This is a genomic window from Bradyrhizobium sp. 191, from assembly GCF_023100985.1.
In the GTDB taxonomy this organism is placed as follows: Bacteria; Pseudomonadota; Alphaproteobacteria; order Rhizobiales; family Xanthobacteraceae; genus Bradyrhizobium; species Bradyrhizobium diversitatis.
Genome location: NZ_CP064692.1, coordinates 785,857 through 840,443, shown reverse-complemented (window position 1 = coordinate 840,443; position 54,587 = coordinate 785,857). Strand labels below are relative to the sequence as shown.

At 63.6% G+C, this 54,587-nt stretch carries 63 protein-coding genes and 1 pseudogene (2 of these 64 only partly in view); 45 read left to right on the top strand and 19 right to left on the bottom strand.

Going from position 1 to position 54,587, the window contains the following annotated elements:
* Both IVB23_RS04075 and IVB23_RS39415 read right to left on the bottom strand, forming a co-directional pair.
* A protein-coding gene (locus tag IVB23_RS04075) for a metallophosphoesterase (RefSeq protein WP_247802523.1) crosses the window boundary here: on the bottom strand, positions 1-304 show its 5' portion. The gene continues 539 nt to the left of window position 1, outside the view; the window shows 304 of its 843 coding nt (coding positions 1-304); the start codon lies at positions 302-304; the stop codon falls past the left edge of the window.
* Between the two features lie 69 nt (positions 305-373).
* Positions 374-469 (bottom strand): annotated as a pseudogene (locus tag IVB23_RS39415) (acriflavin resistance protein); the annotation flags it as partial.
* A gap of 122 nt (positions 470-591) precedes the next feature.
* Here IVB23_RS39415 and IVB23_RS04065 point away from each other — a divergent pair.
* Positions 592-1,014 carry an MAPEG family protein gene (locus tag IVB23_RS04065; protein WP_247802521.1) on the top strand — a complete coding sequence of 141 codons (423 nt, stop codon included), beginning with the start codon at positions 592-594 and terminating at the stop codon, positions 1,012-1,014.
* 29 nt (positions 1,015-1,043) lie between these two features.
* Positions 1,044-2,345 (top strand): RsmB/NOP family class I SAM-dependent RNA methyltransferase, encoded by a 1,302-nt coding sequence (locus IVB23_RS04060; protein WP_247802520.1) that lies wholly within the window; start codon positions 1,044-1,046, stop codon positions 2,343-2,345.
* A 215-nt stretch (positions 2,346-2,560) separates the two neighbouring features.
* Here the strand turns inward: IVB23_RS04060 and IVB23_RS04055 are convergent, their stop codons facing one another.
* The 3 genes from IVB23_RS04055 to IVB23_RS04045 all read right to left on the bottom strand — a co-directional run bounded on the left by IVB23_RS04055 (position 2,561) and on the right by IVB23_RS04045 (position 4,573).
* Positions 2,561-2,770: a cold-shock protein gene (locus IVB23_RS04055; RefSeq protein ID WP_015686739.1), complete on the bottom strand. Its 210-nt coding sequence runs from the start codon at positions 2,768-2,770 to the stop codon at positions 2,561-2,563.
* Positions 2,771-3,031: 261 nt separating this feature from the next.
* Positions 3,032-3,364 carry a DHCW motif cupin fold protein gene (locus IVB23_RS04050; protein WP_197965938.1) on the bottom strand — a complete coding sequence of 111 codons (333 nt, stop codon included), beginning with the start codon at positions 3,362-3,364 and terminating at the stop codon, positions 3,032-3,034.
* Between the two features lie 99 nt (positions 3,365-3,463).
* The gene (locus IVB23_RS04045) at positions 3,464-4,573 is read right to left on the bottom strand and encodes an endonuclease/exonuclease/phosphatase family protein (RefSeq protein WP_247802519.1); all 1,110 of its coding nucleotides are present in this window, start codon (positions 4,571-4,573) and stop codon (positions 3,464-3,466) included.
* A gap of 361 nt (positions 4,574-4,934) precedes the next feature.
* On the opposite strand from IVB23_RS04045, the gene guaA reads away from it, so the two are divergent.
* Positions 4,935-6,533: a glutamine-hydrolyzing GMP synthase gene (gene guaA / locus IVB23_RS04040; RefSeq protein ID WP_247802518.1), complete on the top strand. Its 1,599-nt coding sequence runs from the start codon at positions 4,935-4,937 to the stop codon at positions 6,531-6,533.
* A 257-nt stretch (positions 6,534-6,790) separates the two neighbouring features.
* On the opposite strand, the gene IVB23_RS04035 is transcribed toward guaA, so the two are convergent.
* Both IVB23_RS04035 and IVB23_RS04030 read right to left on the bottom strand, forming a co-directional pair.
* On the bottom strand, positions 6,791-7,192 hold the full coding sequence (locus IVB23_RS04035) for an AraC family transcriptional regulator (RefSeq protein ID WP_247802517.1): 402 nt from the start codon (positions 7,190-7,192) through the stop codon (positions 6,791-6,793).
* Positions 7,193-7,217: 25 nt separating this feature from the next.
* Positions 7,218-8,246 carry an aldehyde reductase gene (locus IVB23_RS04030; protein WP_247802516.1) on the bottom strand — a complete coding sequence of 343 codons (1,029 nt, stop codon included), beginning with the start codon at positions 8,244-8,246 and terminating at the stop codon, positions 7,218-7,220.
* 62 nt (positions 8,247-8,308) lie between these two features.
* On the opposite strand from IVB23_RS04030, the gene IVB23_RS04025 reads away from it, so the two are divergent.
* Both IVB23_RS04025 and IVB23_RS04020 read left to right on the top strand, forming a co-directional pair.
* A complete protein-coding gene (locus tag IVB23_RS04025) occupies positions 8,309-9,274 on the top strand; it encodes an AraC family transcriptional regulator (protein WP_346659134.1) in 966 nt (321 codons plus the stop codon).
* A gap of 363 nt (positions 9,275-9,637) precedes the next feature.
* Complete coding sequence (locus tag IVB23_RS04020; RefSeq protein ID WP_247802515.1) at positions 9,638-10,075, top strand: nuclear transport factor 2 family protein; 438 nt, start codon at positions 9,638-9,640, stop codon at positions 10,073-10,075.
* 214 nt (positions 10,076-10,289) lie between these two features.
* Here the strand turns inward: IVB23_RS04020 and IVB23_RS04015 are convergent, their stop codons facing one another.
* A complete protein-coding gene (locus IVB23_RS04015) occupies positions 10,290-10,715 on the bottom strand; it encodes a type II toxin-antitoxin system VapC family toxin (protein ID WP_247802514.1) in 426 nt (141 codons plus the stop codon).
* Positions 10,712-11,011, bottom strand: coding sequence for a hypothetical protein (locus IVB23_RS04010; protein WP_247802513.1), 300 nt, complete (start codon positions 11,009-11,011; stop codon positions 10,712-10,714). Before IVB23_RS04010 ends, IVB23_RS04015 begins: the two co-directional genes overlap by 4 nt.
* A 364-nt stretch (positions 11,012-11,375) precedes the next feature.
* On the opposite strand from IVB23_RS04010, the gene IVB23_RS04005 reads away from it, so the two are divergent.
* The 4 genes from IVB23_RS04005 (at position 11,376) to IVB23_RS03990 (ending at position 16,384) form a co-directional block, all read left to right on the top strand.
* The gene (locus IVB23_RS04005; RefSeq protein ID WP_247802512.1) at positions 11,376-12,821 is read left to right on the top strand and encodes a cytochrome ubiquinol oxidase subunit I; all 1,446 of its coding nucleotides are present in this window, start codon (positions 11,376-11,378) and stop codon (positions 12,819-12,821) included.
* Positions 12,818-13,828, top strand: coding sequence for a cytochrome d ubiquinol oxidase subunit II (gene cydB, locus IVB23_RS04000; protein ID WP_247802511.1), 1,011 nt, complete (start codon positions 12,818-12,820; stop codon positions 13,826-13,828). The genes IVB23_RS04005 and cydB overlap by 4 nt, the downstream gene beginning before the upstream one ends.
* 279 nt (positions 13,829-14,107) lie before the next feature.
* Complete coding sequence (locus tag IVB23_RS03995) at positions 14,108-15,367, top strand: serine hydrolase (RefSeq protein ID WP_247802510.1); 1,260 nt, start codon at positions 14,108-14,110, stop codon at positions 15,365-15,367.
* 135 nt (positions 15,368-15,502) lie between these two features.
* On the top strand, positions 15,503-16,384 hold the full coding sequence (locus IVB23_RS03990) for an AraC family transcriptional regulator (protein ID WP_247802509.1): 882 nt from the start codon (positions 15,503-15,505) through the stop codon (positions 16,382-16,384).
* A gap of 55 nt (positions 16,385-16,439) precedes the next feature.
* On the opposite strand, the gene IVB23_RS03985 is transcribed toward IVB23_RS03990, so the two are convergent.
* Entirely contained in the window at positions 16,440-16,811 is a 372-nt protein-coding gene (locus IVB23_RS03985; RefSeq protein WP_061876744.1) for a cupin domain-containing protein, read from the bottom strand.
* A gap of 178 nt (positions 16,812-16,989) precedes the next feature.
* Here IVB23_RS03985 and IVB23_RS03980 point away from each other — a divergent pair, with 178 nt between their 5' ends.
* Together IVB23_RS03980 and IVB23_RS03975 are read left to right on the top strand one after the other, a co-directional pair.
* Positions 16,990-17,652: an SRPBCC family protein gene (locus IVB23_RS03980; RefSeq protein WP_247802508.1), complete on the top strand. Its 663-nt coding sequence runs from the start codon at positions 16,990-16,992 to the stop codon at positions 17,650-17,652.
* Positions 17,652-18,014 carry a metalloregulator ArsR/SmtB family transcription factor gene (locus IVB23_RS03975; RefSeq protein ID WP_061876742.1) on the top strand — a complete coding sequence of 121 codons (363 nt, stop codon included), beginning with the start codon at positions 17,652-17,654 and terminating at the stop codon, positions 18,012-18,014. The genes IVB23_RS03980 and IVB23_RS03975 overlap by 1 nt, the downstream gene beginning before the upstream one ends.
* Before the next feature lie 31 nt (positions 18,015-18,045).
* Here the strand turns inward: IVB23_RS03975 and IVB23_RS03970 are convergent, their stop codons facing one another.
* The gene (locus IVB23_RS03970) at positions 18,046-18,927 is read right to left on the bottom strand and encodes a LysR family transcriptional regulator (protein ID WP_247804753.1); all 882 of its coding nucleotides are present in this window, start codon (positions 18,925-18,927) and stop codon (positions 18,046-18,048) included.
* Between the two features lie 151 nt (positions 18,928-19,078).
* On the opposite strand from IVB23_RS03970, the gene IVB23_RS03965 reads away from it, so the two are divergent.
* On the top strand, positions 19,079-19,732 hold the full coding sequence (locus IVB23_RS03965) for a hydrolase (protein ID WP_061876740.1): 654 nt from the start codon (positions 19,079-19,081) through the stop codon (positions 19,730-19,732).
* Positions 19,733-19,850: 118 nt separating this feature from the next.
* On the opposite strand, the gene IVB23_RS03960 is transcribed toward IVB23_RS03965, so the two are convergent.
* Positions 19,851-20,351 (bottom strand): peptide deformylase, encoded by a 501-nt coding sequence (locus IVB23_RS03960; RefSeq protein ID WP_247802507.1) that lies wholly within the window; start codon positions 20,349-20,351, stop codon positions 19,851-19,853.
* A gap of 83 nt (positions 20,352-20,434) precedes the next feature.
* Here IVB23_RS03960 and IVB23_RS03955 point away from each other — a divergent pair, with 83 nt between their 5' ends.
* Both IVB23_RS03955 and IVB23_RS03950 read left to right on the top strand, forming a co-directional pair.
* Positions 20,435-21,019 carry a TetR/AcrR family transcriptional regulator gene (locus IVB23_RS03955; protein WP_247802506.1) on the top strand — a complete coding sequence of 195 codons (585 nt, stop codon included), beginning with the start codon at positions 20,435-20,437 and terminating at the stop codon, positions 21,017-21,019.
* A gap of 88 nt (positions 21,020-21,107) precedes the next feature.
* A complete protein-coding gene (locus tag IVB23_RS03950; RefSeq protein WP_247802505.1) occupies positions 21,108-21,686 on the top strand; it encodes a DUF308 domain-containing protein in 579 nt (192 codons plus the stop codon).
* 18 nt (positions 21,687-21,704) lie between these two features.
* Here the strand turns inward: IVB23_RS03950 and IVB23_RS03945 are convergent, their stop codons facing one another.
* A complete protein-coding gene (locus IVB23_RS03945; RefSeq protein ID WP_247802504.1) occupies positions 21,705-22,166 on the bottom strand; it encodes a cupin domain-containing protein in 462 nt (153 codons plus the stop codon).
* 69 nt (positions 22,167-22,235) lie between these two features.
* Entirely contained in the window at positions 22,236-23,153 is a 918-nt protein-coding gene (locus tag IVB23_RS03940; protein ID WP_247802503.1) for a LysR family transcriptional regulator, read from the bottom strand.
* 123 nt (positions 23,154-23,276) lie between these two features.
* On the opposite strand from IVB23_RS03940, the gene IVB23_RS03935 reads away from it, so the two are divergent.
* From IVB23_RS03935 to IVB23_RS03910, 6 genes are all read left to right on the top strand, one after another.
* Positions 23,277-23,828 (top strand): hypothetical protein, encoded by a 552-nt coding sequence (locus IVB23_RS03935; protein ID WP_061876734.1) that lies wholly within the window; start codon positions 23,277-23,279, stop codon positions 23,826-23,828.
* Complete coding sequence (locus tag IVB23_RS03930; protein WP_247802502.1) at positions 23,825-24,808, top strand: NAD(P)H-quinone oxidoreductase; 984 nt, start codon at positions 23,825-23,827, stop codon at positions 24,806-24,808. Before IVB23_RS03935 ends, IVB23_RS03930 begins: the two co-directional genes overlap by 4 nt.
* Positions 24,809-24,937: 129 nt before the next feature.
* A complete protein-coding gene (locus tag IVB23_RS03925; RefSeq protein ID WP_247802501.1) occupies positions 24,938-25,786 on the top strand; it encodes a hypothetical protein in 849 nt (282 codons plus the stop codon).
* A 36-nt stretch (positions 25,787-25,822) separates the two neighbouring features.
* The gene (locus tag IVB23_RS39295) at positions 25,823-27,403 is read left to right on the top strand and encodes an SNF2-related protein (RefSeq protein ID WP_253075441.1); all 1,581 of its coding nucleotides are present in this window, start codon (positions 25,823-25,825) and stop codon (positions 27,401-27,403) included.
* 20 nt (positions 27,404-27,423) lie between these two features.
* Entirely contained in the window at positions 27,424-28,227 is an 804-nt protein-coding gene (locus tag IVB23_RS39290; RefSeq protein WP_253075440.1) for a DEAD/DEAH box helicase, read from the top strand.
* Positions 28,228-28,523: 296 nt separating this feature from the next.
* Positions 28,524-29,744 carry an MFS transporter gene (locus IVB23_RS03910; protein ID WP_247802500.1) on the top strand — a complete coding sequence of 407 codons (1,221 nt, stop codon included), beginning with the start codon at positions 28,524-28,526 and terminating at the stop codon, positions 29,742-29,744.
* Between the two features lie 21 nt (positions 29,745-29,765).
* On the opposite strand, the gene IVB23_RS03905 is transcribed toward IVB23_RS03910, so the two are convergent.
* Both IVB23_RS03905 and IVB23_RS03900 read right to left on the bottom strand, forming a co-directional pair.
* Positions 29,766-30,152: an ester cyclase gene (locus tag IVB23_RS03905; RefSeq protein ID WP_247802499.1), complete on the bottom strand. Its 387-nt coding sequence runs from the start codon at positions 30,150-30,152 to the stop codon at positions 29,766-29,768.
* A 55-nt stretch (positions 30,153-30,207) separates the two neighbouring features.
* The gene (locus IVB23_RS03900; protein WP_247802498.1) at positions 30,208-31,080 is read right to left on the bottom strand and encodes a bifunctional helix-turn-helix transcriptional regulator/GNAT family N-acetyltransferase; all 873 of its coding nucleotides are present in this window, start codon (positions 31,078-31,080) and stop codon (positions 30,208-30,210) included.
* 207 nt (positions 31,081-31,287) lie between these two features.
* Here IVB23_RS03900 and IVB23_RS03895 point away from each other — a divergent pair, with 207 nt between their 5' ends.
* The 11 genes from IVB23_RS03895 (at position 31,288) to IVB23_RS03845 (ending at position 39,594) form a co-directional block, all read left to right on the top strand.
* Positions 31,288-31,719, top strand: a complete 432-nt coding sequence (locus IVB23_RS03895) for an SWIM zinc finger family protein (RefSeq protein ID WP_247802497.1) — start codon at positions 31,288-31,290, stop codon at positions 31,717-31,719.
* Positions 31,720-31,726: 7 nt separating this feature from the next.
* A complete protein-coding gene (locus tag IVB23_RS03890) occupies positions 31,727-32,014 on the top strand; it encodes an SNF2-related protein (protein WP_247802496.1) in 288 nt (95 codons plus the stop codon).
* Entirely contained in the window at positions 32,011-33,159 is a 1,149-nt protein-coding gene (locus IVB23_RS03885) for a helicase-related protein (protein WP_247802495.1), read from the top strand. Before IVB23_RS03890 ends, IVB23_RS03885 begins: the two co-directional genes overlap by 4 nt.
* Before the next feature lie 157 nt (positions 33,160-33,316).
* On the top strand, positions 33,317-34,972 hold the full coding sequence (locus IVB23_RS03880) for an acetolactate synthase large subunit (protein ID WP_247802494.1): 1,656 nt from the start codon (positions 33,317-33,319) through the stop codon (positions 34,970-34,972).
* 223 nt (positions 34,973-35,195) lie between these two features.
* Positions 35,196-35,543: a Lin0512 family protein gene (locus IVB23_RS03875; RefSeq protein ID WP_061876728.1), complete on the top strand. Its 348-nt coding sequence runs from the start codon at positions 35,196-35,198 to the stop codon at positions 35,541-35,543.
* 4 nt (positions 35,544-35,547) lie between these two features.
* Entirely contained in the window at positions 35,548-36,240 is a 693-nt protein-coding gene (locus IVB23_RS03870) for a GNAT family N-acetyltransferase (protein ID WP_197966728.1), read from the top strand.
* A 69-nt stretch (positions 36,241-36,309) separates the two neighbouring features.
* A complete protein-coding gene (locus IVB23_RS03865) occupies positions 36,310-37,494 on the top strand; it encodes a serine hydrolase domain-containing protein (RefSeq protein ID WP_197966727.1) in 1,185 nt (394 codons plus the stop codon).
* Positions 37,495-37,606: 112 nt separating this feature from the next.
* Positions 37,607-38,272, top strand: coding sequence for a DUF429 domain-containing protein (locus IVB23_RS03860; RefSeq protein WP_247802493.1), 666 nt, complete (start codon positions 37,607-37,609; stop codon positions 38,270-38,272).
* Positions 38,269-38,640: a hypothetical protein gene (locus tag IVB23_RS03855; protein WP_197966725.1), complete on the top strand. Its 372-nt coding sequence runs from the start codon at positions 38,269-38,271 to the stop codon at positions 38,638-38,640. Before IVB23_RS03860 ends, IVB23_RS03855 begins: the two co-directional genes overlap by 4 nt.
* A 13-nt stretch (positions 38,641-38,653) precedes the next feature.
* The gene (locus IVB23_RS03850) at positions 38,654-38,800 is read left to right on the top strand and encodes a hypothetical protein (RefSeq protein ID WP_197488606.1); all 147 of its coding nucleotides are present in this window, start codon (positions 38,654-38,656) and stop codon (positions 38,798-38,800) included.
* An 89-nt stretch (positions 38,801-38,889) separates the two neighbouring features.
* Positions 38,890-39,594: a glutathione S-transferase N-terminal domain-containing protein gene (locus tag IVB23_RS03845; RefSeq protein WP_247802492.1), complete on the top strand. Its 705-nt coding sequence runs from the start codon at positions 38,890-38,892 to the stop codon at positions 39,592-39,594.
* 6 nt (positions 39,595-39,600) lie between these two features.
* On the opposite strand, the gene IVB23_RS03840 is transcribed toward IVB23_RS03845, so the two are convergent.
* The gene (locus IVB23_RS03840; RefSeq protein ID WP_158670023.1) at positions 39,601-39,972 is read right to left on the bottom strand and encodes a tRNA-binding protein; all 372 of its coding nucleotides are present in this window, start codon (positions 39,970-39,972) and stop codon (positions 39,601-39,603) included.
* Positions 39,973-40,075: 103 nt separating this feature from the next.
* Between IVB23_RS03840 and IVB23_RS03835 the strand changes: the two genes are divergently transcribed.
* Positions 40,076-40,435, top strand: a complete 360-nt coding sequence (locus IVB23_RS03835) for an ArsC family reductase (RefSeq protein WP_061876721.1) — start codon at positions 40,076-40,078, stop codon at positions 40,433-40,435.
* A 3-nt stretch (positions 40,436-40,438) separates the two neighbouring features.
* On the opposite strand, the gene IVB23_RS03830 is transcribed toward IVB23_RS03835, so the two are convergent.
* Positions 40,439-41,119 carry a PAS domain-containing protein gene (locus IVB23_RS03830; RefSeq protein ID WP_247802491.1) on the bottom strand — a complete coding sequence of 227 codons (681 nt, stop codon included), beginning with the start codon at positions 41,117-41,119 and terminating at the stop codon, positions 40,439-40,441.
* 309 nt (positions 41,120-41,428) lie between these two features.
* Between IVB23_RS03830 and IVB23_RS03825 the strand changes: the two genes are divergently transcribed.
* The 7 genes from IVB23_RS03825 (at position 41,429) to IVB23_RS03795 (ending at position 48,012) form a co-directional block, all read left to right on the top strand.
* A complete protein-coding gene (locus tag IVB23_RS03825; RefSeq protein ID WP_028178025.1) occupies positions 41,429-42,184 on the top strand; it encodes an ABC transporter ATP-binding protein in 756 nt (251 codons plus the stop codon).
* Positions 42,177-42,923, top strand: a complete 747-nt coding sequence (locus tag IVB23_RS03820) for an ABC transporter ATP-binding protein (RefSeq protein ID WP_061876718.1) — start codon at positions 42,177-42,179, stop codon at positions 42,921-42,923. Before IVB23_RS03825 ends, IVB23_RS03820 begins: the two co-directional genes overlap by 8 nt.
* A gap of 55 nt (positions 42,924-42,978) precedes the next feature.
* Complete coding sequence (locus tag IVB23_RS03815) at positions 42,979-44,199, top strand: ABC transporter substrate-binding protein (RefSeq protein WP_197966720.1); 1,221 nt, start codon at positions 42,979-42,981, stop codon at positions 44,197-44,199.
* Positions 44,200-44,274: 75 nt separating this feature from the next.
* Entirely contained in the window at positions 44,275-45,138 is an 864-nt protein-coding gene (locus IVB23_RS03810; RefSeq protein ID WP_027574219.1) for a branched-chain amino acid ABC transporter permease, read from the top strand.
* Position 45,139: 1 nt separating this feature from the next.
* Positions 45,140-46,108, top strand: a complete 969-nt coding sequence (locus IVB23_RS03805; protein ID WP_247802490.1) for a branched-chain amino acid ABC transporter permease — start codon at positions 45,140-45,142, stop codon at positions 46,106-46,108.
* A 155-nt stretch (positions 46,109-46,263) separates the two neighbouring features.
* Positions 46,264-46,908 carry a DUF47 domain-containing protein gene (locus tag IVB23_RS03800; protein ID WP_061876714.1) on the top strand — a complete coding sequence of 215 codons (645 nt, stop codon included), beginning with the start codon at positions 46,264-46,266 and terminating at the stop codon, positions 46,906-46,908.
* 96 nt (positions 46,909-47,004) lie between these two features.
* Positions 47,005-48,012, top strand: coding sequence for an inorganic phosphate transporter (locus tag IVB23_RS03795; protein WP_061876713.1), 1,008 nt, complete (start codon positions 47,005-47,007; stop codon positions 48,010-48,012).
* Here the strand turns inward: IVB23_RS03795 and sugE are convergent.
* Positions 48,005-48,319: a quaternary ammonium compound efflux SMR transporter SugE gene (gene sugE, locus IVB23_RS03790; protein WP_061876712.1), complete on the bottom strand. Its 315-nt coding sequence runs from the start codon at positions 48,317-48,319 to the stop codon at positions 48,005-48,007. The genes IVB23_RS03795 and sugE overlap by 8 nt on opposite strands.
* 158 nt (positions 48,320-48,477) lie before the next feature.
* Between sugE and IVB23_RS03785 the strand changes: the two genes are divergently transcribed.
* The 6 genes from IVB23_RS03785 to IVB23_RS03760 form a co-directional block, all read left to right on the top strand.
* Positions 48,478-50,100 (top strand): peptide chain release factor 3, encoded by a 1,623-nt coding sequence (locus IVB23_RS03785; RefSeq protein WP_197966718.1) that lies wholly within the window; start codon positions 48,478-48,480, stop codon positions 50,098-50,100.
* 56 nt (positions 50,101-50,156) lie between these two features.
* Positions 50,157-51,134, top strand: coding sequence for an ABC transporter substrate-binding protein (locus tag IVB23_RS03780; RefSeq protein WP_061876710.1), 978 nt, complete (start codon positions 50,157-50,159; stop codon positions 51,132-51,134).
* Positions 51,135-51,210: 76 nt separating this feature from the next.
* A complete protein-coding gene (locus IVB23_RS03775) occupies positions 51,211-51,753 on the top strand; it encodes a hypothetical protein (RefSeq protein WP_061876709.1) in 543 nt (180 codons plus the stop codon).
* A gap of 199 nt (positions 51,754-51,952) precedes the next feature.
* A complete protein-coding gene (locus tag IVB23_RS03770) occupies positions 51,953-52,537 on the top strand; it encodes an NnrU family protein (protein ID WP_082821888.1) in 585 nt (194 codons plus the stop codon).
* A 72-nt stretch (positions 52,538-52,609) separates the two neighbouring features.
* Complete coding sequence (locus IVB23_RS03765; RefSeq protein ID WP_247802489.1) at positions 52,610-54,202, top strand: class I adenylate-forming enzyme family protein; 1,593 nt, start codon at positions 52,610-52,612, stop codon at positions 54,200-54,202.
* A 167-nt stretch (positions 54,203-54,369) separates the two neighbouring features.
* Positions 54,370-54,587, top strand: the beginning of a protein-coding gene (locus IVB23_RS03760; RefSeq protein ID WP_061876706.1) for a tetratricopeptide repeat protein. Its footprint extends 436 nt past the window's final position; the window shows 218 of its 654 coding nt (coding positions 1-218); its start codon is at positions 54,370-54,372; its stop codon lies beyond the right edge, outside the window.

Here is a 54,587-nt window from a genome sequence, read left to right as displayed (position 1 = left end):
GCTGGCGGTGCGTCTCGCTGACCGGCGGCTTCGGCGCCGGCCCGATCGCGGTCGGATTGTCGCCGATGTCGTGATTGCCGGGCAGGTAGCGGCAGGCGACGGGTAGGGCCTCGTGCAGGCCTTTCGCGAATTCGACGTCGTCGCGGCCGGCCGGCCCGTCGAACGAGACGTCGCCGGTGTTGACGACGAGATCGGGCCTGTCGGCATCGATGTGCTCGCTGACGCGGTGGAAGTTGGCGATCAGGCCGGGAAAGCGCCGGCCGAGATGGGTGTCGGAAATCTGGGTCAGGCGAAATTCGGGCATGCGATCATCCTACCCGTCGTCGCGCGTCGGAACGATGACGGCGCGGGCATGGATCGCAACGAACAAAGTTTAAAGCACGCGGTAGCGGATGGTGTAGCCGTCCTGCAGGGCGACGGGGCCGGCGAGCGGCGAGGCGATGCGATCGGCGAGGTGCCAGGGGCCGAAATCGCTTTAGCGGTCGATGATTGGTCGCAAGGCCGGGAACGCCGGTTCAAGTCGTTCATTGTCAGCGGCAGAAGTCGCGGCTAATGACGGTCGGCGGCATTTCGCCTCTCGGGAAAGTTCCGATGTCCGTTCAAATGGTTTTGCTGCCGGTCTTCGTGCAGGTCGCTCTCACCTTCGCGCTTCTGATCGGGATGGTCGTCGCGCGCCGCAAGACGCTGGTCTCCGGCGAAACCAGGATTCGCGACATTGCGCTGGGCGAGCCGAACTGGCCGAAGGGCGCCACACAAATCGCCAATTGCTACCGCAACCAGTTCGAGCTGCCGGTGCTGTTCTACGTCCTGATCGCGCTGGCATTGCCTTTGCGCCGCGCCGATCTCTTCATCGTGCTGATGTCCTGGGTGTTCGTCGTGGCGCGCTTTGCCCATGCCGGGATCTTCGTGTCCTCGAACGATCTGGGCCGGCGCTCCACCGTCTGGCTTGCCGGCGTGCTGGTGCTGCTGGCGATGTGGATCTACTTCGCGCTGAAGCTCTTGCTGCTGATCTAGGCGCTTGCGCGCCGCTTGAAAGAATTCAAATGACCCCCGCTGCCCGGCTGTCCGCAGCCATCGAACTGATCGACACCATCGAGAGGGACCGCGTGCCCGCGGCCAAGGCGCTGAAGGAGTGGGGCACCGCGCACCGCTTCGCCGGCTCGGGCGACCGCGCCGCGATCGCCGGTCTCGTCTGGGACGTGCTGCGCCGCTACGCCTCGAGCGCGTTCCTGATGGATTCCGATACCGCGCGGGCGCGCCTGATCGGCATGCTCCGCCTCGAGCGCAATATGGACACGGCCACCATGGCCGCGCTGTTCGACGGCAGCCGGTTCGCGCCGGCGCCGCTGACCGAGGCCGAGCAGGCCGCGCTCGCCTCGCGCTCCCTGAAGGACGCGCCTGCCGCCGTGGCCGGCGACTATCCCGAATGGCTGGATTCGCACCTTGCCGAAGTGTTCGGCGACGACCGTGCGGCGGAGGCGGCCGCGATGGCCAGCCGGGCGCCGCTGGACTTGCGCGTCAACACGCTAAAGTCCGATCGCGACAAGGTGCTGAAGGCGCTTTCTCATCTTCATGCGAAACCGACGCCGTGGTCGGCAACGGGCCTGCGCATCGAGCTTTCGGCCGACGCGCGCAACCCGGGCGTCCAGGCGGAAGAGGATTTCATCAAGGGCGCAATTGAAGTGCAGGATGAAGGATCGCAGCTGGCGGCCCAGCTTACCGCGGCAAAGCCCGGTGAGCAGGTGATCGATCTCTGCGCCGGCGCCGGCGGCAAGACGCTGGCGCTCGCCGCCCTGATGCAGGGCAAGGGCCGCCTGATCGCGACCGACCGCGACAAGCGCCAGCTCGCCCCGATCCACGAGCGGCTGTCGCGCGCCGGCGTCCACAATGCCGACGTTCGCACGCCCAAGGGCGAGGCCGATCCGCTGGCGGACATTCGCGCCTCGGCCGACCTCGTCGTGATCGACGCCCCCTGCACGGGAACCGGCACCTGGCGCCGCAACCCCGATGCCAAATGGCGCATGCGCCCCGGCGCGCTGGAGATCCGCCTGCGCGACCAGGCCGAGGTGCTCGCGCGTGCCGTGCCGCTGGTGAAGCCAGGCGGCCGCATCGCCTACATCACCTGCTCGGTGCTGGCGGAGGAGAACGGCGAGCAGGTGAGGGCATTCGTCGCGCGCCATCCCGAGTTCGGCGTGGTGCCGCCCGAGCAGACCGCGAGCGTGCTCTGGGACAAGGCGGAAGCTTTTGGCGAGGCCGCGCTGCAGACGGGCGAGGGCTGGCTGATGACGCCGCGACGGACCGGAACGGACGGGTTCTTCGTGTCGGTGCTGCGGAAGGCGGGCTGACCGCACCCCGCCGTCATTCCGGGGCTCGCGAAGCGAGAACCCGGAATCCATGGAGCCGCAGAGAAACGCCGTGCGATGGATTCCGGGTTCGCCCTCCGGGCGCCCCGGAATGACAGGGGGCCAAAACGAAAGCCCCGCGGACCGGATCCCGGTCGCGGGGCGTTCTTGTTCTAGCGTTCTGCCGGTACGTCCGTGGTCAGAACGTTGCGCGGGCGTTAGCCGACGCGGAGATTGTCAGCCGAGGACTTGCCGCTGCGGCGGTCGGCGACGATGTCGAACGAGACCTTCTGGCCCTCGTTGAGGGTGGAGAGGCCGGCGCGCTCGACCGCGCTGATGTGCACGAACACGTCCTTCTGGCCGTCGTCCGGCTGGATGAAACCATAACCCTTTTGGGTGTTGAACCACTTCACGGTGCCCATAGCCATGGGAATTTCCTTTGTTAGAGAGGGTACGCACGCGGACCGGTACGCGTCGCTGCGCCCTTGATCCTGTTCAGTCGATGTTTGGAGAAGTCATCTGAAGCGTGCGCGCCCGTCTGCAACGAAGCGAAGCGGCCCAGTCGTTCGGCCAAGTATCGATGATCACAATATAGCGAGAATTTGGGGCTACTTCAAGGCACCACCCGCGGCTCGGGATGTCGCCCGTCTTTGCTATTTTGCGGTGCAAATTAACCGTCACGGCGAGCCTCAATCGACGATGAAAAGCGTGGCGCCGGTGGCCGTCGAGGACCGGTGTGCGGCGTCGCCGAAATCCGAGACCTGGTAGCTCATGCCTGCGGTCAGCTTGAATTTGCGGCCGTCACGCAGCTCGGAATCGAGCTCGCCCTGCAGCACGTAGAGCACGTGACCGCGATCGCACCAATGATCGGCGAGATAGCCCGGCGAATATTCCACCATCCGCACCCGGAGATCGCCGATATTGAGCGTGCGCCACTTGGCCTCACCGCTCTCGCCGGGATGCGTGGTCGCCTCGATCCGGCTCCAGTCGGTGACGGTAAAGGGGGAGGTGGGGAGTTTCATGGGAGAGAATCCGGTCGATGCGGTTTGTTACGGTCTCCTCATAGCCGCAAACGCGACGGTCGCAAGCCGTTGGCGCCGGCCGGCGCCCACGGCGGTCGACTAGACGTCGAGTTCGGCCCAGATCGCCGCATGATCGGACGCGGCCTCGACCTCTCTGGTGATCTCCGGAAAATGCGGGAACAGGTCGCCGTTCTTGCCGCCCCAGACCCCCATGCGGAAGATGCCGCCGGCGGTCGCCTTGTCGAACAGGGCCGGTGATAGCAGGATGTAGTCGATCTTGTTCGAGGCGGTACCGTTCTTGAACGTGCCGGGGCGCCCGCCGTCGTCGAACCCTTCGAGCTCGCTGATGTCCTTCAGTCCGGTCTGATGAAACAGGGGGCTGAGCGGATCGCTGTCCGGTGTGTCGTTCAAGTCGCCGATCACCGCGATGAAGTCGTGCTTCTGGCGAAGCTGCCGATAGATGGTTGCGGTGCGCGCGGCCTGGCGTTTCCGCTTCGCGTTCGAGGTCGCCGGGGAGCCGAATCCCTTGCTCTTGAAGTGATTGGCGAGCACGACGAGCGAACTTCCCGCTGCGGTCTGAATCTCGAATTGCGCGCAATCCCGGCTGAACACGAGGCCGTCCTCGTCCTCGTCATCGACGTGGCTCGCGATCGAGACGATCTCGAACTTCTTCCTGGTCATAAGTCCGACGTCGATGCCGCGATCGTCATTGCCATCGATCAGCATGATGTGGTCGTAGGGCGTCGCGTCGACGGCGGGCATCACGTCCTTGCAGAACCGGACGAGGGCGGGCCGGCTTTCCGCCTCGACGACGCCGAGCACGTCCGCATCGATCGCCTTCATGACCCGGGCGGTATTGCGTGTTGCCTCTTCGTTGACCTGCTCCAGCTGGAGGTCGACCCAGCCGATCCAGTCGTCTCGGCCGTTGGCCACGACGTCAATCGGCTTGCCTTGAGGCCGCTTGACGAGATGGCCGCGATTCTGCCGCAGGATCGCGTATTTGCTCTCGTCCGATTTCTTGAGGCCGAGAGTATCGAGCAGTTCGACGATCTTCTTCTTGTCGTTCGCGGTGTACTTGTGCTTGCCGAGGATGGCGTTGATGTCTGCCTCCGCCTTCAGGATGGTCCTTCCTTCCTCCGAAAAGCCGGGGCCACTGAGCGCACGCGCGCGCATGAAAAGGTTTTCCACGTTGAAGGATGCGAGTTTCATGAAATCTCCCAGGGATGAAAATGAATTTCAATCAGTAGTAGAGATTACCAGACGGCTCGCATCCGGTCGAGGCGCGCGGATGGTCGCAGCCGGCACCGGGGAGCGCCGGCCTTCGTCTTATTGTCACAATGGAGTCCGTAGGACTGTTATCCCATGAAACAGTTCGCCGATCCCCACACGATCAGCACCGCTTCGTTCACCCGCGCAGGAGATGGCATTCTCCCTGATCGACCCTTTCTCAGAGCGGGTCGATAATAGGTCAATATTACTGACATATATCCACTTGTCCATGCCCAAAGAAGCATGTGGGCGCGCCGCGTGCGCGGTTGCGGCGCGCCCGCTGCCAGCGTATCTGCTGGCCATGACAGCAGCACAGAACGACCGCTCCGCGTCGACGCCCTCGGTGGCCTCGGCGCACGACAAGATTCTCATCGTCGACTTCGGCAGCCAGGTGACGCAGCTGATCGCGCGCCGCGTGCGCGAGGACGGCGTCTATTGCGAGATCGTCCCGTTCAACAAGGCCGAACAGGCCTTCAAGGAGATGAAGCCGAAGGCGGTGATCCTCTCCGGCGGCCCCGAGTCGGTGCACGAGGCCGGCTCGCCCCGCGCGCCGCAACTGATCTTCGCCTCCGGCGTGCCCGTGATGGGCATCTGCTACGGTCAGATGACCATGGCGGCGCAGCTGGGCGGCGAAGTCGAGGGCGGCCATCACCGCGAATTCGGCCGTGCCGACGTCGAGGTCAAGGCCGAGAGCAAGCTGTTCGAGGACGTCTGGTCGTCAGGCAGCAAGAACCAGGTCTGGATGAGCCATGGCGACCGCATCACCAGGATGCCGCCGGGCTTCTCCGTCGCCGGCACCTCGCCGAACGCGCCGTTTGCGATCATCCAGGACGAGAAGCGCAAATATTACGGCCTGATGTTCCACCCCGAAGTGGTGCACACGCCCGACGGCGCAAAGCTGATCCGCAACTTCGTCCGCAAGATCGCGGGCCTTTCTGGCGACTGGACCATGCGCGCCTTCCGCGAGGAGGAGATCGCCAAGATCCGCGCGCAGGTCGGCAAGGGCAGGGTGATCTGCGGCCTCTCCGGCGGCGTCGATTCGGCCGTCGCGGCCGTCCTGATTCACGAAGCCATCGGCGATCAGCTCACCTGCGTCTTCGTCGATCACGGCCTGATGCGCCTCAACGAGGCCGAGCAGGTCGTCGACCTGTTCCGCCACCACTACAACATCCCGCTCGTGCATGTGGACGCGTCCAAGCAATTCCTCGGCGAACTCGAAGGCGTCACCGACCCCGAAGCCAAGCGCAAGACCATCGGCCGCCTCTTCATCGAGGTGTTCGAGGCCGAGGCCAAGAAGATCGGCGGCGCCGATTTCCTGGCGCAAGGCACGCTCTACCCGGACGTGATCGAGAGCGTCTCCTTCACTGGCGGCCCCTCGGTGACGATCAAGTCGCACCACAATGTCGGCGGTCTCCCTGAGCGGATGAACATGAAGCTCGTCGAGCCCTTGCGCGAGCTGTTCAAGGACGAGGTGCGCAAGTTAGGGCGCGAACTCGGCCTCCCCGAAATCTTCGTCGGCCGCCACCCGTTCCCCGGCCCCGGCCTCGCCATCCGCTGCCCCGGCGACATCACCAAGGACAAGCTCGACATTCTGCGCAAGGCGGACGCCGTCTACATCGACCAGATCCGCAAGCACGGCCTCTACGACGAGATCTGGCAGGCCTTCGCCGTGCTGCTCCCGGTCAAGACCGTCGGCGTCATGGGCGACGGCCGCACTTACGACTACGTGGTTGGGCTCCGCGCCGTCACCTCGACCGACGGCATGACCGCGGATTTCTACCAGTTCGACATGAAGTTTCTGGGCGAGACCGCGACGCGGATCATCAACGAGGTGAAGGGCGTGAACCGGGTGGTCTATGATGTGACCAGCAAGCCGCCCGGGACGATTGAGTGGGAGTGACGGGTCGTATTTTGGGATACTGTGGGATACAGCAGCGAATATTGATGACGCGGAACATTCGATAGGGACCGATTGATGTCAATTGATCTAGGTCGCCGCTGTTAGCTGGCTGTGCGTTCGATAAGTCATGATCGCAGCTGGGTTTTGCGCTCGCAGATCGAGCCGCAAGCCGCTCTCACCTCAACTAAGGCGGGCGTGTCTCACCGCGCCTCTGGATTTCTCGCGAGAACACAACAAGCGCATAAATCCGGGGGCGATCAGAATGCCGTCCGCTCTCCGCCTTCCGAACGTATCGACTTGATGTTCTTCAACGGGGGCTGCTCAAAAAGTCGCCGATACTCCCGCACGAACTGGGTCGGGCTTTCATATCCTACTTTCAAAGCTGTTGTGGTGACGTCCGTTTCCTCGATCAGCATCAGCCGGCGCGCTTCATGGAGGCGCAGGTGCTTTTGGTATTGCAGCGGGCTCATTCCCGTCAGCTCCTGGAAATGCCGGTGGAGGGTTGAAACGCCCATGCCGATCATCGTCGCCAACTGCTCGATGTGGAAGTGCTCGCGGAAATGATCGCGAATCCAATTGGCCGCCTTTGCTATTCGGTGCCCCTGAGATCCCAGCCTGACGATCTGGCGCAGATTCCTGCCCCGGTGCCCCGGAAGCAAGGGCCGCCCGCCCTTGGACGGGCGTTCAGACCTTGACTATGCCGACCTCTATCATGCTGCGTGCCGCGGCCTCGATAGCATCGGCTGGCGGGCGGGGATCCCAACCGAGCACGCGTTTCGCTTTTTCGCCGCTGGCCGACAGATCGATGCCAAGAAGGGGAAGAAGCGCCTTCACCTTGGGATCCACCATGGCCTTGGCTTTCATGGCGATGTCCGGAAATTGCATGGTGGATACCTTACGGGCCTGTTCCCCGAGGCGTTCCTTAAGAATTTCGGCCACTTGGACGAGCCACAGCGCGTCACCGGAGGTTGCGAGAAATCGTTCGCCTGCTGCGGCCGGATCGGTCATTGCCCGCAACTGAAGGTCGGCCACATCGCGTACGTCCACGAAACATGACTGGATACGTGGCTGCCCGGGTTGGCCCTCGAGCATGCCCTTCAGCATCATCAGCGAATGCGAGGTGTCCGGACCAAGCGCCGGGCCCATCACGGCGGTCGGGTTGATCGTTGCCAGTTCCAGCCCGTTGCCGTTTTCAGCGATAAATTCCCAAGCCGCGCACTCCGCCAGCGTTTTGGACTTTTGATAAGGCGCGATGTGACCATCGAGATCGCTCCAGTCCTCCTCGGTGAAGGGTCGACCGGGACTGGCCTTGCCGGCGCCGATGGCCCCGAAGGCCGAGGTCAGCACCACCCGTTTCACCCCAGCGTCGCGGGCGGCACGGAGCAGCCGAAGGTTGCCGTCGACAGCGGGCCGGATCCAGTCTTCTTCGCTCGCATAGTTTCCCGAGGGCGTCGAGGACGCACTATGAATGGCATAGACGCAGCCTTGTGCGGCTTCGGCCCATCCCTCGTCCTTGAGCAGGTCGGTCTCAACGAAGCTCAGTCGCTCTCCCGGCTCGGCGCCGCCATGGGCCAGATAGGCGCGAACCTCGTCCGCCCGGTCGAGCGAACGGATGGCGGTGCGGACGCGGAAGCCGGCGGCGAGCGCGGCGATGATCGTGTGCTGTCCGATAAATCCTGTTCCACCAGTAATGAGGATGGTGTCGTCCGCCATGGCTGCTCCGAAAGCGAATTGATGATGCCTTTTGAAAGATAGGGCAGGAAGCTGGATCGCGAATGCTTGAACGTCCGGCATTTATACGCGACAATCCGAAAATGCCGTCCGACGTGCTTTCCGAAATTCTCAGACTGACAACGGTGGAGTCGATGGTGACCGGCGGCTTCAACGCGGGAGGTGCCTGGGCGCTTCGGTTTCCGGCACCGAAGTCGATCAAGTTCTTCGCGCTGACCCAGGGCCGGTGCTGGGCTCGGATCGACGGCGAAGCACCGATGCGCTTCGGACAAGGCGATGTGGGCCTTCTGACGGCGCAGCGTCCCTACACCTTGTCGAGCGATCCGTCGGTGACGCCGGTCGACGCAATGGCGCTGTTTTCCGGGCGTGGCCGCTCGTTCGTCACCTTGGGCGATGGAACCGACTTCAGCTATGTGGGCGGGCATGTCCTGCTCGATCCGACGAGCGGGACCCTGCTGTCGGAAGCGCTGCCACCGTGGCTCCGCGTCGACGGCGCGACCGAGCAAGCAGCGCGGTTTCGCTGGTTGCTCAGCGAACTCGTGAATGAGCGCCAGCAGCCGCTGCCGGGAGGCGCCCTTGTCGCAACGCAGCTCGCGCAGTTGCTGTTCGTGCAGATCCTGCGAGCGCAGATGGACGGCAACGACCGCATCCCGCCGGGGTGGTTGCGCGCGCTGGGTGATCCGCGCCTCGCGCCGGCCGTGCAGCTCATGCATGACGATCCGGCGCGCGCGTGGCATCTCGACGAATTGGCACGCGCCTGCGCGATGTCGCGATCGACCTTCGCCGCGCGCTTCACCGCGACGGCCGGTATCGCGCCGCTCGGCTATCTTGCGCGTTGGCGCATCCATCTCGCCTGCAAGGCGCTGCGGGACGAAGAACTTTCCGTGGCGTCGGTTGCGGCTTTGGCCGGCTATTCCTCGCAGGGCGCCTTCAGCAATGCCTTCAAGCGGATGACGGGCTTGTCGCCCTCCTTGTGGCGCGAACGACAGCTGAGCGCCGGTCCGGCCTGAAGGCGTCGCTGCGAGTTTGGGACACCTCGTCGTAAGCGGCTAGTTGGGCTGACTGAGATCCAGTATCGTAGCGGGAAAGCCTGCGAAGCCTGGAACGCCCGCAGAGATGCGGGCTTCTTCGTTTTCAGTCCGGTGCTTGCGAGCACCGGCAAGACCCGCGTCGGTGGCATAGCCTCGCTGTTTACTCGACCAGCATCAATGGGAAAGCGGAGTTCGATGAACCGCGAACGATCGCTAGCCAACAACTGGCCCTCGAACGGCCCGCCGATAACAACAGCCGAATGCCAAGATCGATAAGGTAGCGGACCGTCAGCTTGTGGCGGATCTGGCAACGCTTTCTCGAAGTCGAAGGAGAAGCTGCGGATGACCATCTCGAAAGGCGAAGTGGAACAGTTCTTTGAACGATATGCCCAAGCCTTCAGGGATGGCTTGGAAGGTACTCTTGATGAGGAATTTTTCCGTTCGCTTTTTTCCACCCAGTATATCGCTGCAGGACCAAAAGGTGTCATGGCAGGGGACAACGATCACACTTTTGTCGAGCGGATTTCAAAGGGATACGAGCACTATCGTCAGATCGGCAACAAGGCGGTCACCGTCTCCGGGATCGAGATGCATTCGATCGATGAAACACATTGCCTGGTCCACGTGGGCTGGAGCAGCGAGTTCGAGAAAGATGGCAGGCGTATCGATGTGCCTTTCACCAACGTCTATCTGCTCGAGCAGAATGATGGGATGTTGAAGGTTTTCGGCTGGATTACGGGTGATGAGGTTCAACTGCTCAAGGACAATGGTCTCTTGTGAGGCTTGCCCCGACGGCAGCGCGTCAGCGAACTTGCACTGATCGAAGAAGGTCGGCGCCGGCCCTTCTGCGGGGGGTAGGACATTCGGGCCTCTTGAGACCGTATTGTGCCAACGATATTGTCCAAGGACAGTGCCCGTAGAATGCCCCATCGCGCTTGTAGAGCGGACTTGATGGGTATCGCTGCACTTCACCCATCCGACGACTACATCACGCTCATCCGCGTACCGGATTGAAGACCTTGATCCCGGCGAAATCCGTTTCGTTATCCGTCACCACGACACAGTCGTTTGTATTGGCGACGGCGGCGATGATCATGTCGAGCGCGTTTCGCGGTTTGCCGGCCGTTTTGCCTTCGGCCATCAGTCGGGCCCAGACGAGTCCGGCCTTGTCGTCGAAGGACAGGATGCGGCCCGCAAAAAGCGCTTGCGGTCCTTCGGGCCCCGAGAACCAGACGTCGAGGAGATCGCGCTTCTTGCCACGCGGTTTTTCCAAAATACCACGGCGGATTTCTGCAACGGTTAAGGAGGCGATGAACAGGTCCTCGTCGCGCTGCATCGACATCCATGACATCAGAGAGTCCGACGGTCGCGGCTTGACGACGTTGCTGATGATGTTGGTGTCGAGGAGATAGCGCGTCACAGGTCGACCTTGCGGCCCTTTTCACGGGGGCGAGAAAGATCGAGATCAGCCCCTACGAGCGGAGAACGGCGCAATGCGGCGAGAATCCCGCCCGGCCGGGTTGGCTCGCCTGCGATCGACTTGCGCACGGCGGCGCGAAGCGCCGAGGCCTCTGGCGTATCCTCCGACAGGCGTTTGGCGAACGAACGGATGAGATCGCGGTCGGCATTCCGGCCGAGCACTTCGAAACGCGCCAAGCCGCGCTTACCGAGGCGTGACCGATAGTTCTGGATGGCGCGCTTCTGTGAGTCTCCCATGCCGTCCTCGGCTATTTCCAGTGATATAGCTGGAAATCCGGAGTTCTACAACTGCAGCGAGCCGGTATGCCGTCGTGATCGGCGCGCAGCACCCGCCTGCTGCACCCGCCGCCAAAAGCTCGACGCGCAAGCGGTCCGCTCTAGCGCTCCTAGCGCGCGCTCCGATCGCAGCTCGTCCGCTGCAGACCGGGTGCGCGGTAGGACATTCAGGCATATTGAGACGGTACCGTTCCAACGATATCCTCCAAGGGACGCTGCCCGCAGAATGCTTAAAACTCTCGACATCTGATGATCGAGGCAGTTGGAACCGGCGCAGGCTGGGAACGTTGGCTGCGGGCCGCAATTGATGTCGAGGGGCGGAGCTATGTCCGATCTACTGCCCAGCGCGTTGGATCTTGCGCGCTTCCAGTTTGCCTTCACGGTGGTCTGGCACTTCCTGTTTCCGGCCTTCACCATCGGACTGGCTAGCTATCTTGCCGTGCTCGAAGGTCTGTGGCTGTGGACGGGCCGCGGCGCCTATCTCGACACCTATCGCTATTGGCTGAAGATTTTCGCCGTCGCTTTCGCCATGGGCGTGGTGTCGGGCTTGGTCATGTCATACCAGTTCGGCACGAACTGGTCGGTGTTTGCCGACAAGACGGCGCCGGTGCTCGGTCCGCTGCTCGGCTACGAAGTGCTGACGGCCTTCTTTCTCGAGGCCGGCTTCCTTGGGGTGATGCTCTTTGGCCTTGGCCGCGTTGGTCCGCGCCTGCATTTCGTTGCGACCTGTTTCGTCGCGGGCGGCACCTTGCTCTCGGCCTTTTGGATTCTAGCCGCGAATTCCTGGATGCAGACGCCGGCGGGACATGCCACGGGGGCGGACGGCCAGTTCATTCCCGAGAGCTGGCTCGGGATCATCTTCAATCCTTCGTTCCCCTATCGATTCGCCCACACGGTGACAGCGGCTTACCTGACGACCGCGATGATCGTGGGTGCCGTGGGTGCCTGGCACCTGCTGCGGGACAGGATGAACGAACGCGCTCGCATCATGTTTTCAATGGCGATGTGGATGGCCGCGATCGTGGCGCCGATGCAGCTCCTGATCGGCGATCTGCACGGCGTGAATTCCTACCACCATCAGCCGGTCAAAGTCGCGGCCATGGAAGGCCACTTCGAGACCGAGCGCCGGGCCTCCTCCATCCTGTTCGGCATGCCGGATGCCGAAGTCGGGGTGACGCACGGCCAAATCGCCATTCCAGGTTTTGCGAGCCTTTATCTGACGCACAGCCTTGATGGAGAGGTCAAGGGGCTCAAGGCTTTCCCGAAGGATACCTGGCCGACCAACATTCCGCTCGTCTTCTGGGCGTTCCGCATCATGGTCGGTTTGGGCATTCTGATGATCGTGCTCGGCATGACCTCGCTCGTTCTGCGTTGGCGCGACGCTCTGTACGACACGCCATGGCTGCACCGCTTTGCCGTGGCCATGGGGCCGTCGGGGCTGATCGCGGTGACGGCCGGATGGACGGTGACGGAGGCGGGACGCCAGCCATTCACGGTTTATGGACTGCTGAGGACGGCCGATAGCGTGGCGCCGGTCGCAGCGCCGGCCGTCGCCGCGTCTCTGGCGGCATTCATTGTCGTGTACTTCGTCGTCTTCGGCGCGGGGATCGCTTATCTGTTTCACCTCTTCCGCCAGACGCCTGAAGCCGGCGAGCAAGGACCGCCACAAGGCCAGCCGGTCCGCACGGCCGGCATCACGCCTGCGCCAGCCTTGATAGTAGGGTCAGACACGCACAGAGCAGAGCCGCGGCAAGCGGGGATCCGGCCATGAGCATCGACCTCACATTGATTTGGGCCCTGCTGATCGCCACGGCCGTGCTGCTCTACGTCGTGATGGACGGCTTCGACCTCGGCGTCGGCATCCTGTTTCCGGCCGAGGTGGCGAGAGCCGACCGCGATGTCATGGTCAATTCCGTCGCGCCGGTCTGGGACGGCAACGAAACCTGGCTCGTGCTCGGCGGCGGCGGCCTGTTCGCGGTGTTTCCGCTGGCCTACGCGACGATTTTTCCCGCGCTTTACATGCCGCTCATCCTGATGCTGCTGGCGCTGGTGTTTCGCGGGGTGGCCTTCGAGATGCGGTTTCGAGCGCGGACGTCCGCCGGTGAAGTATGGTGGGACCGCGCCTTCTCGTGGGGCAGCTTTGCCGCCGCATTTCTTCAGGGCGTCTGCCTTGGCGCCATCGTGCAAGGCATTCGTGTGGAGGGGCGTGCCTACGCCGGCGGATGGTGGGACTGGCTGACGCCTTTCTCGGTTTTGACCGGTGTTGCCCTGGTTGTCGGCTACGGCCTGCTCGGCGCGTGCTGGCTGATTTGGAAGACCGACGGGGCGCTTCAGGCGCGCTGCCGGAGCTATGCACGCGTTCTCGGCTTTGCGACACTCGGCTTCATCGCCGTCATATCCTTGATGATGATCATCCAAAGCCCTGCGTTCCGGGAGCGATGGCTGACGCTGCCGAACATGCTTTACGCAGCGCCTGTGCCGGTTCTCGTGGCCCTGCTGGCCTGGCGCTTTCACCGCGCGCTCGGCAAGGGCGAGGATGGGATGCCGTTCCTGTGCGCGCTGGGCTTCTTCCTGCTGTCCTATGCCGGGCTGGGCATCAGCATGTGGCCGATGATCGTGCCGCCCTCGATTACGATCTGGCAGGCAGCCACCCATCCCAGCAGCCAGTTGTTCCTGCTCGTCGGTGCGGCGGTGCTGGTACCGGTGATCCTTGTTTATACCGGCTACGTCTATTGGATATTTCGTGGCAAGGTGCGGCACGGCGAGGGGTATCATTGAGGCTGCGCGTGTCTCAAACCTGGCGGCAGCTGCTGTGGTTCGTTGCGCTTTGGGCCGCAGGTGTAATCGCGCTGCTGGCGATTGCAGTGCCGATCCGATGGCTGCTGAAGACAGGGTAGAGAGGCTGCCGCACCCTCGATCTCCTGGATGCTTCGGCAAGCTCGATCTGGCCGCGGCTTGCCGTCCCGTCCGCGCGTAGGCGCCCGGCGTAAACGTCGGATCTCCGTCACGGCCTCTCGTGATACGACATCCGCATCGTCCCCTCCGGAGCCCGCCTTGATGCCCGTCGCGACTGCCGCTAGCCAGCTTCCCGCCTCTGCCGTTGAAACCGACCCCGAAACCCTCGGCTGGATGCGCGGCTTTCCGCCGTCGCCCGACCGCACCATCACCTTCCAGGATGGCTCGTTCCGCAGCTTCCCCGAACTGCGCTGGGCCTGGAGCAACATCCGCCAGCTGGTGCCCACCGTGAATGTCTGGCGCGGGGCAGGGCCCGCATCCATGCTGCCGCGCGAAGACCACGACATCGGCGCGGTGGCTTCGACCACGATGGACGGCCGGCCCATGACCTTCGCGCAGATGCTGGAGGAGACGTATACGGACGGCATCGCCGTGCTGCATCGGGGCAAGCTGATCTATGAGCGCTATTTCGGCGCCTTGAAGCCGCACAAGCCGCATATCGGCATGTCCGTGACGAAGTCGTTCACCGGCGTGCTCGCCGGCATTCTGGTCGCCGAGGGCAGGATCAATCCGCAGGCGCCCGTCACGGATTACGTGCCCGAGCTGAAGGCCAGCGCCTTCGGCGATGCGCGCGTGCACGAGGTCATGGATATGACCACGGGGCTCGCCTACACCGAGGTCTACACCGACAAGAACTCGGACGTGTGGGGTCTGCGGCGTGCCAACGGCATGGCGCCGATCCCGCCGGGCTACGACGGACCCACCAACATTTTCGATTTCCTCATCGCGCAGAAGAAGCAGGGCGAGCACGGCAAGGCCTTTGCCTACAAGACCGTCAACACCGACGTGCTGGCCTGGATCATCCGGCGCGCCAGCGGCATGACGCTGTCCGACCTGCTCTCCGAGCGGATCTGGCAGCCGATGGGCACGGAGGAGGACGCGTATTATCACGTCGACCGCATCGGCACCGAGAGCGGCGGCGGCGGGCTCTCCACCACGCTGCGCGATCTCGCCCGCTTCGGTGAGACCATGCGCAATCACGGCCGCTTCAACGGCCGCCAGATCGTGCCTTCAACGGTCGTCGAGGACATCGCGCGCGGCGGCGACCCGGAGAAATTCAAGCCGGCCGGCTACACCACATTGCCGGGCGCGTCCTATCGCAATCAATGGTGGGTCACGCACAACGCGCACGGCGCCTACATGGCGCGCGGCGTCTACGGCCAGGGCATCTACATCGATCCCAAGGCCGAGATGGTGATCGCCCGCTACGCCTCGCACCCCATGGCGGGCAACGCCGCCAACGACCCCGTGACGCTGCCGGCGTATATGGCGCTGGCGAAGGCGCTGATGGCGGGCGGGTAGGGCGCGTCGTCCGTCACGCACTCGCTGTCATCGCCCGGCCGAGTCGGCCAACGACAGTGTGCCTAAAACCGCAAGATCGGTCGAGCATGCCACGGCCGTTCACGCCTAGATGAGCCCCGCCACGGAGGAGGGACGATGAAGGCGGCGCTGCAAAATTATCAGGCCCGGATGCGGCGGGTGCTGGACCATATCGACCGGCATCTCGACGATGATCTGGATCTGGAAAGTTTGAGCGCTGTTGCGGCCTTCTCGAAATTCCATTTCCACCGGCAGTTCTCGGCGACCTTCGGTCTGTCAGTGCACAGCTATGTCCAGCTGGCCCGTCTGAAGCGCGCGTCGCATCAGCTCGCCTTCGCCGACGCCCAAAGCGTCACGGACATTGCGATGGATGCCGGCTACGAAGCACCGGATGCCTTTGCCCGCGCCTTCCGGCAACGGTTCGGGCAATCGCCATCGTCGTTCCGGAACTCTCCCGAGTGGGAGCCGTGGCTTGCGGCCTTCGGGCCTCTCGATATCGCGAGGAGCAAGCTCATGCAGAGAACTTTCACGACTGACGATGTGACGATCCGCGAGGTGCCCACCACGAAGGTGGCGATCATGGAGCATCGGGGCGACCCGGCGACGCTTCCCGCCACCATCCAGCGCTTCATCGCGTGGCGGAAGGCGGCGGGCCTGCACCCCGGCACAAACCCGACCTTCAATGTCTGGCGTTCCGAGCGGCGTCCTGCGCGCCCGGCCGATTACAGCGTGGATCTTTGTGTCGGCACCGACCAGCAGATCGCGGCTGATGGCGACGGGATCAAGGCCGGCGAGATCCCCGGCGGACGCTGCGCCGTGCTGCGCGTCGTCGGCTACACCGACAATCTGGAGCCGGCCGCGCTCTACCTCTATCGCAACTGGCTGCCGGGCAGCGGCGAGGAAGTGCGCGACTTCCCGATCTATTGCCAGCGGCTGAGCTTCTTCCCGGAGGTGCCTGAGCACGAGACGGTCGCGGAACTGTTTCTCCCGCTGAAATAGCGGTCTCCGGGTCGGGCCCAATCCCGTCGGGTCACAGCAGGCGGGCAGGTCGACATCAACGGCTGCCACGAGCTCGCGCCTCATGCGCCTCCTGCCAGTGCGGATAGGTGACGTAGGCGGTGAGAGCGCCTTGCTCGTGCGAGCGGATGGTGATGGTCTCACCTTTCGGCATGTAGACGATCTCGCCGGGACCTGCGGTAATGGTGTCGCCGTCGCTCGTGACCGAGAGCTTCCCCTCGAGGACGATCATGACATCGTCGACGCTCATCGTCTCCTCGAGATTCTGGTTCGGTGCGTAACGCCCGAAGCCGATCGTGATCGGTCCGCCGTGACGTTGGTCGACCAGGTTGCCGACGAAGATATTGCCGTCCTGTCCCGGCGAGCGCTCGAGCGAAGCGTCGGAGATGGCAAATTTGCGAACTTTCATGAATTCATTCCGTCTTGTGCGAGCTGGCGGGTTGGGCACCGATAGACGCCTGGGCAGGCATTTTGTTCGCATCGCCTCACGAGGCGGTTTGACGCAGCGGCGCGGCTTAATATCAGTGTTGACTTATATTAGTGATGGTTGATATTCATCAAAGAAGAGCGGAGCAAGGAGAGGCGCAATGCAGATCGACGTCGCCAAGGTCCTGGGACTTGTGACGCGCTCGGTGAGGAGCTTTGAGAAGGACGGGAAGCCGGCGAGCGCGGTGACTCTGACGCGTCTCTACGACACCGGCGTCGACGATCTCTGGGACGCCGTGACCAGCAAAGAGCGGATACCGCGCTGGTTTGCGCCGGTCGAGGGAGACCTCCAGCTCGGCGGCAGGTATCAGGTCAAGGGCAATGCGGGCGGCACCATCACGGCCTGTACGCCGCCGACCCATTTCGCCGCGACATGGGAATTCGGTGGCGCGACGAGTTGGATCGACGTCCAGCTCTCGGCAGAACGAAGCCAGGCGCGCCTGACGCTTGAGCACACCGCGATCATCGAGGATCATTGGAATCAGTTCGGCCCCGGTGCGGTGGGCATCGGCTGGGACCTCGCGCTCGCGGGACTCGAGCGATATCTTGCGACCGGGGCGTCGGTTGACCACGAGACGGCAGAGGCGTGGATGGTCTCGCCCGAGGGCAAGGACTTCATGACGACAAGCGGCGAATATTGGCGTGCGGCGCATGTCGCGAGCGGGGTCGATCCGGCCGCGGCGAAAGAGCGCTCGGACCGCACCATTGCGTTCTATCGCGGCGAGATGCCGCCCGACATCGCACATCCCGGCACAGGAAGCTGATGCACGCCTTCGAGGTCCTCGCCGATCCCGTGCGCCGTCGCATCCTCGAGCTGCTCGGCCTCAAGGAGATGGCGTCCGGCGAGGTCGTCGAAGCGATCGGGGCCGAATTCGGCATCACCCAGGCGGCGGTCTCGCAGCACCTCAGGGTGCTGCGCGAGAGCGGCTTCGCAACCGTTCGGGCGGAGGCGCAAAGACGGCTCTATTCGGTCGACGTGGCGGGGCTTCAAGCGGTCGATGCCTGGATCGGTCAGTTCAGGAATTTCTGGGAGCCCAAGCTGGACGCACTGGCCACCGAGATCGCGCGCGGCAAACGTGAGCGTCGCAACGCGCCGCTCACCAAAAGGAGCGGGAAAAGAGCTTGAAGTGATCGCGAACTGGGAGTGAGGAGCGAAGTTACGCGAGCTGCGGAGCCGGCTCGCAATACTCGATCAGCACTTCGGTGAGAACCCGTATCTTCCTTGCGGGATGCTGGCCCGGGGGGCGGATTACATATGCACCCGCCGGAGGTGGGGGATAGCGTGTCATCACCGGCACAAGCGCGCCGGAAGTGACATATTCATGGGTGAGCCTGTCGGGAAGATAGGCGATCCCGAGGCCTGCCGTTGCCGCGGCGAGGAGCGCTGTGCCGTTGTCGGCCTTGAAGCGCCCCTGCGGACGAACCGTGATGATCTTGTCGCCATCCATGAGTTGCCACGCTTCGGTGCCCTGCATGAGGGCTTCATGGGCGACGAGTTCCTCCGGCGACTCGGGCGACCCATGGGCCTTGATGTAGTCAGGGCTCGCGAGCAGCTTCCCATGGATTGGTCCGAGGCGTCTCGCAATCAAATTGGAGTCCTGAAGATAGCCAATCCGTATCGCACAATCATATCCTTCTGCGACGAGATCGACGAAGCGATCGCTATAGCAGGTGTGGATCTGGAGATGCGGATGGCGGCGAGCCATTTCCGCAAGGATAGGAGCGAAGTGGGTCGGACCGAAAGACAGCGGCACTGCAACTCGCAAGCGGCCGCGCAGGTCTCCCGCGGGTAAGATCGCCTCCCTCGCCGCGTCGATCTCGGCGCCGACTCTGGCGGCATGGTCTCGGAAAGTGACGCCGGCTTCCGTGAGTGCAGCCCCGCGGGTCGTTCTTGCAAGCAGTTGGACGCCAAGCTCCGCTTCAAGCCGCAGCAGCCGACGACTGACGATCGATTTGGCGACGCCCAGCCGGGCCGCGGCGGACGAAATTCCCCCAGCGTCGGCGATTTCGACGAACGTCCGTATGTCTTCAATGTCCAATTCAGCGTTCCTGGTTCCGCGACACGGTGTACCCCGCCGCGACACTACCGTATCGCCTCCGGGAACACCAATCTCGGCGTCGGCTACGTCGCTGCTGGCGTATGTCTTCGAAAAACCAGTGCCGCTCACAACGGCAGTAAAGGATGCAACGATGACTTTTCGTAACGGCCTTGCTTCGCTTCTTCGTCCCGAAGACTCCGTGCTCGTTCTGATCGACCACCAGCCTTACCAACTCGCGAACGTGAACAGCCATGAACCGCAGATGGTGATCAACAACACCGCCGGTCTGGCCAAGGCCGCCAAAGCCTTCGGCGTCCCCACCATCCTCACCACGGTGATCGCTGAACGGGGTGGTCTCCTTTTCCCTCAGATCACGGACGTTTTCCCTGGCCAGGAAATCATCGACCGGACGTTCATCAACACCTGGGAGGATCGAAAGGTGGTGGACGCAGTCAAGGCAACGGGCCGCAAGCAGCTCATCATTGCCGGCCTGTGGACCGAAATTTGCGTTGCGATGCCGGCGATTCAGGCTCGTGGCGAAGGCTGGGATGTCACGGTGATCACCGACGCCTCTGGCGCCGTTTCGGTGGAGGCCCACCAGGTCGCAATCCAGCGCATGATCGCGGCGGGCGTAAATATGATGACCTGGCTGGCGCTCGCGGCCGAATGGCAGCGCGACTGGGCTCGGACCGATCAAGCTGCCGCGCTGACGAAGGTGATCACGCAGCATGCCGGCGGCAGCGGCATCGCGTTCCTGTGGGAGCAGCAGCTGCTCAACACACCCGTACCCGCCAACGCGGGATGATCTGAGCGTGTAGGGTGGATTAGCCGAAGGCTGCGCGAAGCGCAGTCCGCCGGCGTAATCCACCGTTCCCTCGTTAGGCCGCGCTCTGATTGGTGGATTACGCTATCGCTAATCCACCCTACGAGCCCCGCGATATCTTCTCGAATTTCTTCACCAGCCGCTCGCGCTTCAGCCGCGACAGCCGCTGGAGCCAGAACATGCCGTCGAGCTGATCGATCTCGTGCTGGTGGCACACCGCGCGCAAGCCGTCCGATTCCTCGTGTTGCACATTGCCCTCGAGATCCTGATAGCTGATCCGCACCCGCGCATGGCGCTGCACCTCGTCGTTGACCCCAGGCATCGACACACTGCCCTCGCGGTGCAGGATCATCTTGGGCGAGGCCCATGTGATCTCCGGATTGACGTAAGTGCGCGCGCCGTCCTTGGCGTCGAGCTCCAGCACCACGACACGCAAGGGCACGCCGATATGCGGCGCGGTGATGCCGATGCCGGGCGCGGCACGCATGGTCTCGAGCAGGTCGTTCGCGAGGTCGCGCAAGGACTCGTCGAAGGCGGTGACGGGGTGGGCCGCCAGCGCGAGCCGGCGGTCGGGATAGCGCACGATCGGGCGGATGGTCATGCAGGCTCCTACCACTCACTCACTCACGGATCATTGAACCATTCCAGCTTGACGACGTACCTACTGGAAGGTAGCTAAATCGCATGAGCACCGTTTCCTCAACCGCCGACGACATTCTTGCCTGCGCCCGCACGCTGATCATCGCGGGTGGCTATAACGGCTTCAGTTACGCCGACATCGCCGACGTCGTGGGCATCCGCAAGCCGAGCATCCATCACCATTTCGCCAGCAAGGTCGACCTGGTCCGTACCCTCGTGTCGCGCTATCGCGAGGAGGCCCAGGCGGGGTTGTCGGCGCTCGAACGCAATGTCGCTGATCCCGCCGACCAGCTCAGGAACTACGTGGGGTATTGGGAGGCGTGCATCAAGGATGCGACGGCTCCGTTCTGCGTGTGTGCGCTCCTGGCCAGCGAACTTCCGATCCTGCCCGAGGAGGTGGCGCTCGAAGTCCGCGCGCACTTCCGCTTCCTGGCATCCTGGCTGGCATCGGTCATGGAGCGCGGCAAGCGGCAAGGACGGCTCCATCTCGCCAGCACGGCACGGGTCGAGGCGGAGGGATTCATGGCGACCGTTCACGGCGCGATGCTGTCGGCGCGCGCTTATGGCGATCCCAAGATGTTCGGCACCATCATCCGGCCGCTGCTGGACCGGCTTTCCACCAGGCACTGACGAGGTCGACACAGGCCATGCTGGTCAGGGCGGCCCGGCGTTTCCGCATTCTATGAAAACTACCAACTAGTAGGTAAGGAGAAGAGAAATGAAAGATCGTGAGATCGCTTTGGAGGCGGCCGACCAGGCGCAATGGCTGAAGCAATACTACTTCCTGCGTGCCGCGTTTTCCGTCGCCTGGGTCATTGCGGCCTTCGTGATCGCGCCAACGTCGGCGGTGATCGCAGCGGTGTTGCTCGTCGCCTATCCGGCCTGGGACGCAGCCGCCAACTATCTCGACGCGCTCTCCAGCGGCGGCTTGAACCAGAACCGCACGCAGGGCCTGAACGTGCTGGTCAGTCTGGCGACCACCATCGCGGTCATCCTGGCCTTGCAGGTGAGCATGAACTGGGTGCTCGGAATCTTCGGGGCCTGGGCGATCCTGTCCGGATTGCTCCAGCTCGGCACCGCCGTGCGGCGCTGGAAGCGTTTCGGCGCGCAATGGACCATGGTGCTCAGCGGCGGCCAGTCGGCGTTGGCGGGCGGCTTCTTCATCTTTCAGGCCTCGATGCCTGCGGTGCCATCGATCGCTAATGTTGCGGGCTATGCTGCGGTCGGCGCGCTCTACTTCCTCGTCTCGGCGGTCTGGCTCACCGTCAGCACGTGGCGCCGCAGCGCGGCCATGTGAGGCGTTGCTCCAGACGCTTCACGCGTCCGGATAAGGCGTCCCGTCCTTGTGCAGGAAGCGGCCGTCGGATGCCGGGCTCATCATGTCGATGTCGGAGCAGGTGATGAGGTCGGCTTGCGAGCGCGAGCCGACCTCGAGATAGACAGCCGTCGCATTCGACCTGTTGATCATATGATGGCCGTTGCCGCTTGCCTTGGGGAAGGCCGCGCAATCGCCGGCGCGCAGCACGGTTTCGCCGCCATCCTCGATCAGCGTCACCTCGCCATCGAGGATGTAGACGAATTCGTCCTCGTGCGAATGCCAGTGCCGCTGGCTCGACCAGCCGCCCGGCGGCAGGCGCATCAGGTTGACCCCGAAATCCGACAAGCCCCCGGCATCGCCGAGCCGCTGCCGGATGCGCTCGGCACAGGTAGCATCGAATGGTGCGGGGTAGCCGGAGCCCTTGCGGGCCGGCACGACGGCAATGTCGATCTTTGGCATGGAGGGGTCTCCTGCAATTTCAGGCACTGATGATGGGGCGGATGGTCATGATGTCATTGGCGTCGGCAACTAAGCCCACACCGGCGGCGACCCGATTGAATTCCGCAACGCGGCAGTCAGGATCGTCAGTTTGGCAGACGGCTGGGCCAGAGCTCGCAACAGATACACGCCGGCCTTTGCCTCATTCCACCGTTCGTCGTGGAGCGGGATTCGTGTCAATGAACCGGCGCGTACGTCCGTCCCGACAACCCAGTCTGCCAGGAATGCGATGCCGATGCCGGCGAGTGCCGCGATCCGCATCGCTTCGAAGTCGTCGCACCGAAACACGGCTTGCGGCCCGGGCGCTGCGCCCGCGGGGTGACCAAGCACGTCCGTCCAGCCCAGCAGGTCGGCGCCGTGCAATTTGTCGACCAGCCGATGGCCGGCGAGGTCTTTCGCTTCGGTCGGTGTGCCGTGACGATCGAGATAAGCAGGAGCGGCGACCAGCATCCTGTTCTGCGATGCCAGCTTGGTCGCGATGAGAGTGCTGTCGGCAAGTTCGCCGATCCGGATCACTGCATCGAGCCGCTCCAGGACGGGATCAGCGAGCCTCTCCGTGAGATCGAGCTCGACCGTGAGGCCGGGATGATCCCGCATGACCGTTTCCAGGGTAGGGATCACGTAGCGCTTGCCAAAGGTGGGAAAGCAGGCAAGGCGAAGAACACCAGCGACCGCACCATCGAAAGCGGCGATCTCGGCGTGCGTGTCGGCAAGGTCGTCGAGCAACCGCTGTGCGCGTTCGAACAGTCGTTCTCCGGCGTCGGTCATCGCGAGCGCGCGGGTCGAGCGCACTAGCAGGGGCACCCCGACGCTGTGCTCCAGCGCGTCGATCTGCCTGACGATGGCCGAGGGTGTCACACCGCGATGACGTGCGGCGCTGGAGAAGCTCCCGCCACGAACCACGTCAACATAGATGGCCAGATGTTCCGCAAAACGCGGGTCTTTCATCTTTGCGCCTTTCGCAAAAGGGTTTCGAGCTGAACGTTCATTATCATCAACCCTCAAAGACCGTATCTCCTCTCTCGAAGGCGGGCCTTATCGGCCTAAGCCATTGAATGGAAGGAGATTATCATGAAGGTTCTCGATCGCATCCTGTCGCAATCGGCCTATACCGCGGTCATTGATGTGCCGCTCGACCGGGTGGACATCGCCGAATGGCTGTTCACGCTCTCCGAAGCCGAATATCTGCGCTGCTGCCCGCCTGATCACATTGCGGCCGGTGTCAGCACCACAGACGACGGACGCCGCATGATGATCAACGTCGAGCAGATCGGCACCGGGCTGGTGATCCAACACTACGTCGCGGAAGAGGCCGGCAAGACCTACTGCCGTATGAATTCGATCTCGGACGTGTTTACGACCAACGGCCGGACCCAGGTCAACGTGATCTGGGAGCTGAAGGCCGAAACTATCGATGACGGGCGCACACGCTATACGAACAGCGTCACGGCACATCCGACCGACGTCTTCATGGCATTCCTGGACAAGCACGGCATTTCCTTCGAAGACGCCGCCAACGCGCGCCAAGCGGCCGGAAGCGACCACAATCGCCGCGAGACGCCGTTGTTCGCCGCCAGCATCGCGCGGCGCGCCAAGGCCCATGCACAGGAGCAGGCAAAGTGAAAGGCATCGTCTATGACGGCTTCGGTCCGGCGGAGGTTCTCCGCCTGGCCGAAGTGCCGAGGCCGGAGATTCGTCCCCACGACCTGCTGGTGCGTGTGAAGGCGGCAGGCGTCAATCGCGCGGATATTCTCCAGCGAAACGGCGCCTACGGCAACCAGAGCTTTGGCGAGAGCACCCTGCTTGGCCTCGAACTGGCCGGCGAAGTCGTTGGCGTCGGCAGCGAAGTCGACGACGTCTCGATCGGGCAGCGTGTGATGGCGATCGTCGGCGGAGGGGCGTATGCCGAATTCGCCCGGGTCGACCGTCGCATGGCGATCGGGATTCCCGGCAATCTCTCGTTCGTCGAGGGCGCGGCGATCATGGAATCATTCGTCACGGCCGTCGAATCGGTTTCACATGTTGCAGGCGTCGGGCAAGGTCAAACCGTCCTGGTTCACGGTGCCGCGGGCGGAGTCGGCTCCGCCTGCGTGCAGGTCGCCCATGCGCTGGGCGCCACCGTCTACGCAACGGCGAGCGCTTCGCGGTTGGCGGACGTCGGCAGCATCGGCGCCGCCGCTGTGATCGACTATCGTGCCGACGATTTTGAAAGCGTTGTCGCGAGGCTTACCGATCATCGCGGCGTTGACGCCGTGATCGATTTCGTCGGCGGCGACTACCTGCCGCGCAACCTTCGCAGCCTTCGGCCAGGCGGAATCCTGGTTCAGGTCGGTATTTTGAGCGGCCAGCACGCCACCTCGATTCCGCTCAACCTGCTGCTCCACAACCACTTGCGATTGGCGGGCACGGTCATGAAATCGCGAGGCGTGGACGAGAAGCGGGCAATGGTCCGTCGCTTCTCCGAGGGGTTTTCGCCGCTGTTTGCGTCGGGTGAGCTGAAACCGTTGGTGGACCAGGTGTTTCCCCTTGAACGCGCCGCCGATGCCCATAGCAGCGTGGAGCGCGGCGGGGGATTTGGAAAGGTTGTCTTGGCGGTGGATTGAGCGCGGGTAGGGATGTCGTCCTTGCCGATCCGTGGCGCGTGCTGTGCGCAACCTGGACACTGCAGCTACAACGATCCGGTCCGAGCGGCTATGCTGAACGCTTGAAGCCGAACCCTGGAATCGTTGCAAGTGCTCTCTGACGTTCTCAAGCGCAAGTCGATCTACAGTTACTTCAGCCGAACGGCGATGGAGAAGGCGGTCACCTATCAGGCTCAGGGCCGCGTCTCGAACCTGAAGGTCAGCGACGACCTGAAACACGTCAGCGCCGCCGTGCGCGGCAGCGGTTCGAACAGGTATCGCGTCGATATCGCCTTGGCGTTCAACGGTGACGCGCTCACGGATCACGATGGCGATTGCACTTGTCCGATGACCTACAATTGCAAGCATGTCGCCGCACCCCTGCTCGAGGCGCTCAGCGGGAAGGAGTCCCCGGCGACGCACACGCACGCCGCCCCTAGCGGCCCAACGGCCCCTCCGGTTCTCTCTTCCGAGCTCACCAGCTGGATCGACAGTGTCGGCCGGGCGGCGCGCGGTGACGGAGCTGGAGAGGATCAGAGCCAGTGCCTGCTCTATTGCTTCAAGCCATCCGACCACGCGATGCCGCGGCTGAACCTGTCCCTGCGATCCGTCCGCGCGCTCAAGGGCGGCGGCTTCGCCGAGAGTTATACCAGCCCCATCCTCCACGAGTTCAAGGCCGTGCGGGCGCCGAAGTACTCTCGCGACGTCGACATCGACATCGTGACCCAAGCGGCGGCCGGCACCCGCGATTATGTCGAGCAGGGACCTTATGCGGAGGAACTGCTGAAGCGCATGGTCGCCACCGGCCGGGCATTCTGGCTGGACCACAAGCGAACCCCGTTGAAATGGGCAGACGCGCGGGAGGGCCGGATCGAATGGCAGTCGGCGGGAAAGCCCGGTCTCACCCCTCATCTCGTCCTGGATGGAGCGGTCGCGCTCAATGCGGAGCCGCCGGTCTAAATCGATGAGGCCGCCGGCCTGATCGGGGTGGCGCATTTGGGCCTGCCGCCCCGACTGGCCTTCCAATTTCTGTCGGCTCCGGCCATTCCGCGTGCGCAGGTGGAGGAAGTCTCGCGCCGCCTCAGCCAGAGGCTTCCCGAGCTTCATCATGGCCTCTTGCCGGCGCAGCCGACCGTTGCGGTGACGATCGAAGAGGACCCCCGGCCGGTGCTGCGGCTGCGGCGAAGTCACCTCGCCGGGTACTACTACCACGCGCGCGGCGGAGCCCAGCAGCGCGGGCCGGCGGCCGTCGCCAGCCTCGGATTCCGCTATGGCGGGTTCGATATCGATCCGACCCAGCGCGCGAGCCGGGTGGAGCTGTTTCAGGCCGGCAAGTTGTTTGCGATCACGCGGCGACAGGGCAAGGAAAAGCAGGCACGCAAGCGGCTGGCAGATGTCGGTCTTCGCGATGCGAGGGCAGTTCTGCCGACGCTCGATTACCGCCATGCCGCGGACTTCACGCTGAGCGACCAGGGCGACTGGTTCGACTTTCTCGCACAGCATGCCGGCCAGTTGCGGTCGGAAGGTTACGAGATCCTGGTCGACGACGATTTTCCGTACCGGCTCGCGGACTCCTCCGGCGACTTCGATGCCGCGCTGGAATCGAGCGGCATCGACTGGTTCGAGCTGGAGCTCGGCATCGACATCGACGGTGAGCGCCAAGACCTCGCCCCGCACGTGGCCGCGCTGGTCTCGGCGCCCGGCTTCACGCCGGACCGGTTGAGGCAACTCGCCGACAAGGGCGAGCGGTTCTATCTGCCGCTGGCCGACGGCCGCCAGCTGGCGCTGGCCGCCGATCGCTTCCTTCCCCTGGTGTTGGCGCTGCACGGCCTGCACCTGAGTGGCAGCCTCGATGGTTCGAAGAAGATCAGGCTGTCGCAAGCCGAAATCGTTCCGCTGCTTGGCGTGGAGAACGAGAGGTTCGTCTTTCGCGGCGCCGACAATCTCCGCCGTCTCGCCAACCTGCTTCAGCTGCGTGGATTGGCCGCGCCGGACCTTCCGCCGACGTTCCGTGCAACCCTTCGACCCTATCAGGCCCAGGGCGTTGCCTGGCTCGACCTGCTCCGCGAGAGCGGATTGGGCGGCGTCCTCGCCGATGACATGGGCCTCGGCAAGACGATTCAGGTCCTGGCCTTGATCGCGCTGGAAAAGCAGCGCGGGCGGCTCACGAAGCCGGTGCTGGTCGTCGCGCCGACGAGCCTGATGACCAACTGGTCGGCGGAGAAATTCGCACCGGATTTGAAGGTGCTCGTCCTGCAAGGGCCGACCCGCAAGGAGAAATTTCCGGCCATTGCCGAGCACGATCTCGTGCTGACGACCTATCCCTTGATCGCACGGGATCGGGAGGTGCTGCTGACGCGGGAATGGCACGTCGCTGTGCTCGACGAGGCCCAGACCGTCAAGAATCCCGATGCCGCCACCACACGCTGGCTGCGGGAGGTCAAGGCCGCGCACCGCTTCTGCCTCACCGGCACGCCCATGGAAAATCATCTCGGTGAGCTCTGGTCGATCATGAGCTTCGTCATGCCGGGCTATCTCGGGGACAAGCCGCGTTCTCGCGCTAATGGCGCACCCTGATCGAGAAGCGCGGCGACAAGATGCGTGCCGCGGCTCTGGCGCAGCGGGCCAAACCCTTCCTGCTGCGTCGGACCAAGGCCGAAGTTGCCACGGAACTGCCGCCCAAGAGCGAGATCCTGGAGACCATCGTGCTCGAAGGTCCGCAGCGCGATCTCTACGATTCGATCCGGCTGTCGATGTCGCGCAAGGTTCGCGACGCCATCGCAGAGCGAGGCCTCGCCAAAAGTCACATCGTTGTGCTGGAAGCCCTGTTGCGAATGCGGCAGGCCTGTTGCGATTCGGCGCTGCTGAAGCTGCGCGACGGCGTGGAGCGGCCGTCGGCCAAGCTCGAGCGGCTGATCGAGATGGTATCGGAGCTGTCGGGCGAGGAGCGGAAGATCATTGTCTTCTCCCAATTCACCTCCATGCTCGACCTGGTCCGGCGGCGCTTCGACGCCGACGGCGTGCGCTACAGTCTTCTCACCGGCGATACCAAGGACCGCAAGACGGCGATCGAGGCCTTTCAGAACGGTGCGGCGGAGGTGTTCCTCGTCAGTCTGAAGGCGGGCGGGGTGGGTCTCAATCTCACCGCTGCCGATACCGTCATCATCTTCGATCCCTGGTGGAATCCCGCCGTCGAGGAACAGGCCATCGATCGTGCCTACCGGATCGGGCAGGACAAGGCGGTGTTCGTCTACAGGCTGGTCGCTGCCGGCACGATCGAGGAGAAGATGGACGAGCTGAAGGCCCGAAAACGGGCGCTGGCCGACAGCCTGTTCGAACGCGATGGACAGATCGCTTCGGCGCTCACCGAGGACGACGTCAAGGCCTCGTTCGAGGCTTGACTGAACGCGGCTTGCGGCGAGCGCAGGCCGGCGTTGGCCTCCGGGGCCTGATGCTCTCGAATTGGGGATGATGCCATTATGCCGGTGTTTTGCCCGACAGGTCAAATCGCGCCCTGACATCGCAAATGACCGTCCTTGTAAGTCATTGATCCCGCTGGTGCGGCTACTGTGCATGGGGTTGTTTTTCCAGTTTTTGTTGGCAGGTCACAAAGGCATGCGGCAAAAATGACGTCAGCCTGTCGGCCGGCGCCGTTCCCATTCGTCCTCCATTCAGACAGACCTGACGGGAGACCGACATGACTTCCTCCAATTATCGCTGGGTGATCGTCGCCGCCGGTGGATTGCTCGGCTGCGTCGCGATCGGCGGCATGTTTTCGCTGCCGGTGTTCCTGCAGCCGATCGCAAAGGACACCGGTTGGTCGGTGACGGGCATCTCCAGCGCGATGACGATCGGCTTTCTGGCGATGGCTTTCACTAGCATGGCCTGGGGCACGGCGTCGGACAGGTTCGGGCCGCTGCCGGTGGTGCTGACGGGATCGATCGTGCTTGCGCTCAGCCTGTTCGCGGCGAGCCACGCGACCTCGCTCCTCGTGTTCCAGGTCGTGTTCGGCCTTCTGGTCGGCGCCGCCTGTGCGGCGATCTTCGCGCCGATGATGGCGACGGTCACCGGCTGGTTCGACACCAATCGCAGCCTCGCGGTGTCGCTGGTTTCCGCCGGCATGGGCATGGCGCCGATGACGATGTCGCCGCTGGCGGCCTGGCTCGTCTCCGGCCACGACTGGCGCACCTCGATGCAGATCGTCGCGCTGGTGGTCGGCGCCATCATGATCCCGGTCTCGTTCCTGGTGCGCCGTCCGCCGGCGCTCGCGCAGGCCGCGGCCGCGCCGGCGGGCGAGGGCGCAGCGCAAGGCGAGATGTCGATGGGCGAAGCGTTGCGCTCGCCGCAATTCCTCATTCTGCTTGCCACCAACTTCTTCTGCTGCGCGACCCATTCCGGCCCGATCATCCACACCGTCAGCTATGCCGTGAGTTGCGGCATCCCTCTGGTCGCGGCGGTGACGATCTACAGCATCGAGGGGTTTGCCGGCCTCGGCGGACGCATCGCCTTCGGCCTGATGGGCGACCGCTTCGGCGCCAAGCGCGTGCTGGTCTCCGGCCTGCTGCTGCAGGCGTTCGGCGCGCTCGCCTACGTCTTCGCGCATCAGCTCACGACGTTCTATGCGGTCGGCGCCATCTTCGGCTTCATCTATGCCGGCACCATGCCGCTCTACGCCGTGCTCATCCGCGAGAACTTCCCGCTCAAGATGATGGGCACGGTGATCGGCGGCACGGCGATGGCCGGCAGCCTCGGCATGGCGACCGGCCCGCTCGCGGGCGGCCTGATCTATGACGCTTTCTCCAGCTATGCCTGGCTCTATATCGCCTCCTGGGCGATGGGCCTCGGTGCCTTCCTGATGGCGATGACGTTCCGCCCCTTCGCAAAGCCGCAAGGCGAAGTGGCGCCTGCGGCGGCGTGAGTTCAAGATCGAGGCGGGGCGTCAGAGCTGCGCCTCGATTGCCGCCTTGTCGATCACCGACCAGACCTGCCGGATCTTTCGGTCTTGAAATTCGTAGAACACGTTCTCGCAAAAGGACACGCGCCTTCCATTGACCGCAAGACCCAGGAATGTTCCGGCTGGCGTGCAATCAAACTTCAGCCGGGCCGCAATGCGGGGAGGATCGGAGATCAGCATCTCGACGTGGAACTGCAGATCTGGAATCTCGCGAACGTCCCGCTCCAGCATCGCGCGATAGCCCGCCAGTCCAAGGGGCCGCGCGTTGTGGACGACCTCCTTATGCACGAATTGTCCGAGAGCCGACCAGTCCCGCCGGTTCAGGCAAGCGATGTAGTCGCCGTAGATGGCGGCGAGGTCGTCTTTCGTCATGGCGAAGCTCCTGCGGCTTCGATCATAACGCACGAGGATTGCGAACCGGTCCAGCTCAGAGGCGCTTCTCGAAGAAAAGGTCTGGATAGGGATCGTCGTTGAAGCGCGGGATCTCGCGCCAGCCTGTGCTGCGATAGAGCTGACCGGCTTCGGGCAGCGCACTGTTGGTGTCGAGCCGCAGCAGCGTGATGCAGAGTTCCCGCGCCGCGCTCTCGGCCGCATCCATCAGGCGGCGGCCGAGCCGCAATCCGCGCGCGGCAGGCGCCACCCACAGCCGCTTGATCTCGGCATAGCCGTGATCGGTTCCCTTCAAGCCCACGCAGCCGATCGGCAGCCTGTCCGACATCGCGACGATGAAGGTGCCGCGCGGACGGCGCATGTCCTTGGCATCCGGACCGCGCGACAATGAGACGTCGAAGCCGTGTTTGAAGCGGCGGCCGAGCTCGGCATAGTACTCGCCGAGGCAGTAGCGCGCTTCCTCGCACCGCGGATCCATCTCTTCCAGCGCCACGCGCTCGCGCGTCAGCGCGGAGGCGATCAGGTCCATCGCCGCCAGCAGCGCCTCGCGCTGCGAATGTTGCGCGAGGAAGCCTTCCGCCTGCGCGTTCGACAGCGCCTCGTAGGCCGCGAACTCGCGACGGCCCGCCCGCGTCAGCTTTGCCATGCGCCGGCGCGCATCGTCTTCGCGCGCGGTGGTCTCGATCAGCCCTTCGTCCTCGAGGCTGCGGAGCAGCCGGCTCATCAACCCGGAATCGAGACCGAGATAGTCGCGGATTTCCGCCACGTCCGAGCGCCCGTGCCCGATCGCATTGAGCACCCGCGCTGCCCCAAGCGGCCGGCTGCGCCCGAGGAACGAATTGTCGAGCGCTCCAACGGAGGACGTGACGGCACGGTTGAAGCGGCGAACGCGGGAGACGGCATCGAGCATGATGTCTGACTTTAGTCAGATATTTCGGTCTGTCAATCGCGCCCGTCGCCAAGCCACAACGCGCACGGAGGTCCGCGCGACGCGCGCATTTCTCCCCGGGCCTCAGCCCTCTCGAAGTCGGCAGTGGATTTCGTCCGAGGCCGGTTATGTCGCGGTTGCACCGAGGCTACAAATCGCACCCCATAATTCGTGAAACGGAAGCCGGAAATGACGATTTCGACAGGACTCACCGAGGCCCGCAAGCAGCCTAAGCTGTCGCGCACCTCACCACCGACGGATTTGTCGCCGGTCGAATGGCAACGTGGCCTGCGCCGCCAGTTCGGCCGCGAGCAGTCCTTTCGCCTGGAGAACATCGGCGCCGAACCCTTCTTCTCCGAATTCAGGGTCACTAACCCGGTTTTCAAATCGAGCTATCGCGTCGTGATCCGTGGCCCTGGGCCCGGTGGCAATTTCTGCTCATGTCCGGACTATGCGACCAAGGAGCTCGGCACCTGCAAGCACCTCGAGTTCACGCTGGCCCAGCTGGAAAAGAAGCGCGGCGCGAAAGCGGCGTTTGCGCGCAGCGACAGAAGGCCTATATCGAGGACGATTTTTGCAAGATCACGAACTATGAGAAGCTGCAGCCCGATCTCGACTTGATCGGCGCTTGGTCACCGGAACTGGCGTTGTCGATGAGGCGCAGCGCGTCAAGAACTGGAATACGGTTGCCGCGCGTGCGCTGAAGCGCATCGACAGCCCCTATGCGATCGTGCTGACGGGAACGCCCCTGGAAAACAAGCTCGAAGAATTGGTCTCCATCGTGCAGTTCGTCGATCAGCATCGTCTGGGTCCAACCTGGAAGCTCCTGAACGAACATCAGGTCAGGATGAGACCGGTCGTGTCACCGGCTATCGTGATCTCGGCAGGATCGGCGAGACCCTCGCACCCATCATGATCCGTCGGCGCAAATCGGAGGTGTTGCGGCAGCTGCCCGATCGCACCGATCAGAACGTGCTGATTCCCATGACCGGTCCGCAGATGGAGCTGCACCGCGAGAACGCCGACCAGGTGGTCAAGATCGTGCAGCGCTGGCGCAAGACCAAGTTCCTGTCGGACAAGGATCAGCGTCGGCTGACCTGTGCGCTCCAGAACATGCGGATGTCCTGCAACAGCACCTATCTGCTCGACCAGGAGAGCGATCACGGTCTCAAATCGGACGAACTCGCCGCGCTGCTCGATCAGCTGTTCGTCGTGCCGGACGCAAAGGCGGTGGTATTTTCACAGTGGACGCGGACACACGATGTGGTGATCCGTCGGCTTGCTGCGCGCGGCATCGGTTATGTCACTTTCCACGGCGGCATCCCTTCGGAGAAGCGGCCCGAGCTGGTCCAGCGCTTCCGGGACGATCCGGCCTGTCGCGTGTTCCTGTCCACGGACGCAGGCAGCACGGGTCTCAATCTCCAGCATGCCTCGACGCTGGTGAACATGGACCTGCCGTGGAATCCTGCCGTTCTCGAGCAGCGTATTGCCCGCGTCCATCGGCTCGGCCAAGCCCGTCCGGTACAGATCGTCAATTTCGTCGCGAAGGGGACGATCGAAGAAGGCATGCTGTCGGTGCTGGCCTTCAAGCGCTCTCTGGCGGAGGGCATTCTCGATGGGGGCAGCAACGAGGTCTCGCTGGGCGGATCGCGGCTGACCCGCTTTATGAAGGACGTCGAGAGCGTCACTGGAAGCATGGGAAGTGGCGAGGTGGCCACGGCGGCGGAGGAGGTGGGACAGGTCGATGGTGCCGCCGAGGCTGGACCAGCCGACGAAGACGCCGCGGCGGCGTCGACCGCGCAAGCCCGCGAGCGCACCAGCGAAGCTCGGGACGTCGCGGCGACCGATCACTGGCAAGGTCTGGTTCAAATGGGTGCGCAGCTCGTCGGCGCCATCGTGGCGGCGCGCGGCGATGGCGCGATCGGACATCCATGGGTCGAGCGCGATCCGACAACAGGTGCGCACAACCTCAAGATTCCGCTTCCGCCTCCGGAGACTGCAAGGCGACTGGCGGACTTGCTCGGCGCACTGGCCGCGACCTTGCGTGGTGGAACGGCTTGAGGCTGCCAGGGCGCTGCAGGATGTCGCGGCGCTTGCAGTGACGAGGTTGATTTAATTGCGCCTCTCTTTGTGAATTGTGCCCGCGCCGCGGAGCGTTACCATCGGCTGCTGCCGTGGAGTACGGGAGCCGGATTACTGGGAGGCGGCATTGAGCGGGATGGAACGCAAAGCGAAGGGATCTGACCTGTTTGTCGCGGCACTGGAGAATGAAGGTGTCGACAGGATCTTCGGCATTCCCGGCGAAGAGAATCTCGATCTGGTCGAATCGCTGCGCGCCTCCAGGATCGAGCTGATCCTGACCCGCCACGAGCAGGCCGCCGCCTTCATGGCCGCCACACATGGGCGGCTGACCGGCAAGCCCGGCGTCTGCCTGTCGACGCTCGGCCCCGGCGCGCTCAACCTGTCGACGGGGGCGGCCTATGCGCATCTCGGCGCGATGCCGATGATCCTGATCACCGGCCAGAAGCCGATCATGAGCAGCCGGCAGGCCCGGTTCCAGATCGTGGACGTGGTGGCGACCATGAAGCCGCTGACGAAGCTGTCGCGGCAGATCGTCAGCGCCTCCAGCATTCCGACCGTGGTGCGCGACGCCTTTCGCGTCGCCATGGAGGAGCGGCCCGGGCCGGTGCATCTCGAATTGCCCGAGGACATCGCGGGCGACGAGGTGCCTGCGGTCCCCGTGATCCAGGTCCATCCGATCGAGATCCCGGTCGCCCATCGTGCGGCGCTCGACCGCGCCGCCGAAATGATCATGGCCGCAAGGCGCCCGCTGGTGATGATGGGCGCGGCGACCAGCCGGCCGCGGTCGACCCACGGCATCGCAAGCTTCGTGCGGCGGACCGGCATTCCGTTCTTCACGACGCAGATGGGGAAGGGGACCGTGCCCGGCGGCACCAATCTTTATATGGGGACCGCCGCGCTGTCGGAACGCGACTACGTCCATGACGCGATCGATGCCGCCGATTTGATCGTCGCGATCGGCCACGATCCGATCGAGAAACCGCCCTTCATCATGGGCCCCTCGGGCCCGAAGGTCATTCACGTCAGCTACACGCCGGCGAGCGTCGAGCAGGTCTATTTCCCCGATGCCGAGGTCGTCGGGGACGTTGGCCCGAGCCTGGAACTGCTGGCGGATCGGCTCGAAGGCAAGCTGCCGCAGGCCGCGGCGCTGCTCCCGCTGCGCGAAGAGATCCTGGGGCATATTGCCGATCGCGCCACCGAGGCGCGCTGGCCGCCGACGCCGCAGCGCATCGTGCACGACATCCGCCAGGTGATCCCCGAGAACGGCATCGTCGCGCTCGACAACGGCATGTACAAGATCTGGTTTGCGCGCAACTACCGCACCCGCGTCGCCAACACGCTGCTGCTCGACAACGCACTGGCGACCATGGGCGCCGGCCTGCCGTCGGCGATGATGGCCGCGATGCTCTATCCGGATCGCCGCGTGCTCGCGGTCGCCGGCGACGGCGGCTTCATGATGAACAGCCAGGAAATGGAGACCGCGGTCCGTCTCAAGCTCAATCTGGTCGTGCTGGTGCTGGAGGACAACGCCTACGGCATGATCCGCTGGAAGCAGGCCGTCGATCATTTCGCCGATTACGGCATGACGTTTGGCAATCCCGACTTCGTAATCTACGCGAAGGCTTACGGGGCGAAAGGGCATCGGATCGAGAGCATCGACCGCTTTGGCCCGACTCTGGAGGCCGCATTCGAGGAGGGCGGCGTGCATCTCGTCTCGATCCCGATCGACTATTCGGAGAACGTGCGGGTACTCGTCGACGAGCTGCGCGCACATGAGAAATCAAAGGCGTGACGACAGCGGCCTCGTGCCCCGGACGCAGCGCAGCGCTCCTTCAGCGGTGCGCTGCAGAGCCGGGGCCCATGCATCAGCGAACTCTGTGGCTTCCTGGGTCCCGGACGCGCAGCAACGCGAGAGCGTTGCTGCGCGTCCGGGACACGAGAGGGGCGAGCGCACTTGTGCTGCGGTCGCCGATCGCCGACACTCCCAATCATCCAATCAACCACAGGAATATGAAATGACTCGCGTTCGTTGTGTCACCGAGATGGGCATGGGCGTCGACGTCCACGGCAGGGACGCCACCAAGGCGGCCAAGCGTGCCGTGTCGGATGCCATCAGGCATTCGAGCCTCGGCTTCTTCCGGATGATCGGCAAGACCGCCAACGACATGTTCGTCGATGTCACGATCGCGGTGCCCAATCCGGAAAGCGTGGACAAGGAAGCCGTCGCCAGGGAGCTGCCTTACGGCACGGTGACTGTCAACGCGGTCAAGGGCGGGCTGGAGATTCCCTCGGCCACGGAAGTAGCCAACGACCCCATTCTCATCGCCAATGCCGCCGTCATCGTCAGCTTCGACAAGGACTAGGCCGATGTCCGACAGCGATGAGGCGCTGCTGGATCGTCCGATCTGGAGCGCGCTGACAACCAGCCAGAAGCACCTGGCGGAAGGCGGCCCGCGGGCGCTGCGCTATCCCGTGGACATGACCCCGTTTGCCGACATGGTCGACATGTCCGAGGCAAGCTTTGTGGCGCTCGGCGATCTCATGTCGGGCTCGCAAGTCGCGGTGCTGTTCACGCCCGAGCCGGTCGAAATTCCCGCCGGCTTCAAGGTGCTGCTCGCCGAGCCCGGCGAGCAGATGATCGGTTCGCCCGCCGACGCTTCGCTGCGCGATGCCGAGATCGTCCGCCTGGGCGCGGCCGACGTTCCGGCCATGATGGCACTGACCGAGCTGACCAAGCCCGGGCCGTTCGCGGCGCGGACGCACGAACTCGGCACCTTCCTCGGCATTCGCGCGCGCGGAGGGCTGGTCGCCATGGCCGGCGAGCGGATGAAGCCCGGAAATTTCACCGAGATGACGGCGGTCTGCGTGCATCCCGATCATCGCGGGCGCGGTTACGCACAGGCGTTGCTCGCCGCCATCGCGCGCCAGATCGAGGCGCGCGGGGAAATTCCGTTCCTGCACGTGTTCTCGAGCAATACGTCTGCCATTGCGCTGTACCAGCGGCAGGGCATGCGGACGAGGCGCCGCCTGCAGGTCACAGTGCTGATGAAGCAGGGATGAACCGCGCGATGGGCTTCATGTTGTGCGAAATCTCGCTATATCGATTCCAACCACAATTGGGGGGAGCCCGTGGACGCCAGAACACCTGATTTTTCCGCCGTACGGACGGCGATGCAACGCTACGTCGATCAGGAGATCATTCCCGGCGTATCCTGGGCCGTGCTGCGCGGCCGCGAGGTGGTCGATCAGCAATGCGTCGGCTTTGCCGATCGCGAGGCGAACACTGCGCTGCGGCCCGACCACATCTTCCGCGCGTTCTCCAACACCAAGATCTTCGTGACCTGCGCGATCATGCTGCTGGTCGAGCAAGGGCGCATCGGGCTCGATGACCCCGTCGAAAAATTCCTGCCGCAGCTCGGCAATCGCAAGGTCCTGAAGCAGGACGCTTCGAGCCTTGCCGATGTCGAACCGGCGAAGAGCCCGATCACGATCCGCCAGCTTCTGACCCACACCTCCGGTCTCAGCTACGGCATCTTCGATCCCGGCACGGTGCTGTTCAAGGGCTACAACGATACGCGTGTGCTCAATCCATTGACCGCGCTCTCGGACATGATTGACAAGCTCGCCGATCTGCCGCTGTCCTATCATCCCGGCACCGCCTGGGAATATTCGGTCGCGACCGACGTGCTCGGCCGCGTCGCCGAAGTCGTCTTCGGCCAGCCGCTCGATGCCTTCCTCAAGGCGCGCATCTTCGATCCCCTCGGCATGACCGACACCGGTTTCCATGTCCCCGAGGCGGAGCAGGGCAAGCTGGTCGCGCTCTACAATGGCGCTGACGTGCTCGACCCGATGAAGCCGGGTCTCACGCGTGCCGACGATCTTCCCTTTCCGCAAGCCTATCGGCGGCCGTTCCCGAGGCTCTCGGGCGGCGGCGGTCTGGTCTCGACCTTGCCTGATATGCTCGCACTGATCCGCGCGCTGCTGCCCGGGTCTGACGCGCTGCTCAAGCCGGAGACGCTGCGGCTGATGATGACGAACCAGCTCCCGGCGGGGCAGACCATCCGTTTCGCCACGCTCGGCCCTATCCCCGGCAAGGGCTTTGGTCTCGGCGGCGCCGTCACCTTCGCGCCTACGCCTCTCGATCCCTCGAACTCGACCGGCGAATTCCAGTGGGGCGGCCTTGCCGGCACCCATTGGTGGATTTGCCCTGAGGCCAATACCGCCGGCGTGCTGATGGCCCAGCGCTACATGGGCTTCTGGAATCCGTTCTTCTTCGAGTTCAAGCGCCTGGCCTATCAGGCGGTCGGAGGCTGACCGCCAAAAAATTGCACGCGCCCGCGAATCCTTTTCGGCCAGCGCGCCCTCTTGATGGTCGGGGTATTCAGCCTCGGCTCATCTCAGAGGATGCGATATCGGAATCCATAGATTGCCAAACTATCTCGGCCTCGATGGATTTCGCTACGGCTGGGTCGCAGCCTGGATCGACGAGCGCGGCGATCACGGCTTCGACTACTCGCCGGGCCTGACGCGCCTGCTCGCGCTGCCGCATGCGCGCGCGATGATCGACATGCCGATCGGATTGAATCCGAGCGGCTACCGCGCTTGCGATCTACGCGCCCGCGAGCTGATTGGCCCCGCCGTATTTCTCGGTGCGCGCCGCGACCTCTGGACATTCCCGGACATGGCCACGGCCAATCGGCATTACTGGGAGCAGGAAGGCAAGGGCAGGGGCGTGTCGGCGCAGCTCTGGAATATCAGGGATAAGATCAGAGAGGTCGACGAGGTCATGACGCCGGCGCGGCAGGCGACGATCGGCGAAGCGCATCCGGAATTGGTGTTCTGGAATCTGGCAGGGCGCGTGCGGCTCGCGCCGAAGACGTCGCCGCGGGGCCGCGAGCAACGCGTTGCGCTGCTGAGAGACCGGGGCTTCAGCAAGGTCGAAAGATGGCTGACGCTTCGCCACGGCACCGGCATCGGCCGCGACGATCTCATCGATGCGTGCGCCTGCGCGGTCGCGGCACGCGACAGTACGCAACGTGTCGGCGGCGAGGAGATCGATCCGCGCGGATTGCGGATGGAGATCAACTGTTGAGGTCAGCCCTCCCAATCGCCATTGTTTTCGAAATGGCTGCGACTATTGCGGCCTGGATTCGAGGAGACGCCCTCGTCGTTCAGTCTTGTTGCTCTCGCTTGGTATTCGTCGGCCATCGCTCGCAACCGTTGCGCGGCTTCGCTGTGCGCGAGATCGTTCGCGACGCGGCGACAGCGTTCAGCGTGATCGAGCAGAGCGCGTTTCTCGATGTTCATCCAGCGACAACGCTCGAGGAGGGCATTGGTCCCTCCGCGGGCTGCCGGAACAGCGCGATGTCTTCGCAGCGCAATCCGGGAAAAAATAGCAATATTTCAATGTCGCCTCGGAACGTGGCGCTGGAGCCGACGTTTTATGCCATAGGCTGTTGAGGGACAAAATGCCATGTACGACGTGTGCCAATTGGCGACCGCGATGCTCGCGATCGCCTTTACGGCCGTGCTGTTGATCACGGGTGAACGGTTCATCGAGCATCGACTGCAGCATGAGGCAATGACCCCGATCGTGGCGATGGCAACGCTGCCGCGATAGGCGCAGGTTCGCCGGGACGAAGTGTGACTTGCGCCGCACGGCGCCTCGCCTAGATTGAGCACGCCTCAGTCCATGCACCAAAGGTCCCGATGTCCGATCTGTCCGCCTTTCCCATCACCAAACGTTGGCCGGCGAAACGTCCCGAACTGCTCCAGCTCTATTCCTTGCCAACGCCAAACGGCGTCAAGATCTCGATCATGCTGGAGGAGATCGGACTTCCCTACGAAGTCCATCTGGTCGATTTCGGCAAGGACGATCAGAAGACGCCGGAGTTTCTCTCGCTCAATCCGAACGGCAAGATCCCGGCGATCCTCGACCCCAACGGTCCCGGGGGCAGGCCGCTGCCGCTGTTCGAGTCTGGAGCGATCCTGCAATACCTTGCAGAGAAGACCGGCAAGCTCCTGCCTGAGGATGCTGCGCGGCGCTACCAGACCATCCAGTGGGTGCACTTTCAGATGGGCGGCATCGGGCCGATGTTCGGCCAGGTCGGCTTCTTCCACAAATTCGCCGGCAAGGATTTCGAGGACAAGCGGCCGCTCGAGCGTTACGTCGATGAGTCCAAACGCCTGCTCGGCGTGATGGAGACCCATCTTTCCGGCCGGCAATGGTTCATGGATGACGACTACACCATCGCCGACATCTCCATGCTCGGCTGGGTGCGGAATCTCATCGGGTTCTATGGCGCCGGCGATCTCGTGGCGTTCAGCCAGTTCAGGGCGGTCAGCGGCTGGCTCGAACGCGGGCTGGCGCGTCCGGCGGTGCAGCGCGGGCTGAACATTCCGAAGCGGCCGTGAGCTTCCCTAGAACAGGCGTCCGCCGTTCGGCACGGGCCTGCTCGGCTGCACCAGCACGACCTTGCCGTTTGCATCGGGGAAGCCGAGGGTCAGCACCTCGGACACGACCGGGCCGATCTGGCGCGGCGGGAAGTTGACGACGGCCGCGACCTGTTGCCCAACGAGGGTATCGAGCGGGTGGTTTTCGGTGATCTGGGCCGAGCTCTTGCGCACGCCGATGGCGGGGCCGAAATCGATCCAGAGACGCCAGGCCGGCTTGCGCGCCTCCGGAAACGGCTTGGCGTCGACGATGGTGCCGACACGGACATCGACCGCGAGGAAGCTGTTGAAGTCGATCGTCGGTGAGGCGGCAGCTGCGGGATCGTGGGTAACGTGCATGGGATGTTCGCTCGGAGAGTTGGGGTGTCCGCAATATTGTCGCGCGAACCGGAGTTTCGTACAACGCCGCAACCGAAGCATCACGCATGCACGAGGAAACGTCTTGTCCAACATCATCTACGGCATCAAGAACTGCGACACCATGAAGAAGGCCCGCGCCTGGCTCGATGCTCATGGCGTGCCTTACGAGTTTCACGACTACAAGGCGGCGGGCGTGGAGAAGGACAAGCTCAAGCAGTGGAGCGACAAGGTCGGCTGGGAGACGCTGCTCAATCGCGCAGGGACGACCTTCAAGAAGCTCCCGGACTCCGACAAGGAAGGCTTGAGCGAGAAGAAGGCGTTGGCATTGATGCTAGCGCAACCATCGATGATCAAGCGGCCGGTGCTGGAAATCGGCAGCAAGCTGTTGGTCGGCTTCAAGCCGGATGTCTATGCCAAGGAGGTCGGCGCCAAAGGGCGCTGACCGCTAGTTCAGCTCGATGGTCTCGGCGGTGATGGCGGGCTCCGGCTGGTCGGAGAACTCGACCGTCTCGGCAGGAGCGATGCGGGCAGGGGCACGATGAAACAGCTCCCGATCGATCACAGCGCGTAGCTTTGGACGCGGCAGCGCGTCATTTCCGCGCATCAGGTTCTTGATCTCGAAGCCGCCGTCCTCGCAGAAGGTCTTGATCGACGCGACGACGTGGCAGACCTTGCCGTCGGTCTGGAAGGGCAGCAGCAGCCGTTCATAGGCGACGATGCGCCCGTAGACGTCCTCGACATTGGCGACGCTGTAGACGGGCAACCTGCGCGCGACGCATTCATGATAGATCGGCAACACGTACGGCGCGAGCCGCGGCCCGACGTAATCATCGAGCGAAACGCCCTTGCCGGTATGTCCATAGGCACGCGAGATGCGCGTGCCCTCGCTCTGGATGACGAGGCGCGGCGTCGGCGTCGAAGATTCGACCGTATAGTAGATGAGATCCGAGAGCTCTTCCTCGAGTCGCGCGGGCTGATACTCCCAGATCGCCGGCGCGATCTGCTGGCGCGCATAAAGTCGCAGCCACGTGTTCAGGAGATCGCGTTGCCGGATCGATTTGACGACGGAGGGAGCGGCGTTTGCAAAATCCAAAGCAATATTCTCCGCACGTGAAGACGCGCGCATGATCCCGCTTGTGGGAAAATTTTCGATGAAGGCTGGCGCACGGAACGAAAGACCGTTAACGACGGCTTGATGGCCGGTGCCTTGCGAACCGGGAGGCCGGGCAGGCACGACATCCAGACATCTCCGACTAAGGGAGCATTTGTATCCCAGCCGGAGGCCTGACCTGCTCAGCTTTCCGCCTTGCCTAACCCCCGTCACCTCCGGCATATTCCGCGCCCGGAGGCGGCGCTCCGGGTGGGCTGCAAGTCCTCCGGACAGCCGAAGCAACAAGGACAGCCACGCGCCGTGTGCGGGCAGGGGGAAATCTGTTTGGCCGATGAGTTCATTCTCGAAACGGAAGGCTTGACCAAGGAGTTCGCGGGCTTCTTTGCCGTCCGCGACGTTGCGCTCAAGGTTCGCCGTGGGAGCATTCATGCGTTGATCGGCCCGAATGGGGCCGGCAAGACGACCTGCTTCAATCTTCTGACCAAGTTCCTCAAGCCGTCGGCCGGGAAAATCCTGTACAAGGGGCAGGACATCACCGCGATGGCGCCGGCGGATGTGGCCCGCATGGGCCTCGTGCGTTCGTTCCAGATCTCGGCGGTGTTTCCGCATCTCACTGCGCAGGAGAACGTCCGTGTCGCGCTTCAGCGTCAGCACGGCTCTTCGTTCGATTTCTGGCGCTCCAAGTCCGTGCTCAACCGCTTCAACGATCGCGCGCGCGAGCTGCTCAACGATGTCGGCCTCAGCGAGTTTGCAAACACGCCGGCGGTCGAGATGCCCTACGGGCGCAAGCGCGCACTCGAGATAGCAACCACGCTGGCGCTCGACCCGGAGATGATGCTGCTCGACGAGCCGATGGCCGGCATGGGCCACGAGGACATCGACAAGATCGCGGCACTGATCAAGCGCATTTCAGCGAAATACACCATCCTCATGGTCGAGCATAATCTGAGCGTCGTGGCCAATCTCTCCGACATCATCACCGTGCTGACGCGCGGGCAGGTGCTCGCCCAGGGCCATTACTCCGAGCTCACCAAGGACGAGCGCGTCAAGGAAGCCTATCTGGGAGCCGGTCATGCCTGACACTGCGATCGCCGAGGCCCCGGCCAGGGCTGCGACCGGCGGACCTATCCTCCAGGTCCGCAACCTCGAAGCTTGGTACGGCGAGTCTCACATCCTGCACGGGATCAACTTCGACGTGAACGCGGGCGAGGTCGTCACCCTGCTCGGGCGCAACGGCGCGGGCAAGACCACCACGCTGAAGTCGATCATGGGCATCATCGGCAAGCGCACCGGCTCGGTGAAGTTCAACAACCAGGAGATCATCCGCGCGACCTCCGACAGGATCGCGCGGATGGGCATTGCCTTCTGCCCGGAGGAGCGGGGAATATTCGCCAGCCTCGACGTGCGGGAGAACTTGATGTTGCCGCCTGTCGTCCGCGAGGGCGGACTGCCGCTCGACCAGATCTTCGATCTGTTTCCGAACCTGAAGGAGCGGCTGGGCAGCCAGGGCACCAAGCTGTCGGGCGGCGAGCAGCAGATGCTCGCGATCGCGCGCATCCTGCGCACCGGCGCGAGCTTCCTGATGCTGGACGAGCCGACCGAGGGCCTTGCGCCCGTCATCATCCAGCAGATCGGTCACACCATTGCGCGGCTCAAGAAGGAGGGCTTCACGATCCTCCTGGTCGAGCAGAACTTCCGCTTCGCCTCGACCGTGGCCGACCGCTACTATGTGGTCGAGCACGGCAAGATCATTGACGGGTTTTCCAACTCGGAGCTTGCCGCCAATATGGACAAGCTCCACACCTATCTCGGTGTTTAGCCGAGCAGGCCGGACGATCAAGAGCGACTATCAAAGGAATATTGGGAGGCGGATTATGAAGCACAGCATTTCGGCAATGTTGCTCGGGACGGCCCTGGCGCTCGGTGCGGCAGGTGGCGCAGTCGCGCAGGACAAGAACATCAAGATCGGCGTGCTGACCGACAATTCGGGACTCTATGCCGACCTCGGTGGCCCTGGCTCGACCGTCGCCGCGCAGATGGCGATCGAGGATTCCGGGCTCGCTGCCAAGGGCTGGAAGCTCGACTTGATCTCCGCCGACCATCAGAACAAGCCCGACATCGGCTCCACGATTGCCCGGCAATGGATCGACGTCGAGAAGGTCGACATCTTCATGGATGTCCTGAACTCCGGCGTTGCGCTGGCGGTGAACAACATCGTCAAAGAGAAGAATTCCATCCTGATCGACACAGGTGCGGCGACGTCGGATCTCACCAACGCGCAATGCTCGCCGAACACGATCCACTGGGTCTATGATACCTATATGCTGGCCAACAGTACCGGGCAGGCGCTGGTGAAGGCGGGCGGCGACACATGGTATTTTCTCACCGCGGACTACGCCTTTGGCCATGCCCTCGAGCGCGACACCGCCGCGGTCGTGGTGAAGTCGGGCGGCAAGGTGATCGGCAATGTCAAGCATCCCCTGAATACTGCCGACTTCTCGTCGTTCCTGCTTCAGGCGCAGGCCTCCAAGGCCAAGATCATCGGCATGGCGAATGCCGGCGGCGACACCACCAACACCATCAAGCAGGCGGCGGAGTTCGGCGTCGTCTCGGGCGGCCAGAAGCTTGCGGGCCTGCTTCTCTTCATCACCGACGTGCACTCGCTCGGTCTGAAGGTGGCGCAGGGCCTGAACTTCACCGAGACCTTCTACTGGGACCTGAATGACGGCACGCGCGCCTTCTCCAAACGCTTTTCCGAGCGCATGAAGAACAAGGCGATGCCTTCGATGGTGCAGGCCGGCGTCTATTCGGGCCTGCTCCACTATTTCAAGGCGCTGGAGGCGATGGGTGGCAACCCGCATGACGGGGCCAAGGTGGTCGCCAAGATGAAGGAGATGCCGACGGACGATCCGCTGTTCGGCAAGGGAACGATCCGCGTGGACGGTCGCAAGCTTCATCCCGCCTATCTGTTCGAGGTCAAGAAGCCCGAGGAATCCAAGGCGCCCTGGGACTATTACAAGCTGGTCGGCACGACCCCCGGCGACCAGGCCTTCCGGCCGCTGTCGGAAAGCGCCTGTCCGCTGGTGAAGAAGTAACCGTGAACGATGCAGGCCGGCGCGCAACGGCACCGGCCTGTTGTTGAGGAATAGAAGGGACCGGGTGCGGGATCGATGCAGGCTCTCTACGCTCAGCTACTGGTGGGATTGATCAACGGCTCGTTCTACGCGCTGCTCAGTCTCGGGCTTGCCGTGATCTTCGGCATGCTCAACATCATCAATTTCGCCCATGGCGCGCTCTACATGATGGGCGCCTTCGTCGCCTATTTCCTGCTGAACCTCGGCGGGATCAACTACTGGTGGGCGTTGCTGCTCGCGCCCATCATCGTCGGCATCTTTGGCATGATCCTCGAGCGGACCATGCTGCAATGGCTGACCGGGCTCGATCATCTCTATGGCCTGCTGCTGACCTTCGGCATCGCGCTGATCGTGCAGGGCGTGTTCCAGAACTATTTCGGCTCCTCCGGCCTGCCTTACGCCATTCCGGATCAGCTCAGGGGCGGCATGAATCTCGGCTTCATGTTCCTGCCCGTCTATCGCGGCTGGGTCGTCGTGTTCTCGCTGGTCGTGTGTCTGGCGACCTGGTTCCTGATCGAGAAGACGCAGCTCGGCGCCTACCTGCGCGCCGCCACCGAAAATCCGACGCTGGTGCGTGCCTTCGGCATCAACGTGCCGCGCATGATCACGCTGACCTATGGTCTCGGGGTCGGCCTTGCCGCGCTCGCCGGCGTGCTCTCGGCGCCGATCAACCAGGTGCGGCCGCTGATGGGCGCCGACCTCATCATCGTCGTGTTCGCGGTGGTCGTGATCGGCGGCATGGGATCGATCATGGGCTCCATCATCACCGGCTTCGCGCTCGGGGTGATCGAGGGCCTGACCAAATATTTCTACCCCGAGGCGTCCAACACCGTCGTGTTCGTGCTGATGGTGCTGGTGCTCTTGGTGAAGCCAACGGGATTGACGGGAAGGGCGGCCTGAGATGACAACCCTGACGGACGACACGCTGCCGGCAACCCCGCGCGCGATGCGCGACGAGATGATCGTGTTCGTGCTGATGGCGCTGCTGCTGGCGGCCGTGCCGTTCACCGGCGTCTATCCCTTCTTCGTGATGCAGGCGCTGTGCTTTGCGCTGCTCGCCTGCGCCTTCAATCTCTTGATCGGCTATGGCGGCCTGCTGTCGTTCGGCCACGCGATGTTCCTGGGCACGGCCGGCTATTGCAGCGCGCATGCGCTGAAAGTGTGGGCGCTGCCGCCGGAGCTCGGCATCCTCGTCGGCATCGCTGCGGCGTTCGTGCTGTCGATCATCACCGGCTACATCTCGATCCGCCGCCAGGGCATCTATTTCTCGATGATCACGCTGGCGCTGTCGCAGCTCCTGTACTTCATCTATCTCCAGGCCCCATTCACCCACGGCGAGGACGGCATCCAGGGCATCCCGCAGGGGCACATGTTCGGCGTCTTCGATCTCTCCAAGCCCACGGTGCTCTATTACGTCGTGCTTGCAGGCTTCCTTGCCGGCTTCCTCCTGATCTTCCGGATCATCAACTCGCCGTTCGGCGAGGTCCTGAAAGCGATCCGCGAGAACGAGCCGCGGGCGATCTCGCTCGGCTACCGCACCGACCAGTACAAGTTCCTGGCCTTCGTGCTCTCCGGCACGCTGGCCGGCTTTGCCGGCTCGCTGAAAGTGTTCGTGGCGCAGAACGCCTCGCTCACCGACGTGCACTGGACGATGTCGGGCGAAGTCGTGCTGATGACGCTGGTCGGCGGTCTCGGCACCATCTTTGGTCCCGTGGTCGGCGCCTTCGTCATCATTGCTATGCAGCAATATCTCGCAGGCTTCGGCCAGTGGGTGACGGTGATCCAGGGCGCGATCTTCGTGATCTGCGTGCTCACCTTCCGCCGCGGCATCATCGGCGAAATCGCGCATTACTTCCGCAGGTCGCTCTAAGCGATTGATCTTGCATCAATTTCACTGGTGCATGAAAGCGGTGGATGACCCGGCTCCGTGGGCGTGAGATGACACGCGCGCGGATCGAAAATGGTCTATGACAGTTTCATGACAGCCCTCCGGGCCTGACCATTTCCAACCGGTAGCCTATCCCCATGATGCGTTGGTTTCGTGCGTTCCTTCCCAAGGAAGAACGGTTCTTCGATCTGTTCGACCGGCATGCCCAGACGGTGATCCAGGGCGCGATCGCGCTCCAGGGCATGCTCAATGGGGGCGAGGAGACGCCGGTCTATTGCCAGCGCGTCAACCAGTTCGAGAACGACGCCGACAACATCACTCGTGAGGTGCTGACGGCGGTGCGGCGCACCTTCATCACCCCATTCGACCGCGGCGACATCAAGAACCTCATCACGTCGCTTGACGATGCCATCGACCAGATGCAGCAGACGGCCAAGGCGGTCATGCTGTTCGAGGTCCGCACCTTCGAGCCGCCCATGCGCGAGATCGGCGGCCTCCTGATCGAATGCGCCAATCTGGTCGGGCGTGCGCTGCCGCTGATGCAGTCGATCGGTCCGAACGTCGCCATGCTGACCGCCATTACCGAAGAGCTCGGCAAGCTGGAGGGCCGGGTCGACGATCTCCACGACATCGGCCTGAAGGAGCTGTTCCTGAAGCATCGCGAGGGCAATGCGATGGATTTCATCGTCGGCGTCGAGATCTACGATCATCTCGAGAAGGTGGCCGATCGCTTCGATGACGTCGCGAACGAGATCAACAGCATCGTCATCGAGCAGGTGTAGCGCATGATCCGGAAAAGTGTGCAGCGGTTTTCCTTCGCGACAAACGCAAAACGCGTTTGCGCGGAGATCATGCGCCAACTTTAAGGCAGGGCCGCCGTGGATGCCGCGTTGGGTCTTCCCATCCTGGTCGGCTTGATCGCCGTCGCGCTGCTGTTCGACTTCCTGAACGGCCTGCACGACGCCGCCAATTCGATCGCGACCATCGTCTCGACCCGCGTGCTGCGCCCGCAATTCGCGGTGTTTTGGGCCGCCTTCTTCAATTTCATCGCCTTCATGGTGTTCGGACTGCACGTCGCCCAGACCATCGGCACCGGCATCATCGATCCCGCGGTCGTCGACGCCCAGGTGATCTTCGCAGCGCTGGTCGGCGCGATCGTCTGGAACCTCGTGACCTGGGCGCTCGGCATCCCGTCGTCGTCGTCGCACGCGTTGATCGGCGGCCTCGTCGGCGGCGGCATGGCCAAGGCGGGGATTTCGGCCGCGGTATGGAGCGGCCTGTCCAAGACGGTGCTGGCAATCGTGCTGTCGCCGCTGGTCGGCTTCCTGCTCGCCATGATGCTGGTGGCGATCGTCTCCTGGGCCTCGGTGCGCTCGACGCCGTTCGCGGTCGATCGCGCCTTTCGCATCCTGCAATTCGCCTCCGCCTCGCTCTATTCGCTCGGCCATGGCGGCAACGACGCGCAGAAGACCATGGGCATCATCGCGGTGCTGCTCTATTCGCAGGGTCATCTCGGCACCGAGTTCTCGGTGCCGTTCTGGGTGGTGCTGTCCTGCCAGGCGGCGATGGCGCTTGGCACGTTGATGGGCGGCTGGCGCATCGTCCGCACCATGGGCCTGCGCATCACGAAATTGACGCCTATGCAGGGCTTTTGCGCCGAGACGGGGGGCGCCGCGACCCTGTTCATGGCGACCTATCTCGGTGTTCCCGTCTCGACCACTCACACCATCACCGGTGCCATCGTCGGCGTCGGCGCCGCCCGCCGCGTCTCGGCGGTGCGCTGGAACGTCGCAAGCTCGATCGTCTATGCCTGGGTGATCACGATCCCGGCCTCGGCCATCGTCGCGGCGCTGACGTGGTGGCTGGTCCAGATCTTCGTCAGGTGACGAGCTTCAGTCCGATGATCCCGGCGACGATCAGGGCGATGCTGGCAAGGCGCATGGCCGTCGCCGGCTCGCCGAACAGGACAATGCCGAGCGTCGCGGTGCCCACCGCGCCGATGCCGGTCCAGACCGCATAGGCGGTTCCGACGGGAAGGGATTTGAGCGCAAATCCGAGCAGGATGACGCTGCCGGCCATGGCAACCAGGGTGATCACCGACGGCACAAGCCTGGTAAACCCCTCAGTGTATTTCAGGCCGATCGCCCAGGTGATCTCGAGAAGGCCGGCGACAAACAGGATGCTCCAGGCCATGACGACCCCTCCATTTCAGGCACGGTCGTCCCCGCGGCTGAGGTGCTGAGAAACGGAAGGCCTTCCTTCCCGAAAGCCGATATGGGGCTGGCCGAATGGCTCCGCAATCACCAAATGAGGCTTGATCAGGCCCGTTTTCCCTGCCACACGCTCCCGCCATGTCCGACATCGCCATCACCACAGCCGAATCGCCGGCCCGTTCCCCGCTTGCCGCTGAAGTGGCGCGGCGGCGGACCTTTGCGATCATCTCCCACCCTGACGCCGGCAAGACCACGCTGACCGAGAAGCTGCTGCTGTTCGGCGGCGCCATCAATCTTGCCGGCCAGGTCAAGGCCAAGGGCGAGCGGCGCAATACGCGTTCCGACTGGATGAAGATCGAGCGCGAACGCGGCATCTCGGTCGTGACCTCGGTGATGACCTTCGAATTCGAAGGCCTCGTGTTCAACCTCCTCGACACGCCGGGCCACGAGGACTTTTCGGAAGACACCTATCGCACGCTCACCGCGGTCGATTCCGCCGTGATGGTGATCGACGCCGCCAAGGGCATCGAGGCGCGCACCCGGAAGCTGTTCGAGGTGTGTCGCCTGCGCGACATTCCGATCATTACCTTCATCAACAAGATGGACCGCGAGAGCCGCGACGTTTTCGAGCTGCTCGACGAGATCGAGAAGACGCTGGCGCTCGATACCACGCCGATGACCTGGCCGGTCGGTCGCGGCCGCGACTTCCTCGGCACCTATGACGTCGTCAATGGCGGCGTGCGCCTGCTCGAAGGCGGTGGCGCCAAGACCGGCGCGGCGCAGCAGATCGAGATCGAGGAACTGGCCAAGCTCAACGCCAATCTCGACGTCGCGGCCGTGAAGGACGAACTCGAGCTCGTCACGGCGGCGTCGAAGCCGTTCGAGCTCGGGGCGTTCCGCGAAGGTCATTTGACGCCGGTCTATTTCGGCAGCGCGCTGCGCAATTTCGGCGTCGGCGACCTGCTGGAAGGCCTCGGCAAGTTCGCGCCCGAGCCGCGTGCGCAGGACAGCGACCAGCGCAAGGTCGAGGCCACCGATCCGCGCATGAGCGCCTTCGTGTTCAAGATCCAGGCCAATATGGATCCGAACCACCGCGACCGCATTGCATTCGCACGTCTGTGCTCCGGCAAGCTCAGCCGCGGCATGAAGGCGAAACTGGTGCGTACCGGCAAGAGCATGCCGCTGTCGAGCCCGCAATTCTTCTTCGCCCAGGACCGCTCGGTGGCGGACGAAGCCTTCGCCGGCGACGTCGTCGGCATTCCCAACCACGGCACGCTGCGCATCGGCGATACGCTGACGGAAGGGGAGGATTTCAACTTCGTCGGCGTGCCGAGCTTCGCTCCGGAAATCGTCCGCCGCGTCCGTCTCACCGACGCGATGAAGGCGAAGAAGCTGAAGGAAGCGCTGCAGCAGATGTCGGAGGAGGGCGTGGTGCAGGTGTTTCGCCCGCGCGACGGCGCGCCGGCGCTCGTCGGCGTGGTCGGGGCGCTCCAGCTCGACGTGCTGAAGGCGCGGCTCGAGGCGGAATATTCGCTTCCAGTCGAGTTCGAGGTCAGCGAATTTCAGCTGGCGCGCTGGGTCTCCTCGGAGGACCGCAAGAAGCTCGACACCTTCATCGCCGCCAACACTTCCAGCATCGCCGACGACGTCGACGGCGATCCCGTGTATCTCGCCCGGAACGAATTCTATCTCGGCTACACCAGGGAGCGCGCCGAGGGCATCGAGTTCAGCAACGTCAAGGACGTCAAGAAGAAGGGGTAGTGTTTCCCGGACGTTCTCGTGATGCTGGACGGCAACGCTCAGCGAGGTAGACGGTCATGAGGCGGCGCGAATTCATCATGTTCGCTGCAGGCGCGGCGACCTACCCACTTGGCGCATCCGCGCAAGGTGATGTGAGGCGAATCGGTGCGCTGGCGGGAGGCAAGGCCAGCGATCCGGAGAGCCAGGCCAGCTACCAAAAACTGAGGCAGCGTCTGGGTGAACTCGGTTGGGAGCAGGGACGTAACATCCATATCGAATATCGCTGGTGGGCCGGCGATCCGAATCTGGCGGATGCCCAGGCCGCCGAACTGGTTGATATGCGGCCGGACGTGCTTCTGGCAATCAGTACTCCGTCGGTGGAAGTCTTTAGGCGACGTGCGCCGACCTTGCCGATTGTCTTCACGGTCGTTGCCGATCCAGTGGGTGCCGGTTTCGTGCAAAGTCTCGGCAAGCCGGGTGGAAACATTACGGGCTTCACGACGTTCGAGCCCGCCATGGCCGGCAAGTGGCTGCAACTGCTCAAGCAGGCGGCACCGGCGATACGAAGGGTCGCCGCGGTCTTCAATCCGCGAACAGCACCCATGATCTTGATGCCCTCCGTGGAGGCGTTCATTCCGGCAGTCCAGCTCCAGCTTGTTCCGGCGCCGGCGCACAATGCCGCCGAGCTCGAACAGGCAATCTCGCGCTTTGCGGAGGAGCCATACGGCGGGCTGCTGATCTTTCCCGACGCGTTTCCAATCGTTCACCGGCGATTGATTCTCGACTTGGCGGCTGCGCACCGTCTGCCGGCGATGTATCCGTTCCCTTTCTTCGTCACGGACGGTGGGCTGATGTCCTATGGAGTCTCGATCTCGCATCTTGTCGGTCGCTCGGCGGACTATGTCGACCGCATCTTGAGAGGGGCGCGTCCTGCGGACTTACCAGTCCAGCAGCCGAACGAATTCCAGTTCCTGCTCAATCTCAAGACGGCCAGCGCGCTGGGGCTGAGTTTGCCGCCCACGCTGGTGGCACAAGCGGATCAGATTATCGAGTGAAGCGAACCATCGCGGCCAGCCTTGAACCTTTCACAGCCGTTGCCACTTATTGCAAATACCATTTCGGTCTCGACGCATGTGGCGCTGCATTCATGTTCTTCTGTTGCTGGTAACAATCTCGGCCGTCGCCGACGCGCGGAGCCGCCCTCTCGAAGAGGAGCCGTTCTCGTATGAGCCGTGCGGCGGGCCGTTTCAGGGACCTTGCATCACCGAAATTCCATTTCCATTCGGCGAGACTCTCCAGCTCACGGTCGAAAGCGTTCCATCGCAAGCCGACATTGCGAAGTACCGGCGGCCCGATCATGACCTTGATACGATCGGCGACCTCTTCGCCGAGCTGCGTTCGTGTTGGTCACCTCCTCCCGCTGACCAGGCGCGGGCGGGCATGCAGATGTCGGTGCGGTTCAGCCTCAACCGATCGGGCGGTCTGATCGGCCCGCCGCGCATGACATTTGCGACCGCGGGCGTCCCCGCCGACACCCGCGCGACCTATCTCAATGCCATCAACGCATCGTTGAAGGCCTGCCTGCCGCTGAAATTCACCAGCGGCTTTGGCGGCGCGCTGGCGGGCAAGCCGATCGCGATCCGCTATGTCGACAATCGCGAGCTTGCGAAGTAGCACCGCTCCGTCTCCTCATCCCGAGTAGCGCGCATCGCGCGCGTCTCGAAGGATGAAAGGCCCCGCTGTCGCACAGCCGGGCCTGCATCGTTCGAGACGGCGCTGATGCGCCTCCTCACCATGAGGAGGAAGAGTTGCGACCGCGAGCCAATCGATGATACCTCAGAGGCGGGGGCTGTGGCCAAAAGGGGAGGATGTCGTGGGTCTGCTGGTCATGATCCTGGGGCTTGCGCTGTTTTTTGCGGCGCATGTGTTCACCACCAAACGCGAGATGCGCGCCGAGGCGATCGCAAGGCTGGGCGAGGGGTCCTACAAGATCCTCTATTCGCTCATCTCGCTGGCGGGGCTCGCGATGATCATCTGGGGCTATGCCCAGTATCGCGCCACCGGCTGGATCGACGTCTGGTATCCGCCGAAGGCGATGAAGCACATCACGCTCGCATTGATGCTGCCCGCGGTCATCCTGGTGGTGGCCTCTTACTTGCGCGGCCGCATCTATGTGACATTGAAGCACCCGATGCTGGCGGGCATCAAGCTGTGGGCTGCCGCGCACCTGCTCGCCAATGGCGATCTCGGCTCGATCATCCTGTTCGGCTCGTTCCTGGGCTGGGCGGTGTATGACCGCATTTCGCTCAAGCATCGCACCGACGCCGGCGGCCCGCCGATTCCGGTCGGCGGCATCACCAACGATCTGATCGCAGTTGCGGTCGGCATCGTCGCCTATTTGGCGCTGGCGTTCGCGTTCCATCCGGTCGTGATCGGTGTTCCCGTCATCGGTGTCTAGCCGGTCAGCACAAGACGAGACCCCGATGTCCATGCGCGGAAGCTAGTAAGAGCAACAAGCCGAGGGCCTTCGATGGATTGGTCGCATTCGCAGATCCCGCCGATGCGGTATGAGGCGCGCTTTGGCGATCGGGTCGTGCCCGCCTTCCGGGATCGGCCGGCGAGCCTGTGGGCGATGATCGCGGAAGCCTGCGCCCGCAATCCCGACGGTGAAGCGCTGATCGCGGGGAATGTCCGCCTGAGCTGGCAGCAGGCCGTGGAGCAGGCCGCACGGATTGCAGCCGGATTTCGCAGGCTCGGATTGCAGCGCGGCGACCGTATCGCGATCCTGCTCGGTAACTGCGTCGAGTTTCCCCTGCTGCTGTTTGCCGCCGCGCATGAGGGGCTGGTGACGGTGCTGCTCGGCACGCGCCAACAGAAACCGGAAATCGCTTATGTGCTGACCGATTGCGGCGCAAAGATCCTGATCCACGAAGCGGCGCTCGCCGAGCGGCTGCCGGATGCGCAGGATGTGCCCGATGTGATGCACCGTATCGCCGTCGATGATGATCCGGCCCTGTCGCGTTTCGCGGTGCTCGCCGACAACCCGTCGGCGGCGGCGCCTGTCGAGGTCGCCGAGGAGGACACCGCGATGATCCTCTACACCTCGGGCACCACGGGCAAGCCGAAGGGCGCGATGCTGGCCCATTGCAACATCGTGCATTCCTCGATGGTCTTCGTCTCCTGTCTGCAATTGACGGAAGCCGACCGTTCCATTGCAGCGGTGCCGCTCGGCCATGTCACCGGCGTCGTCGCCAACATCACGACCATGATCCGCTGCGGCGGCGCGCTGATCATCATGCCGGAGTTCAAGGCCGCCGACTACCTCAAGCTCGCCGCGCGCGAGCGCGTCACCTACACGGTGATGGTGCCGGCGATGTACAATCTCTGCCTGCTGCAGCCCGATTTCGACGGCTACGATCTCTCGAGCTGGCGCATCGGCGGCTTTGGCGGCGCGCCGATGCCGGTCGCGACCATCGAGAAGCTCAAGGCGAAGATCCCCGGCCTGAAGCTGATGAATTGCTACGGCGCGACCGAGACGACATCGCCGTCGACGATCATGCCGGGCGAATTGACGGCGAGCCACATCGACAGCGTCGGCCTGCCGTGTCCCGGCGCGCGCATCATCGCCATGGGATCGGACGGGCGGGAGCTTCCTCCTGGCGAGATCGGCGAGCTCTGGATCCAGAGCGCCTCCGTCATCAAGGGCTATTGGAATAACCCCAAAGCCACTGCCGAAAGCTTCACCAGCGGGTTCTGGCACTCCGGCGATCTCGGCTCTGTGGATGCGGAGGGGTTCGTTCGCGTGTTCGACCGGCAGAAGGACATGATCAACCGTGGCGGCCTGAAGATCTATTCGGCCGAGGTCGAATCCGTGCTGGCGGGGCATCCCGCCGTGGTCGAGAGCGCGATCATTGCCAGGGCGTGCCCCGTGCTGGGCGAACGCGTCCACGCCGTCGTAGTGACACGCAGCTCGGTCGCGGACACCGAGTTGCGGGCCTGGTGCGCGGAGCGCCTGTCGGACTACAAGGTGCCCGAAACCATGGCGATCACGGCAGACCCGTTGCCGCGCAATGCCAACGGCAAGGTGCTGAAGCGGCAGCTGCGGGAACTCCTGGGGGCTTGAGCCGGGCAGCGGGCATCCCGGGCTCTCCCGGCTGGTTAACGCCTTGATCGGGCTCGCTTTGCCTTGCCACCGCCATATCGTTAGGGTACCTCGCCGCCAAGCGGGGACGGGATTCCTGACGCGGACGCTTCGGCGCGCGCACCCGGACGGGCATGGGATTAGCATAAGTGTCTGAATTATTTAACGAAGTCGACGAGGAAGTACGTCGCGAACAGCTCAAGAAGCTGTGGGACAAGTATTCGATCTACTTCATCGCCCTGATGGTGCTGGTCGTGGCCGCCGTCGGTGGCTGGCGCGGCTACCAATATCTGGAGGCCAGGAAGGCCGCCGAGGCCGGCGCCGCTTTCGAGAAGGCCGTCGAACTGTCCGAGCAGGACAAGCACGC

Bases quoted from the DNA above. Each gene is read 5' to 3' on its own strand.
- IVB23_RS04065 (WP_247802521.1), top strand. From the start codon at position 592: ATGTCCGTTCAAATGGTTTTGCTGCCGGTCTTCGTGCAGGTCGCTCTC.
- IVB23_RS04060 (WP_247802520.1), top strand. From the start codon at position 1,044: ATGACCCCCGCTGCCCGGCTGTCCGCAGCCATCGAACTGATCGACACC.
- IVB23_RS04055 (WP_015686739.1), bottom strand. From the start codon at position 2,770: ATGGCTATGGGCACCGTGAAGTGGTTCAACACCCAAAAGGGTTATGGT.
- IVB23_RS04050 (WP_197965938.1), bottom strand. From the start codon at position 3,364: ATGAAACTCCCCACCTCCCCCTTTACCGTCACCGACTGGAGCCGGATC.
- IVB23_RS04045 (WP_247802519.1), bottom strand. From the start codon at position 4,573: ATGAAACTCGCATCCTTCAACGTGGAAAACCTTTTCATGCGCGCGCGT.
- guaA (WP_247802518.1), top strand. From the start codon at position 4,935: ATGACAGCAGCACAGAACGACCGCTCCGCGTCGACGCCCTCGGTGGCC.
- IVB23_RS04030 (WP_247802516.1), bottom strand. From the start codon at position 8,246: ATGGCGGACGACACCATCCTCATTACTGGTGGAACAGGATTTATCGGA.
- IVB23_RS04025 (WP_346659134.1), top strand. From the start codon at position 8,309: ATGCTTGAACGTCCGGCATTTATACGCGACAATCCGAAAATGCCGTCC.
- IVB23_RS04020 (WP_247802515.1), top strand. From the start codon at position 9,638: ATGACCATCTCGAAAGGCGAAGTGGAACAGTTCTTTGAACGATATGCC.
- IVB23_RS04010 (WP_247802513.1), bottom strand. From the start codon at position 11,011: ATGGGAGACTCACAGAAGCGCGCCATCCAGAACTATCGGTCACGCCTC.
- IVB23_RS04005 (WP_247802512.1), top strand. From the start codon at position 11,376: ATGTCCGATCTACTGCCCAGCGCGTTGGATCTTGCGCGCTTCCAGTTT.
- cydB (WP_247802511.1), top strand. From the start codon at position 12,818: ATGAGCATCGACCTCACATTGATTTGGGCCCTGCTGATCGCCACGGCC.
- IVB23_RS03995 (WP_247802510.1), top strand. From the start codon at position 14,108: ATGCCCGTCGCGACTGCCGCTAGCCAGCTTCCCGCCTCTGCCGTTGAA.
- IVB23_RS03990 (WP_247802509.1), top strand. From the start codon at position 15,503: ATGAAGGCGGCGCTGCAAAATTATCAGGCCCGGATGCGGCGGGTGCTG.
- IVB23_RS03985 (WP_061876744.1), bottom strand. From the start codon at position 16,811: ATGAAAGTTCGCAAATTTGCCATCTCCGACGCTTCGCTCGAGCGCTCG.
- IVB23_RS03980 (WP_247802508.1), top strand. From the start codon at position 16,990: ATGCAGATCGACGTCGCCAAGGTCCTGGGACTTGTGACGCGCTCGGTG.
- IVB23_RS03975 (WP_061876742.1), top strand. From the start codon at position 17,652: ATGCACGCCTTCGAGGTCCTCGCCGATCCCGTGCGCCGTCGCATCCTC.
- IVB23_RS03965 (WP_061876740.1), top strand. From the start codon at position 19,079: ATGACTTTTCGTAACGGCCTTGCTTCGCTTCTTCGTCCCGAAGACTCC.
- IVB23_RS03960 (WP_247802507.1), bottom strand. From the start codon at position 20,351: ATGACCATCCGCCCGATCGTGCGCTATCCCGACCGCCGGCTCGCGCTG.
- IVB23_RS03955 (WP_247802506.1), top strand. From the start codon at position 20,435: ATGAGCACCGTTTCCTCAACCGCCGACGACATTCTTGCCTGCGCCCGC.
- IVB23_RS03950 (WP_247802505.1), top strand. From the start codon at position 21,108: ATGAAAGATCGTGAGATCGCTTTGGAGGCGGCCGACCAGGCGCAATGG.
- IVB23_RS03945 (WP_247802504.1), bottom strand. From the start codon at position 22,166: ATGCCAAAGATCGACATTGCCGTCGTGCCGGCCCGCAAGGGCTCCGGC.
- IVB23_RS03940 (WP_247802503.1), bottom strand. From the start codon at position 23,153: ATGAAAGACCCGCGTTTTGCGGAACATCTGGCCATCTATGTTGACGTG.
- IVB23_RS03935 (WP_061876734.1), top strand. From the start codon at position 23,277: ATGAAGGTTCTCGATCGCATCCTGTCGCAATCGGCCTATACCGCGGTC.
- IVB23_RS39290 (WP_253075440.1), top strand. From the start codon at position 27,424: ATGCGTGCCGCGGCTCTGGCGCAGCGGGCCAAACCCTTCCTGCTGCGT.
- IVB23_RS03910 (WP_247802500.1), top strand. From the start codon at position 28,524: ATGACTTCCTCCAATTATCGCTGGGTGATCGTCGCCGCCGGTGGATTG.
- IVB23_RS03905 (WP_247802499.1), bottom strand. From the start codon at position 30,152: ATGACGAAAGACGACCTCGCCGCCATCTACGGCGACTACATCGCTTGC.
- IVB23_RS03900 (WP_247802498.1), bottom strand. From the start codon at position 31,080: ATGCTCGATGCCGTCTCCCGCGTTCGCCGCTTCAACCGTGCCGTCACG.
- IVB23_RS03895 (WP_247802497.1), top strand. From the start codon at position 31,288: ATGACGATTTCGACAGGACTCACCGAGGCCCGCAAGCAGCCTAAGCTG.
- IVB23_RS03885 (WP_247802495.1), top strand. From the start codon at position 32,011: ATGATCCGTCGGCGCAAATCGGAGGTGTTGCGGCAGCTGCCCGATCGC.
- IVB23_RS03880 (WP_247802494.1), top strand. From the start codon at position 33,317: ATGGAACGCAAAGCGAAGGGATCTGACCTGTTTGTCGCGGCACTGGAG.
- IVB23_RS03875 (WP_061876728.1), top strand. From the start codon at position 35,196: ATGACTCGCGTTCGTTGTGTCACCGAGATGGGCATGGGCGTCGACGTC.
- IVB23_RS03870 (WP_197966728.1), top strand. From the start codon at position 35,548: ATGTCCGACAGCGATGAGGCGCTGCTGGATCGTCCGATCTGGAGCGCG.
- IVB23_RS03850 (WP_197488606.1), top strand. From the start codon at position 38,654: ATGTACGACGTGTGCCAATTGGCGACCGCGATGCTCGCGATCGCCTTT.
- IVB23_RS03845 (WP_247802492.1), top strand. From the start codon at position 38,890: ATGTCCGATCTGTCCGCCTTTCCCATCACCAAACGTTGGCCGGCGAAA.
- IVB23_RS03840 (WP_158670023.1), bottom strand. From the start codon at position 39,972: ATGCACGTTACCCACGATCCCGCAGCTGCCGCCTCACCGACGATCGAC.
- IVB23_RS03830 (WP_247802491.1), bottom strand. From the start codon at position 41,119: ATGCGCGCGTCTTCACGTGCGGAGAATATTGCTTTGGATTTTGCAAAC.
- IVB23_RS03820 (WP_061876718.1), top strand. From the start codon at position 42,177: ATGCCTGACACTGCGATCGCCGAGGCCCCGGCCAGGGCTGCGACCGGC.
- IVB23_RS03815 (WP_197966720.1), top strand. From the start codon at position 42,979: ATGAAGCACAGCATTTCGGCAATGTTGCTCGGGACGGCCCTGGCGCTC.
- IVB23_RS03810 (WP_027574219.1), top strand. From the start codon at position 44,275: ATGCAGGCTCTCTACGCTCAGCTACTGGTGGGATTGATCAACGGCTCG.
- IVB23_RS03805 (WP_247802490.1), top strand. From the start codon at position 45,140: ATGACAACCCTGACGGACGACACGCTGCCGGCAACCCCGCGCGCGATG.
- IVB23_RS03800 (WP_061876714.1), top strand. From the start codon at position 46,264: ATGATGCGTTGGTTTCGTGCGTTCCTTCCCAAGGAAGAACGGTTCTTC.
- sugE (WP_061876712.1), bottom strand. From the start codon at position 48,319: ATGGCCTGGAGCATCCTGTTTGTCGCCGGCCTTCTCGAGATCACCTGG.
- IVB23_RS03785 (WP_197966718.1), top strand. From the start codon at position 48,478: ATGTCCGACATCGCCATCACCACAGCCGAATCGCCGGCCCGTTCCCCG.
- IVB23_RS03780 (WP_061876710.1), top strand. From the start codon at position 50,157: ATGAGGCGGCGCGAATTCATCATGTTCGCTGCAGGCGCGGCGACCTAC.
- IVB23_RS03775 (WP_061876709.1), top strand. From the start codon at position 51,211: ATGTGGCGCTGCATTCATGTTCTTCTGTTGCTGGTAACAATCTCGGCC.
- IVB23_RS03765 (WP_247802489.1), top strand. From the start codon at position 52,610: ATGGATTGGTCGCATTCGCAGATCCCGCCGATGCGGTATGAGGCGCGC.